Raw genomic sequence first — 56269 nt, forward strand, 5'->3', positions numbered from 1 at the left:
TTCGCGCCCGCAGCGATGTGCTTCTGGCAGCTTTCGTCAGTCAGGAAGAAACCGGTACATTCCAGCACGATGTCAACGCCAACGTCACCCCAAGCCAGGTTGGCTGGGTCAGTTTCAGCCGTCAGGCGAATGGTTTTGCCGTTAACCACCATGTTGTTGCCGTCAACGCCAACGTCACCGTTGAAGCGACCGTGTACGGAGTCGTACTTCAGCATGTATGCCAGGTAATCAGCGTCCAGCAGGTCGTTGATGGCAACCACTTCGATGCCAGGGAAGTCACGTGCGATTGCGCGGAAAGCCATACGACCGATGCGGCCAAAACCGTTGATACCTACTTTGATAGTCATGAATTGCTCCTCATTGAAATTCACTCAAAACAAACTCAGCGGCAGGCTCCCCCTCTCTCAGGAAGCCTGCCTTGCATTTTCTGCTTACGCGACAGCGTTGATGGCGTTCAGCACGTTATCCACGGTGAAACCGAACTGTTCAAACAACTGGTTGGCTGGCGCTGATTCACCGAAGGTGGTCATGCACACAACCTTGCCGTTCAGGCCGACATACTTGTACCAGCCGTCGCCGATGGCGGCTTCCACCGCCACGCGGGCAGTCACGGCAGCAGGCAGTACGGATTCCTTGTAAGCCGCATCCTGCGCGTCGAACACGTCAGTGGAAGGCATGGAAACCACGCGCACTTTCTTGTCAGACTTGGCAGCCGCCTGCATGGCTAGATCCACTTCGGAACCGGTGGCGATAACGATGACATCAGGTGTGCCGTCAGTGTCTTTCAGGACGTAACCACCCTTGGCGATGTTGGCAATCTGCTCAGGTGTGCGGGTCTGGTGCTTCAGGTTCTGGCGCGAGAAGATCAGGCAGCTGGGGCCGTCCTTGTATTCAATCGCGTGTTTCCAGGAAACAGCCGTTTCCACCGCGTCACAAGCACGCCATACGGACATGCGCGGGATCATGCGTAGCGTTGGAATTTGCTCGACCGGCTGATGGGTCGGGCCGTCTTCGCCCAGACCGATGGAGTCATGGGTGTAAACGAAGATGCTCTGGATTTTCATCAGCGCTGCCATACGCAGGGCATTACGTGCGTATTCAGAGAACATCAGGAAAGTCGCGCCGTAAGGCAGCAAACCACCATGCAGGGCCATGCCGTTCATGATGGCGCTCATGCCGAACTCGCGCACGCCGTAAGACAGGTAGTTGCCGCTGAAGTCCTGCGCTTTGCCGTGGCCAGCACTGATGTGCTTGCTCATCTTGTTGAAGGTGTTGTTGGAAGGCGTCAGGTCAGCAGAACCGCCGAGGAATTCAGGCAGCAATGGCGCAAACGCATCCAGCGCATTCTTGGAAGCCACGCGGGTCGCTGGGGACTCAGCTTTCGCATCAATCGCAGCAATCGCCTTGGCAGATTCATCCGCCCAGTTAGCAGGCAGCTCGCCCGCCATGCGGCGCTTGAATTCAGCCGCTTCCGCCGGGAATGCTGCTGCGTAAGCGTCGAACTTCGTGTTCCAGTCAGCTTCAGCCGCGCCGCCTTTTTCTTTCGCATCCCAACCGGCATAAACTTCGGAAGGAATTTCGAACGGGCCATGCTTCCAGCCCAGTGCTTCGCGGGTCAGGGCGATTTCGTCGTTGCCCAGTGGTGCGCCGTGGCAATCGTGGGAACCAGCCTTGTTGGGGGAGCCGAAACCAATAGTGGTTTTGCAGCAGATCATGGAAGGCTTGCCGGTTTCAGTGCGGGCAGCTTCAACCGCTGCCTTGATGGCATCCGCATCATGGCCGTCAACACCCGCAACAACGTGCCAGCCGTAAGCTTCAAAACGCTTAGGGGTATCGTCAGTAAACCAGCCGTCCACTTCACCGTCGATGGAAATGTTGTTGTCGTCGTAGAAGCAGATCAGTTTACCCAGACCCATGGTGCCAGCGAAAGAGCAGGCTTCGTGGGAGATGCCTTCCATCAGGCAGCCATCGCCCAGGAATACGTAGGTGTAATGGTCAACGATGTCGTGACCCGGCTTGTTGAACTGTGCTGCGAGGATTTTTTCAGCCAGCGCCATGCCGACGGCATTGGTGATGCCCTGACCCAGAGGGCCGGTGGTGGTTTCAACGCCCGGCGCATAGCCATACTCAGGGTGGCCAGGGGTTTTGGAATGCAATTGGCGGAAGGCTTTCAGGTCATCCATGCTCAGCCCGTAGCCGGTCAGGTGCAGCACGGAGTATGGCAGCATGGAACCATGACCATTGGACATGACGAAACGGTCACGGTTGGCCCAGTCAGGATTCTGCGGGTTGTGGGACATGTAGTCGTTGTAGAGCACCTCGGCAATGTCGGCCATGCCCATGGGCGCACCCGGATGCCCGGAATTTGCTTTTTGTACGGCATCCATAGCAAGGACGCGGATTGCGTTAGCCAACTCGCGGCGTGTAGTCATTGACGGGTCTCCTGTAGTTTTCAAATATCACGGTCAGCCAGGCAAGCGGCATGGCTGGAAATGTGGCGAGTGCAAGATTCCGATACTGCCTGTCACAGTGAAAGGATGCAGTTCAGTATGGGGTTCCTGCATTGCCCGGAAGTCAACTGCTACCCCGTAAGCGCGACCAAAGCGGCGTAACAGCGCCTGTTGTATAATTATTATTCAGACATGTTAAAGCTCTTGTATTGTGGCGAACTTCTCGATATGGGGCAACTCCCCCATCTTGGATAGATAACCGGCTTAAATGATGAATTTTTTATTACCTTAACAGCTACGGAATAATGCAAGTGGGTCAAGTTTTCGCTATTATACTGCCCGTCGGTGATTTGAAGGGCTTTTTAGTCACTGCAAAATCATCCTTCCCATTGTCTGAGGAGCGCTGCGACGGGACGCCCGCCAGGCTCAGATCATGGCACTTACATACAACGGCGCTCAGTCATTTTACTTTTTACTGATGGAGAACTTTAATGACTGAGAGAAGCTACCTGTTTACTTCCGAGTCTGTTTCCGAAGGCCACCCGGACAAAATGGCGGATCAGGTATCCGACGCCATTCTGGATGCCATCATCGCCAAAGACCCGTATGCACGTGTTGCCTGCGAAACCATGACAAAAACTGGCATGGTCGTGCTGGCGGGTGAAATTACCACCACCGCTGAAATTGACTACGAAGGTATCGTGCGCGGCGTTGTTAACGACATCGGCTACAACAATTCCGAAATTGGCTTCGACGGCCACACTTGCGCAGTCATCAACGCACTGGGCAAGCAATCCCCTGACATTGCCATGGGCGTTGATCGTGCCAAGCCTGAAGACCAGGGCGCGGGCGACCAGGGCCTGATGTTCGGTTACGCCAGCAACGAAACTGACGTGTTGATGCCAGCCGCACTGACCTACGCCCACCGCTTGGTGCGCGTGCAGTCCGAAGTGCGCAAGAACGGCACGCTGCCATGGCTGCGCCCGGATGCAAAATCGCAAGTCACCGTGCGCTACGAAGGCGGCAAGATCGTTGCCATCGACGCGGTTGTCCTTTCCACCCAGCACAGCCCTGACATCAGCCTCGACGACCTGCGCGAAGGCGTGATGGAACACGTCATCAAGCCGGTACTGCCGGAAGAATGGCTGCACGCTGGCACCCAATACCACATCAACCCAACCGGCAACTTCGTCATCGGCGGCCCGGTCGGTGACTGTGGCCTGACTGGTCGTAAAATCATCGTTGACACCTACGGCGGCATGGCCCGTCATGGCGGCGGCGCATTCTCCGGCAAAGACCCATCCAAGGTTGACCGCTCTGCCGCCTATGCTGGCCGCTATGTAGCGAAAAACATCGTGGCAGCCGGTCTGGCCGACCGCTGCGAAATCCAGGTCTCCTACGCCATCGGTGTGGCGCAACCGACTTCCATCACGGTAGAAACCTTCGGCACCAACAAGGTTGACGAAACCCTGATCGAAGCGCTGGTACGCGAACACTTCGACCTGCGTCCTTACGGCATCACCAAGATGCTCGACCTGCTGCGCCCCATGTATCGCGGCACGGCGGCATACGGTCACTTCGGTCGTGACGACCTCGACCTGCCATGGGAACGCACCGACAAGGCTGACGCACTGCGTGATGCTGCTGGCCTGTAAAAAGATTAGGAGACTACAACATGACCACTTTTAACGACTACATCGTAGCCGACATGAACCTTGCTGCCTGGGGCCGCAAGGAACTCAACATCGCCGAAACTGAAATGCCCGGCCTGATGGCCATCCGCGAAGAATACGCTGCTTCCAAGCCACTGGCAGGCGCACGTATCGCCGGTTCCCTGCACATGACCATCCAGACCGGCGTGCTGATCGAAACCCTGCAAGCGCTGGGCGCGGAAGTGCGTTGGGCATCCTGCAACATCTACTCCACTCAGGATCACGCGGCGGCAGCCATCGCTGCAACCAACACCCCGGTATTCGCGTTCAAGGGCGAATCACTGGCGGAATACTGGGATTTCACCCACAAAATCTTCGAGTGGCCAAACGGTCAGCAAGCCAACATGATCCTGGATGACGGCGGCGACGCAACCCTGCTGCTGCATCTGGGCGCTCGGGCGGAAAAAGACCCGTCAGTAGTCGCCAACCCGACCTCCGAAGAAGAGACTTATCTGTACGCCGCGATCCGCAGCCGCCTGGAGTCTTCCCCGAACTGGTACAGCACCCGTCTGGCGGAAATCCGTGGTGTGACTGAAGAAACCACTACCGGCGTACACCGCCTGTACCAGATGCACGCACGTGGCGAGCTGAAATTCCCGGCGATCAACGTCAACGATTCTGTCACCAAATCCAAGTTCGACAACCTGTACGGCTGCCGCGAATCGCTGGTTGACGGCATCAAGCGCGCCACCGACGTGATGGTCGCAGGCAAGATCGCGGTTGTGTGCGGCTACGGCGACGTGGGAAAAGGTTCCGCGCAAGCCCTGCGCGCCCTGTCTGCGCAAGTTTGGGTCACTGAAATCGACCCGATCTGCGCCCTGCAAGCCGCAATGGAAGGCTACCGCGTCGTGACCATGGATTACGCTGCCGACAAGGCCGACATCTTCGTCACCGCCACCGGCAACTTCCACGTCATCAACCATGACCACATGAAGGCGATGAAAGATCAGGCGATCGTCTGCAACATCGGCCACTTCGACAACGAAATCGACGTTGCCAGCCTCGAACAGTACGAGTGGGAAGAAATCAAGCCGCAGGTCGACCACATCATCTTCCCTGACGGCAAGCGCATCACCCTGCTGGCGCAAGGCCGTCTGGTGAACCTGGGCTGCGCGACCGGGCATCCGTCTTACGTCATGTCCTCCTCCTTCGCCAACCAGACCATCGCGCAGATCGAACTGTGGACCAAACGTGATAGCGGCGAATACCCGATCAACGTCTACACCCTGCCGAAGCATCTGGATGAGAAAGTTGCCCGCTTGCAGTTGAAGAAACTGAACGCGCAACTGACTACCCTGACTGAATATCAGGCAAAGTACATCGACGTTGCGGTAGAAGGGCCTTACAAGGCGGATCATTACCGTTATTAAGAACCCCTCACCCCAGCCCTCCCCTTATCAGGGGAGGGAGTAAGAGGGCGGTGCACCTTCCTGTTCCTCCCCTGATAAGGGGAGGCTAGGAGGGGTTTCTTTCTCAGAGGGCTAAATCAGTATGCAAAATGAGCGGGTCGTCTGGTACGAACCCCAGCCTGCAACCACAGATGCCTGTACCGTATGCGGCAATACGCAGCACAACCATCTGGTTTTGCAGGTTGCCCATTGGGTCAAGGATATGGGCATGATGCAGGTAGCTTTGTGCGGGGCGTGTGGCAGCGCATGGTTCCCTGATATGGAGCGTTATCTGGTTCCTTACCCTGACCAGAACATCATTTTGCAAGACCCTGATTTCCCCTACTACATTTACCATTACCTGGAAATGGTGGGTGGGCTGGACTGGAAAGTCAGCCTGCTGGAGCGTCTGCCTTTTACCGGTTTTCAATCCGTACTGGAAATCGGCTGCAATGCTGGTGTCATGCTGGATTATTGCCGGACGATGTGGGATGCCACGACAGTCATCGGGCTGGAACCTTCGGCCTACGGCGTGATGGGTGGAAAATTGCTGGAGATACCCATCCAGTCCCATTACCTGCGGGATGCGCCCGAGGTACAGGGGCGGCGGTTTGACTTCATCTACGCGACGGAAGTGCTTGAGCATGTGCAACAGCCGCTGGAGTTTCTGCAAGAGCTTCGTCAGTACCTGACCGATAATGGCGTGGTAATGCTGACGACCCCTCGGGCAGGAGCATTGAATACGCAAACCCCGCCGGGAGAACTGCTCGCAGCCCTTTCGCCGGGAGCGCATTATTTCCTGCTGTCGCCGGAAAAGCTGGCTGATCTGGCGCAACAGGCCGGATTTAGCTGGCATCACATCGAGCCTTTTGGCATGACGCAAATGGCGGTGTTGTCCCGTCAGCCAGTAGCGTTACGCCCCTGGTTCGACGTAAAGGAGCGGATTCGGGAATACTACCAGCGCAAAACCCGGTTAGCGGTGCAGGATGCGCGAGTGCAACTGGGGCATTGGATCAACTACCATACCCATACCGCGCAGGCAGACATTCCCGTTGAAGAGAATGTGGTACTGGCGATAAAAAGCAGGTTGCGGCATCTGTTCGGTATTGACCTGCAACAACCGCAAGCATTGCTGGAACAGGTTTTGGCGGCAGACTCGCTGGTTGGCATGGGCAAGGCAATGCCGTATGCCTTGCCGTTCTACCTGTATTGGCAGGCGCGGCAACTGCCTGATTCAGACCCAAGGGTATGGCAGTATTTACAATTGGCCGAGATTTGCGCCCTGCAAGGCTTGAAGGTGGATTTCCGCAACCTGTTTGTCTACCACGCTCTGGTGATGCAGATCGAAAAAGTCTTGCCGGTTCGCCCGGTTCCGCAGCCGGATCATGCCTGGCCATTGCTTGCCCGGCAGATACGAGAGTCGGTTCCTGAATTGCAAACGCCCTCGCCACCTGTTGTTTCCAGTGTATTGGGCCAGATTAAATCCCGATTGAAGCGGGTTGGATCCCGCTGGATGAGAGTTTAGTTATGAATGATTTACACGAGCACGAGCATGAGCATGAGCATGAGCATGAGCATGAGCATGAGCATGAGCACGCGCAACGTGACGACCTGATCTTCAGCTTTGAGTTTTTCCCGCCCAAGACCGAGAAGGGCGTGGAAAACCTGCGGGCGGTGCGCACCCAACTGGCGGAACTGAAACCGCGTTTCTTTTCCGTCACTTACGGCGCGGGCGGTTCCACGCAGACCAATACGCTGAATACGGTGCTGGAAATCCAGCGCGATTCCGATATTGAAGCTGCGCCGCACCTGTCGTGCGTGGGTTCCAGTGCGGAGCAAATCCGCGAGATTCTGGAAACCTACCGTGATAACGGCATCCGGCATATCGTCGCCCTGCGCGGCGACCTGCCATCCGGTACGCGCGACATCGGCGAATTCCGCTACGCCAACGAGCTGGTGGAATTCATCCGCAAGGAAACCGGTGACCACTTCAACATCGAAGTGGCAGCCTACCCGGAGATGCACCCGCAAGCGCCGAACCTGAAGGTCGACATCGACAACTTCGTGCGCAAGGTCAACGCCGGAGCCAACAGCGCCATCACGCAGTATTTCTACAATGCGGATGCGTACTGGCACTTCGTCGACACTTGTGCCGACAAGGGCGTGGACATTCCAATCGTGCCCGGCATCATGCCGATCACCAACTACACCCAACTGGCGCGGTTTTCCGACATGTGCGGGGCGGAAATCCCGCGCTGGCTGCGCAAGCAACTGGAAACCTACGGCGATGATGTCGAGTCGATTGCCAAATGCGGCGAGGAATTCGTCACCTTACTGTGTGAAAACCTGTTGGAAACCGGCGCGCCGGGGCTGCATTTCTACACCATGAACCGGGTTGAGCCGACCATGAGTATCTGGCGCAACCTAGGCCTATCGGAATAGTTTCCGACCAAAGCTGTTCCTTATCAATCAAGGTGCGCTCTTGCAGCGCACCCGCCCCGAGTATGGCCTTTAGCTGCCCCCGAAGCTGCCATCACACTATATATTGTATGCGAGAAATACCGGGAGCACATACTTATGCACATTTGTCAACTTTTGGTAATATCGTTTCAGCACATCGGCATAACCACTTGTTGGCATTCCAAACAAAACATAACTACATGATTTATAAGAATAAACAATTTGTTGATTTTTTGGTCAATCTGACAGGAACCTTTGAAAAACAAGCCTTGCCAGCCTTAATCCACAAAACTTTCCACATACTTATCCACAGAAACTGGGGATAACCCCGCAACCGCCTGATTCAGCAGCCATTAAAGAAAGCGCCGAGTGATGACTGATACCGTTTTGCCAACATGCGCCTGATCCTTGCCCCGATGGAGGGCGTGCTTGACCACACCCTGCGCGACATCCTGACCCGCATCGGCGGCTATGACCGTTGTGTAACCGAATTCGTGCGCGTGCTTGACCGGCCATTGCCTGTGCGCGTGTTTTACCGTGCTTGCCCGGAACTGCTCGCAGACGGCAAAACACCTGCCGGAACCCCGGTTTACCTGCAACTGCTGGGTGGTGACCCCCCCGTGATGGCGGCCAATGCACACATTGCGGCACAATTGGGTGCGCCCGGCATCGACCTCAATTTCGGCTGCCCCTCCAAAACCGTCAACAGCAGCGATGGTGGTTCTGTACTGCTGCGCGAGCCGGAACGGGTGTATGGTATCGTCCGGGCAGTGCGCCTCGCTGTTAGCCCGCAGATTCCCGTCACCACCAAAATCCGTCTCGGTTTTCATGACAGCAGTTTGTTCGAAGACATTGCGCTGGGCATCCAGGCAGCAGGAGCCACGGAACTGTGTGTACACGCCCGCACCCGTCAGCAGGGTTACCTGCCGCCTGCCTATTGGCCTGAAATCGGCAAGGTCAAACCCAAGCTCACCCTGCCGGTGATCGCCAACGGGGAAATCTGGTCAACCGCCAACGCCCGTCAGGCGCAAGCCGAGAGCGGTTGCACCGACCTGATGCTGGGGCGCAGCGCACTCAGCTTCCCCGACCTGGCGCAAGCCATCAAGGCGCAACACGCCGGAGAAGATTACACCCCCATGCCTTGGGCGGCTGTGCTGCCACTGGTCTTGCAATACGCCGCCACGCTGGAAGGGCGCGCGCCCAAATATGCCGCCAGTTTCATCAAACAATGGTTCACCTACCTACGCCGCCAGTACCCCGAAGCTGAAACACTGTTCCAGCACATAAAACGCCTGAAACTGCCCACAGACATTAGACAGGTTTTAGAAGGACATAGCCCATGAACGACCACAACCAGCGCCACCAAGCCCGCATGGAACGCAAGAAAGCCCTCATCGACGCCAGCATCGCCCGCGCAGACCAGGAAAAGGGTCTGCTACTGGTACTGACGGGTAACGGCAAGGGCAAATCCTCCTCCGCCTTTGGCATGGTCGGGCGTTCCCTCGGCCACCGCATGAAGGTCGGCGTCTGCCAGTTCCTCAAAAGCCGTACCGATACTGGTGAGGAAGCCTTCTTCGGCCAGCAGACCAACTGCGAATGGCATGTGCTCGGCGATGGCTTCACCTGGGAAACCCAGAGCCGTGAGCAGGACATAACCACCGCCCAGCACGGTTGGGAAGTTGCCTGCCAGATGTTGGCCGACCCGGCCTACCATCTGGTAGTGCTGGACGAGCTTACCTACCTGCTCAACTACGGCTATCTGAACGCGGATCAGGTGCTGGACACGCTGGCCGCCCGCCCCCCCATGCAGCACGTCGTTGTCACTGGGCGTGCCGCCAGTCCAGCACTCTGCGACTTGGCCGATACGGTGTCGGAAATCGCCGATGTGAAACACGCCTTCCGTAGCGGCATCCAGGCGCAAAAGGGCATTGACCTATAGGCTTCCGCAACCACAGGTGGGCGCAGTGTAACTGTTGCCCCCAAGGAAGCTGTGTTATGGTCAGGGAACTATCCTTTAACACCCTCAGGAGTAGAGAGCCGCATTTCTGTCATGACTGTTAGCGAAAACACATCCGCCTGGTATCAACCCGAACCTTCCGCCACCCTGCTCGAACGTCGTCAGACCGACTGGCAACTGGTCGAAATTTTCCAGCACCCCGATTATGGCAACCAGCTGGTAATTGACCATGATTTGCAGATTTCCGAAGCCGATTTTGCCTATAACACGGCCATGACCGCGCCACTACTGGCTGTACCCGAATGCCAGGAAGTTGCCATCCTTGGTGGTGGTGATGGCGGTGTCATGAATGAATTGCTGGCCGCCTATGACAGGTTGGAAAAATCACTCGGCCAGGTCACGCTAATCGACATAGACGGTGACGTGATCGACTTGTGCCGCCAGTATCTGCCACGCTGTTGCGGCACAGCGTTCGAAGACCCGCGTAGCGAAGTGATTGTCGGTGATGCTTTTGGCTGGTTGGAACAGGCGCGCGGGCTGGATGCGGTCATTTACGACCTGACCATGGATCCGGTGCGGGAAGGCATCAGCCGCAGTGAGTTCATGCAAGACATTTTCGGCAAAATCCACGACAGCCTGCGCCCCGGCGGGGTCGTGAGCCTGCAAGCCTGCGGTGAATGGCAACCGGACCGCAGGCAATTGCTGGAAGAACTGCGCGGCAATCTGGATGAGCGTTTTGATGCACCACTGGAACAAGTGGTGATGGTGCCATCCTACGGCGAAATGTGGACATTCCTTGCCGCCCGCAAACCACCTGCCTGACGTATCAACTCCCCTTTTTCAACGCTTCCAGCCACTCATCCACCAGTACTTTGGCGCGGCGTTCGTATTCGTCGTAGGCGTTTTGCCAAGCTTCGCCAGTCAGTTCGGGGAAATACAGCGGCTGGCAATCCTGCGCCATGTATTCCGTGTCAGCCAGATAATAGCCCTTGTTACGGTAACGCCAGGTAAACTCCGCCCCACCGCATTGTAGCTCATTGTCAGGGAAGGCGCGCTTGAGGAACAGGCGGGTACGGATTTCCTTGTAACCCTGTTCCTTGTTGTGGTTGGTGATGTACAAGCTCCCATCGCCTTCCGCCAGCACCCGGTACTTGCCATCAGGCGTTTTCTGCAACACCCATTTGTGGGCGTCATTATCGCCGTGGAGCAAGTTTCCGGATTCATCCTTGCCCAAGCATTGCTCGGCGGAAAACGACACAACCCACTCTTTGCTGGCAGGCTTGTCATCCAGCTCGAACGGCGCGCCCAGCACCGGGCATTCCAGCCGCTTTTTGTTGTTGTCAGGCGTGTAGAGGGTGGGGAATAGTGGGCGGAACGGGTTATCGGTTGCCACCGCAGACAAGGCAGTGTTCAAATCCTTACCCACGGGGCGGAACAGGTTTGAGTATTCCTTGCCCATTGTATCCGCCTTGTTTTTGTACAGGATCGCCCAGCCATTGGCAGGCGGCAGGCTGGGAATGGCGGGTGGAAAACGGGTTTCAAAAGCGGCCTTGTACCAGCTGGCGGGCAGTTTGGCGGCATTCTGGTTATCGGCAGCCAGACTGTTGCCTGCTATAAGGCAGAGTCCGGCGAAAAACAGCAAGGCAAGGAACTTGTTGTTGCACTCCATCGTTTGGCCGACCCTCCATGTCATCCGGTTATTGCTAGCTGGTCACTTGCTGGGCGAAACCTGCGCGCGCCAGTTCTGCTATTGCCTCCCGCCACTGCGGGGTAGTCTGCGGTTTTCGACGTTGCAACAGGGACTGTAGTTCAAGCATATCCACATTGCTGTAAAAAATACCACCACGAGCCGCCGTTTCAGGGGTGATCTGCCGCCGGAAATCGCGCGCGGCAGGCACGCCCAGAATGTCTTCGTATTGATAGTAGCTGACATCTGCCGGGTTCAGCGCAGGTTTGTTCCTGAAACCCAGCACGTAAATGTTGGTACCGCCCCCCAGCCGCAAAGGATATAAGGCTATCTTGTTGCTTGCCAACGGATTGTTGTTGATGTCACTGTTACCCATGATGGAGCCGCTCAACATGCCGCTGATGGAAATGGTGTGCTCGCCGCCGATTTGCAGGCTGTTGCTGCGGATATGCAGGTTGCGGAACGCGCCATCGGTGGCGAAGATGCCTTGCAATGCCCCATCCGAAAACACCACGTTGCCGGAAATGCTGACATTACGCATTTGCGCACCACCAAAACGGTCAACCCCGTTCATCGGTTCAGGGATCAACTGAAAAGCGTCGCGGTGGGCGATTTGCAGGAACGGGAATACCCGGAAGGTGCGCCCGTGCTGTTTCTGGTATTCGTTGATGCGGCTGACCAGTTTGTCGAAATCTTGCGCAAAAGCCGAGAACACGGTGTCGTCGATCACCACCGTATTGGCGATGCTCAGATCACCTTTGCTGTAAATCTGCATGAAGTCACGGACGAAGAAATTCTGCCCGCTACGCATCCCCGTCAGGTTGAGGCGCGGAAAACGCCGCCGCTCCAGGTTGCCGGCGGCTGGCAGGCTGTTGAACAGCGTTTCGGCCTGTTGCTGGTTGCGGATCCAGTGCAGGGGTTGGCCGCTGTTCTGGCGTACTGCGTCATAGGCGCGCGCGTTGGGGTCATTGCGCATGTTGGCGGTGCTGTACTGGTTCGCCAGCAATTCCGTCAGGATCGCGTTGTGGGCGAAATCCTGGCTACCGTTGGTGTTGAACGTGTTGGCAGTGGTGGTGACGAAATCCCCGCTGCTGACGCTGTTGCCAGTATTGCCCCCCGTGCTGCCAGCACTGCCGCTGCTACCGGTATTGCCAATGTTGCCAGCGTTGCCGCCAGCACTGCTGTTGCTACCGGTATTGCCTGCACTGCTACTGCTTCCACCGCCACTGGTGCTGCCGGTGTTACTGGTAACCCATCTGTTGAGCCGTGCCTGTTCCATTTCGAGATTTTGCAGTTCCTGTGCCCACTCGGTGATTTTTTGGGCATTATTGAAACGGCGGTATTCGGCCAGCATTTTTTCCGCGTACTGGATTTTGTAGGGTAGCTCGGTGAGGCGCTTTTTGATTTCTTCCGGCGTCATGGAGACGACAGGATCCACAGGGTTGTTACTGCCACCGGTGCTACCAGCCTGTTTGCGTTGCAGTTCCGCCAATTCCGCACGCAGGTTTTGCAGGATGGCCTGATAGCGGGTGTCACCCCGGGCCAGTTGCTGTTCGGCAAACTTGATGTCGAACGGCAGTTTGGCCAAGCGCTTTTCTTCCTCCGCCGTCAGGCCCACCGGGGCGCTGGCGTTGCCGCTGCCTAGATTCGGCGGGGTGCTGGTTGGATTGTTCAGCCAGTCAGTCAGCTTTTTCACTTCGAGGTTATAACCGTCACGGCGCTGCCGCCATTGGTTGGCCGCGTCCGGGTTATGGGCAGTCAGGGCGCTGCGCATCTGCGCATCTGCCTCCTGCGCCAGTCGGTTGAGTTCCAGAATCCTGGCTTTGACGGCAGCGCGGCTGTCAGCGCTGATGGAAATTGTTGGCATGACGAAGCTCCCCACAAGTTGTTTTGCCCATTATTGCTGTCAGAGTAGACCAGCGTAGTTCTCTAAAGTTAGATGCTGGCAAGCGTTTTTGCCAATTATTTAATACGATTTTGACCACTGGGCGGAAAAATAAAACGGCCTGTCTTGATATTCTTGCCGTCTATCCTGTCATCAGGCGTGCGGTAGCCCGTGGCCAAGCAGGGAGCTTTCCCCGTCCGGGTAAACGCGCACGCGGGTGAACTGGGCGTAGGCGATTTCAAATCGCAGGCTTTTCTGGTAAAGGATGTCAAGCACCTGTGCCAGCACTGCGCGGATGACACCTGCATGGGTCAGCACCAACACGTGTTGCCCGGCGTATTGCGCTTGCAGGTCTGTCCAGGCGACGTGGATGCGGGCGATAAAATCTTCCATCGCTTCGCCGTTGGGGGCAATGAAACGGCGTGGTTGCCGCCACAGGTATTGCATCAGTTCGGCGTCCTGTTCCCAGATTTCTGCCTGGGTTTTGCCAATCCAGTTGCCAAAATTCATTTCCCCAAAGCGTTCGTCGACAACAAACGGACAACCTTGGCGTTGCGCCAACAGACGGGCAAAGTCGTGGCAGCGGCGGCTGGGGGAGGTGATGACGGCATCCCAGTGACCTGACTGGGTTGCTCGGGTCAGTTGTTTCCAGCCGCTGTTACCCAGCGGTTCGTTGTCGGGGGCGCAAAACAGGTTGGGGGTGGCAACCTGGCCATGGCGCAGCAGGTCGATGGTGGTGGGGGAGGTGATGGTGGGGGCTTCCTGTACAGGGATGATGTCCGCTGCTTGGGTTTGTTCCGGTTTGTCGTCTTGTTGGTTCATGTTTGCTTACGGGTTGTTGACGATGGCTGCGGCTATTTCGATTCTAGCATGGCAATTTGCCCTGGTTCGGGAGAAGTATGGGACAACAACGGGCAATCTGCTAGCCGACAACACTTATACGCGGTAAATCGCTGTTCCGTCTTGCACCTGATTCAGCAATTAGTGAATCCCAAAAGGACAATCCATGGGCTTCCTGAATTTCGGACGCGGAATGAATTAATGCTGGCTCAACCCGTATGACTTCCCATACTTCATGGCGTTTTATTTTCGCTCTGGCGGCGGCATAGCTCATGGGTTTGCGTAATTTACGGGTGGCGTTATTGTAGAATTCCTGCCTTATACCTGTTAGGGTGTAAAAAGTCATCTCCATTTTTTGATAAAAAGCCTAAAGGAATCATCAGCTTGGTGTTTGCAAAACACGGTTGCTGAACAAAATATTGATTATGTGTACCGGTAAAAGCCGCTGGCTCGGGATTTTTTTCCTGTGGTTCATAGGGCTTCAAAACGTACAGGCAGCACCAGAGCTGTCGACAGCAGGCCACTCCCCGACTGCTGGTTACTTCGAGCTTTCGTGGGGTGAAAAACTCCCCCAGGGGGGCATCCTTCAGCAGAGCCTTAGCCCTGCCTTCGCCGGTGCGCGTGAATGGCAGGTGGCGGGCAGCGAATCCTTTTCCATGAGCGGCCTCAGTAACGGTGAGTATTTCTACCGTTTGCAGAGCGCTGCTGACCAAAGCTGGAGCAATACCGTCAGCGTCAAGGTGCAGCATCACAGTCTGGTTAAGGCGTGGCTGTTCTTCGGCGTGGGCGCGGCCTTGTTCCTGTATCTGGTCTTCTACATCTTTTCATCCAGACATAAACCAGCCGTTCCGGGCTGAGCATCAGGATTATCCCCATGTTTGAAAGTTACCTATCACCGGGAACGGCCCTCATGATTTTGTTGGTGTTTGGCGCGTTCTGGGTGGCGTTTGGTGCGTGGCTGGGGCGCGGCAACCGTTCGCTGGATGATTTCATGCTGGCCGGGCGCAACGTCGGTTTCGCACTGGCGGCGGCCACCGCGATGGCGACTTGGGTAACGAGCAATACCACCATGGTCGCGCCGCAGCTTACCTATCAACTGGGCGTGTGGGGCATGGTCGGCTATGCGCTGGGCGCGGTCGGGCTGATCCTGTTTGCGCCGCTGGCGGGGCGAATCAAAACGCTGTTGCCAGCCGGTTTCACCAGTGGTGATTTTATCCGCAAGCGTTACGGCAAGCTGGCGTGGCGCGTGTTCCTGATCATTTCGCTGTTCTACAGCATCGGCTGGCTGATCAGTCTGGGCATGGCGGGCGGATTGCTGGTGAATGCGCTCAGCGGGCTGGATTATCACATCGGCATGAGCGTAATCCTGGCCATTTGCGTGGGTTACACCCTGCTGGGCGGCCTGCGGGCGGTCATCGCCACCGATTTCGTGCAAACCCTGATCATCCTGTTCGGTATCGTCTGGCTGGCGTGGCTGGTGATGGACAACATGAGTTTCGAGCAACTGCACACGGCGGTGCAGGAGGAGCGCCCCGAGCTGCTCAACCTGCTGTTCCCGGCGGCGATCATGTTCCTGTTCAACAACCTGTTTTTCGGCGTGGGGGAAATCTTCCACTCCAACGTGTGGTGGTCGCGTGCGTTTGCGTTCGGCGAAGGCGTCGGGGTGAAAGCCTATCTGCTGGCCGGTCTGCTGTGGCTGCCGATTCCCATCGTGGCCGGTTTCGTGGCGTTGGCGGCTCCGGCGCTGGGCATCGTGGTGCCAAGCGCGGATATGGTCGGGCCGCTGGTGGCCGGAAAGCTGCTGGGCACGGCGGGCGCGGTCATCGTGTTCGTGGTGGTGTTCGCTGCGCTGGCTTCCAGCCTCGACTCGGTGCTGGCGGCGACTGCCGATCTGGTGACGCAGGATATTTACCGTGGCCACCTCAAGCCGGACGCTTCCAACGAGCATCTGTTCAAGGCCGGTAAAATCATCATGCTTTTGTTGGGATTTGTGACCTGGCTGCTGTGCCTGCCTAAACTGACCACCTTGGGATCGCTGTTACATTTTACCGGCGCGTTTGTCGCCAGCGCCATCTGGCCGGTGCTGTTCGGTCTGTATGACCCACGCGCCAGCGGCGCAACGGCGGCAGCAGCCATGTTTTTCGGCACGCTAGCCGGTTTGCTCGGCTATTTCCTGATCGGCTTCTACGTGGCTGCGCTGGTGGCGGCAGCCGTTTCACTCATCATCATGCTGGTGGGGATGCAGCTCAAACCGGGCGCATTCGACTTCCGGCAACTCAGGCAATCATCATGATCATTTCTGTTTCAGCCCTGGCAATCCTGGTGAAGGTGGCGTTTGCCGTGACCGTGGCCGCGCCCTTCATCCTGCTGTTTTTATTGATGAAAGATAACAAGAGGAAAACCTTATGGTAAGCAGTCCATCCGTCTCGGCGGAAACTGTCCGTTTCGAGCGCAAGCGCCCGGATGTGTACGGCGACGCCCACCCCAAAGCGTTGCTGAAAGCGATCCACGAAGACGGCGAATTCCTCAAGCCGCTGGAAAACCAGCATGTGGCGTCCATCGACCAGTTCACGCCCGACATGCTGCTGCAACTGTTCCGGCTGGCAGCCAAATACGAAAGCAACCCGGAACGGTTTTCAACCGCCTTGCAGGGCAAAATCCTGATCAGCGCCTTCTACGAGCCGAGCACGCGCACGCGCCTGTCGTTTGAAAGCGCCTGGCACCGGCTGGGCGGTGACATCATGTCGATCACCGACCGCTCCAGCACCGGCATCGCCAAGGGCGAGTCGCTGGAAGATGTAGCGGAAATGTTCAACAACTACGGCGACTGCGTGGTGCTGCGTGATTCCAACGATGCGTCGGTACACCGGATGATGAATACCCTGCGCATTCCCATCATCAACGCGGGCAACGGCATCGACGAACACCCCACCCAGGCGATGGCCGACCTTTACACCATCTTCAAGTGGCGGCCCGAGCTGATCGAGAAAGATTTACCGGCGGAACAGCGTATCCGCATCGGCATCATCGGCGTGCCCAGCAAGATGCGCACCGTGCGCAGCCTGCTGAAAATCATTGCCCATTTCCCGGAGATGGTCAGCGAAATCAGCATCATCCACGATAAGCGCGAACGCGAAATTTTCGCCGCAGGCCAGCGTGAGGCGCTGGAGGCCAAAGGTTTGACCATCAACACCTACACCGATATGCAGGACGTGTTGCCGGAACTGGATGTGGTCTACATCAACGCCATCGCCTGGATCGGCGACGACTACGAAACCTTCGGCAACAGTTTCAAGCTCAGCAAGGCTTCGCCCTTCAAACCGGACGCGATCGTGCTGCACCCGCTGGCGCGTGGCGACGAGCTTGCCACCGACCTCGATGGAACCCCGCACAACTGGTACTTCTCGCAGGCACGCGGCGCGGTGTTCCTGCGCAAGGCGCTGCTGACCTGCATGGTGCAGCGGGCAGAACGGGTTATGGATGTTATTTGAGGGGGAATGAGTTATGTGCGGTATCGGCGGAATTTTTCACAGCAATCCACAACAAACAATCGACCCGCAACTGCTGGTTAACATGGCGGCGATCCAGCACCATCGTGGGCCGGATGGTTTCGGCTATCAGGTGATGGAAGATAAGGGCGTAGGCTTTTGCCATGCGCGTCTTTCCATCATCGATCTGAATGAAAACCGGGCGCGGCAACCGTTCGTGTCGCAGGACGGCAACGTGCTGATGGCGCACAACGGCGAGTTTTACGACTTCCAGGAAATCCGCGCCGAGCTGACCGCGCGTGGGGCACGTTTCATGAGCAAGAGCGATTCTGAAATCCTCCTGCACCTGTATCAGCGCGAAGGGCTGGCAGCGACTTTGCCAAAGCTGCGTGGTGAATTTGCGTTCGCCATTTACGACAGCGGCGAGGATGCGCTGTATCTGGTGCGTGACCGCTTCGGCATCAAGCCGCAGTACTGGACGCTGACGGAGGATGGCATTGTGTTCGGTTCCGAGCTGAAAGTGCTGTTTGCGCACCCGGCAGTCAAGCGCCAGTTCAGCGCCGCAGGTTTATATCACCAGCTGATGCAGACCATGGTTCCGGGAACGACTGCGTTCGAAGACATCCATCAGGTCAAGCCGGGCTATGTGGTGAAAATCGCGCGCAACAACGGCAAGCTGGACGTTTCCGAATGGAAATACTGGGATCTGGATTTCCCCAAAAAGGATGAGCGTCCGACCGAGTGGGACGAAAACGAGCACATTGACAACATCCGCACCGCGCTGTTGCAAGCGGTGGAAGCACGCATGGTGGCGGATGTGCCGGTCGGCAGCTATTTGTCCGGCGGGATTGATTCCTGCGCGATCCTCGGTCTGGCCTCCGCTGTCAGCCAGAATCCGGTGAAAGCCTTCACCATCGGTTTCGATGACAAGCGTTACGACGAAACCCCGATCGCCACCGAAATGGCCGAAGCCACCGGCGCGCAGCAGGACGTGATGATGCTGTCCGGCAACGAGTTGTACGGCCATCTGGAAAAGACCCTGTGGCACACTGAACGCACCGTCTACAACACGCTGGCGGTCGCCAAATACCTGATGAGCCAGCACGTCAACAAGGTGAATTACAAGGTGGTGATGACTGGCGAAGGTTCTGACGAACTGTTCGGCGGTTACCCCGCGTTTCGTCGTGACATGTTCCTGCACGGTCTGGAAGATATGCGTCCGGAAGACCGCGCCGAATGGGAAGCACTGCTGCAACAAAGCAACGAACTGGTACAGGGCGCGATGCTGGCCAAGGATCAGGTCGACGATGAATATCTGGATGAGGTGGTCGGTTTCACCCCAAGCTGCTTGCAACCGTGGCTGGCGTGCAGCCCGCTGGTCCCCGCGCTGCTGCACCCGGCATACCGTGAGGAACTGAAGGATTACGAACCGGGTAAAGCCATTGCCGAGACTTTGGATAAAGAGCAATTGGAAGGCCGTCACGCTCTAGACAAGGCGCAATACGTTTGGATCAAGACCATGCTGGAAGGTCAGATCCTCACCTGGGGAGGTGACCGCGTGGACATGGCCAACTCGATGGAAGCCCGTCCTGCGTTCCTTGACCATCATCTGGCGGCGGCTGCCGTGCAGGTTCCGCCCGAGTTACGTATCAAGGGCAAGACCGAGAAATACGTGCTGCGTGAAGCCATGAAAGGTTTGCTGCCGGAAGTGCTCTACAAGCGCGAAAAATTCGCCTTCATGGCTCCGCCTGCGCACACCGATGATACCAAGTGGCAGCAGATGATGAAGCTGGCGGATAAGTATCTGTCAGACAAAGCGATTGACGCTGCTGGCTTGCTGGATAAGGACGGCGTAAAAGTGCTGTTTGCCCGCCACGATCTGCCGGAGACCACCGCTGCAGAAAAAGTGCAGATGGATGCAGTGATCAACCACCTGCTGGGTGTACAGATTTTACATCAGCACTTCGTGGCGACAGATGTGCCACAACAGGCAGCAGCGCGGGCGGAGGAGCTGGGTTGGCAAGTTCTGGCGTAACACTTACCCGTGCGTTGGGAAAATAGTGTCCTACCTATTGCTGTTCCTGTCGGCCTTACTGGCGGCAACCCTTTTCCCCGCCCAGTCGGAAACCGTGCTGGCGGGTTTGATCCTCAACCGGCAACATTCCTTCTGGCCACTGATTGCAGTCGCTACTGTCGGTAACACGCTTGGCTCCATCATCAACTGGTGGTTGGGGCGCTATCTGGAACATTTCCACGACAAACGCTGGTTTCCGGTCAAGGCGGCGACGCTGGGGAGGGCGCAGGCGCAATTCCAACGTTATGGCTGGTGGTCGTTGCTGCTGAGTTGGATGCCGATTATCGGCGACCCGCTGACGGTGGTGGCGGGGCTGATGCGGATGCCGTTGCTGCCGTTTGTGCTGGTGGTGGCATTGGCGAAGGGTGGGCGCTATCTGGTGTTGGGGTGGATGGTGGCGTAAATGAAGTTCCCAAAATAGGTACGATCAGACCCAAAGTGGGACTCTTCTAGCTTTACTTGCAAATTTTATTTAATGTAGTAATGTTTCTACATTAAAGTCTATTAAGGAGGGTTTACCATGATGACCACCCTGTCCAGCCGCGAATTCAATCAGGATGCCAGCAAAGCCAAAAAAGCCGCACTCAAGGGGCCGGTATTCATCACCGACCGGGGCAAGCCTGCGCACGTGTTACTGAGCATTGAGGAATATTTGCGCCTTACCAGCCAGCAACAAAGCATGGCTGAGCTGCTCTCCATGCCGGAAGCCAACGAAATCCAGTTTGAAGCACCGCGTTTGGGCGGGACGCTCTACAAGCCTGCGGAGTTTGATTGATGTACCTGCTGGACACCAACGTCGTCTCCGAACTGCGCAAAACCAAAACCGGCAAGGCTGATCCGAATGTTGTTGCATGGGCGCACAGTGTTTCCCCCGCCAGCCTGTTTATCTCTGCCATCACCGTACTGGAGTTGGAAACCGGTATTTTACTGGTTGAACGCTGTGATGAAAGACAGGGGAAAACCTTGCGCCAATGGCTGGAAAATCAGGTGTTGCCTGCATTTGGGGAACGGATTCTGGCGGTGGATACGGCAGTCGCCCGCCAATGTGCCAGCCTGCATGTGCCTGATCCGTGTTCAGACCGCGATGCGCTGATTGCCGCGACTGCGCTGGTGCACGGGATGACGGTTGTTACCCGGAATGTGGATGATTTCACGCCGACTGTTGTTGTGCTTTTGAATCCGTGGAAATAAACGGTCAGGCTGTTTTTGTGAGGATGTCGCGAATTTTGTCTGGGTGAGAGATACGGCTATACTGCATGACATCACCTATGGAGTTGCAGAATGAAACTAGATCGCATTCAAATTGATCCAGAGCGTATGAACGGACAACCTTGCATCCGTGACTTGCGTCTGACTGTGCGTCGGGTTCTGGAACTGGTTGCCCTGTATCCAGACCGTAATGAGCTACAATAGGAATTCGCCTGGTGAGAGTTGTGGAGAAATTATCCCTCGCATCAGTTGCCCCATTCCGGTGCAACACTCCCCACCAACGCCCCAACAAACCGCACACCTATTGGGTCACGCTCCACCCTCTTACCCCCTTCACCCCTTGTGGGGGAAGGGCTGGGGATGGGGGGAGTCGGCGCAGCCGCCATTGGCACAACCTTTGCATATAACCTCCCAACTGCTGCCCTCCGGTCAACGGCGACCGCCCGCAGCCCTACCACGCACCGTCGCGTGATCTGACAACCATACGGGTAACGAAGCCCTGAACCTCCCGGCCATCTCCTCCGGCTCCGAGGTTCAGGGCTTTTTTGTTTTCAGGAGAAGCGAAAATGCTGAAAGAAAATCTGGTACTGATCGGCAACGGCATGGCGGGTGTGCGCACCCTCGAAGAACTGCTCAAGCTCGACCCCGACCACCATTACGACATCACGGTGTTCGGCGAAGAACCCTACGGCAACTACAACCGCATCATGTTGTCGCCGGTACTCGCCAGTGAAAAGACCATCGAGCAGATCATGCTCAACGATGAACAGTGGTACATCGACAATGGCATCACCCTGCACAAGGGTAAAAAGGTGGAAGAAATCAACCGCGCCCGCCGCGAAGTGATCGCCACCGATGGCACGGTAGCCAAATACGACCGACTGATCATCGCCACCGGTTCGCTGCCGTTCATGCTGCCACTACCGGGTGCAGACAAACAGGGGGTCATCGGATTCCGCGACATCAAGGACGTGGATACGATGCTGGATGCTGCCCAACGGTATAAAAAGGCAGCCGTGATCGGCGGCGGCCTGCTGGGTTTGGAAGCCGCCAACGGCCTGATCAAGCAAGGCATGGATGTCACCGTCATCCACCTGCCCGATACCCTGATGGAACGCCAGCTCGACAAGCCAGCTGCACAAATGCTGCAAAAGTCGCTGGAAGAGCGTGGCATGAAGTTCCTGATGGAACACAACACCGCCGAAATCATGGGCGGCGAGCGCGTCACCGGCCTGCGCTTCAAGAACGGCGTTGAAATCGAAGCCGATCTGGTGGTGATGGCGGTCGGTATCAAGCCCAACATTGAGCTGGCCAAATCCGCCGGACTCCACTGCGAACGCGGCATCGTAGTCAGCGACACCATGCAGACCATCACCGACCCGAAAATCTACGCCATCGGCGAATGCGTGCAGCATCGTGGCATCGCTTACGGGCTGGTCGCGCCACTGTTCGAGCAGGGCAAAGTTGCCGCCAACCATCTGGCCAAACATGGCATTGCCCGCTACGAAGGCACCGTCACCTCCACCAAGCTGAAAGTGACCGGCATCGAACTGTTCTCTGCGGGTGATTTCACCGGTAATGACAAGACCGAAGACATCGTGTTCAAGGATGCCGCCTCTGGCACATACAAAAGAATCGTGTTGCAGGACAACCAGATCAAGGGCGCGGTTCTGTACGGTGACACCGTGGACGGCAGTTGGTATTTCCAGCTGATGAAAGACGGCACCGACGTTTCCGCCTTCCGCGACACCCTGATGTTCGGACAAGCGCATCTGGGCGATTCCGGCCACAACCCGGAAACCCGCGTAGCCAGCTTGCCGGATGACGCTGAAATCTGCGGCTGCAACGGCGTATGCAAAGGCGACATCGTAAAGGCGATCACCGAAAAAAAGCTGTTCACGCTGGATGACGTGCGTGCCCATACCAAAGCGTCCGCCTCCTGTGGCTCCTGTACCGGCTTGGTGGAATCGCTGCTGGCGCACACCGTCGGTGGTGACTACAACAAAACGCCTACCAGCAAGCCGTTGTGCAAATGTACCGATGCTACCCACGATCAGGTGCGTTCCGGCATCCTCCAGCACGGGCTGAAAACCATGCAAGCGGTGCGTGACCACTTCGAGTGGATCACGCCGGACGGCTGCCCATCCTGCCGCAACTCGCTCAACTACTACCTGCTGTGCGCCTGGCCGACCGAGTATCAGGACGACGCGCAATCCCGTTTCATCAACGAACGCGCCCACGGCAACATCCAGAAAGACGGCACCTACTCCGTGGTTCCGCGCATGTTCGGCGGCATGTGCACCTCCGACCAGCTTCGCGCTATTGCCGATGTTGCCGACAAGTTTCAGGTGCCGACCATGAAAGTCACCGGCGGCCAGCGCATCGACATGTTCGGCATCCAGAAAGAACAGCTTCCCGCCATCTGGAAAGACCTGACCGCCGCCGGATTCGTTTCCGGCCACGCCTACGGCAAAGCCATGCGCACGGTGAAAACCTGTGTGGGCAGCGAATGGTGCCGTTTCGGCACACAGGATTCCACCGGCCTCGGCGTCAAGCTGGAAGAACTCACCTGGGGTTCGTGGATGCCGCACAAGTTCAAGCTGGCCGTGTCCGGCTGCCCACGCAACTGCGCGGAAGCCACCATCAAGGACTTCGGCGTGGTATGTGTGGATTCCGGCTACGAACTGCACATCGGCGGCAACGGCGGCATCAAGGTGCGCGTCACCGACCTGCTGACCAAGGTCGAAACCGAAGAGGAAGTGTTGGAATACTGCGGCGCATTCTGCCAGTTCTACCGCGAAGACGCCCATTATCTGGAACGTACCGCCCCGTGGGTTGAGCGTGTCGGCCTCGACAAGATCAAGAAGGCGCTGGCCGACGAAGCCAACCGCAAGGAACTGCACGCCCGCTTCCTGGTTTCCCAGCAGCCTGCCCAGATCGACCCGTGGAAACAGCGAGCCGAAGGTGCGGAAGCCAATGAATTCACCCCGATCACCATCGGTTAACCCCTCGGAGAAACAGATTATGTCCAACTGGATTGAAATTGTTGAATTGGAAAGTATCCCGGTGCTGGGTTCACGTGTTGTCAAAACGCCTGACATGAACATCGCCGTATTCCGGGGCCGTGATGATCAGGTATACGCCATCCGCGACGCCTGCCCGCACAAGAACGGCCCCTTGTCACAGGGCATCATGCACGGTTCCACCGTCACCTGCCCGCTGCACAACTGGAAAATTGACCTCACCAGCGGTCAGGCGATGGGACCGGATGAGGGGTGTACCAATGTGTTCGCTACCAAGGTCGAGAATGGAAAAGTGTTTTTGCAATTGGCAGTGGGAGCTGCCGCGTAAGTTTTTTGACTGTAGAACGGAGTAAAGAGCCATGTCTTATTTAGAACCAACCGAGTTCGTATCGAAAATGGTCGACCAAGGTGAGTCGAAAGTATACATGTCCACCAAGGACACCCTGATCCGCGCCTTCATGGCGGGGGCGATCCTGGCGCTCGCCGCCGTATTCGCCATCACGGTCGCCACCAAAACCGGTTCACCGTTAGTTGGCGCGCTGCTGTTCCCGGTCGGTTTCATCATGCTTTACCTGATGAAATTCGACCTGCTGACCGGTGTATTCACCTTGGTGCCACTGGCGCTGATCGACAAACGCCCCGGCGTAACCGTTGGCGGCGTGCTGCGTAACTGGGGTCTGGTGTTCATCGGTAACTTTGCCGGGGCGCTGACCGTTGCGTTCATGATGTCCTTCATCCTCACCTACGGTTACAACACCGATGGCGGCGACATTGCGGAAAAGGTTTCCAAAATCGGCGAATCGCGCGTATTGGGCTATGCAGCACACGGCGCGGATGGCTGGTTTACCATTTTCATTCGCGGCATCCTGTGCAACTGGATGGTGTCCATGGGCGTGGTCGGCGCGATGATTTCCTCCTCCGCCACTGGCAAGATGATGGCGATGTGGATGCCGATCATGCTGTTCTTCTTCATGGGCTTTGAGCATTCCATCGTCAACATGTTCCTGTTCCCGTTCTCCATGATCATGGGCGGCAACTTCACCTTCATGGAATACATGGTCTGGAACGAACTGCCTACCGCGTTGGGCAATCTGGTGGGTGGCTTCCTGTTGGTCGGCCTGCCGCTGTATTACACGCATGTTCGCACCAGCCCGGAGCGTATTCTGAAGAATAAGCCGGACGCCAAAGCAAAAACCGAGTCTGTGTTCAAACATGCCTGATGGTAGTTCCTTCCCCCCCCCTTCCCCAACCCTTCCCCAACCCTTCCCCAACCCTTCCCCAACCCTTCCCCAACCCTTCCCCAACCCTTCCCCAACCCTTCCCCCGCAAGGGGGGCAGGGAGTTAAGACGCTCCCTGAACAGAGCGCCTCTTACTCCTTCCCCCCCTTGCGGGGGAAGGCCGGGATGGGGGGTAACGACTTCACACGTATGACACATCTCACCATCACCATCGGCCAATTCTCCGATCAGGGCCGCAAACCCCTGAATCAGGACTTCCACGGCGCTATGATTCCGCAGGCATCCCTGCTGGAAACCAAGGGCGTGGCGGTAGCGCTGGCCGACGGCATCAGCAGCAGCGAAGTCAGTCAGGTCGCCAGCCAATTGGCGGTGAAAGGCTTTCTCGACGATTACTATTCCACCGCCGAAAGCTGGTCGGTGAAAACCTCGGCGCAGCGGGTGCTACAGGCCAGCAATTCCTGGCTGTATGCGCAGAACCGCAACGGGCAATTCCGCTACGACTTGAACAAAGGTTATGTGTGCACTTTCAGTGCGCTGGTGCTGAAATCCACCACCGCCTACCTCTTTCATATCGGTGATGCGCGTATTTTCCGCGTGCAGGGCAATGCGCTGGAACAGCTCACCGAAGACCATCGTTTACAGGTTTCGCAGGAAAAAAGTTACCTGAGCCGTGCACTCGGCATCAAACAGCACCTCGAAATCGACTACCTGAGCCTGCCGCTGGAACAGGATGATACCTTCGTGCTGGCGACTGACGGGGTTTACGAACACGTCCGTGCCGATTTCATCACTCATTGCATCCGTGAACAGGCGGACGATCTGGATGCCGCCGCCAAAGCCATCGCCGCCGAAGCCTACGCGCAAGGCAGCACCGACAATCTCACCATCCAGATCGTGCGGGTGGATAGCTTGCCGGAACCGGGAGCCGCCGAACTCCAGCAATCTCTCACCACCCTGCCGTTCCCGCCCGAACTGAATGCACGCATGGAGCTGGATGGCTACAGTATCGTGCGCAACCTGCATTCCAGCAGCCGTAGCCATGTGTGGCTGGCAATGGATAAAAGCAGCCGTGAACAGGTGGTGTTGAAAACCCCGTCCGTCGACATGCGCGGCAACCCGGCCTACCTGGAAAATTTCCTGATGGAGGAATGGATTGCCCGCCGTATCAACAGCCCGCACGTACTCAAGGCTCCACCGCTAACCCGCAAACGGAATTATCTGTACACCGTCACCGAGTTGGTGGAAGGCCAGACCCTGACCCAGTGGATGATCGACAACCCCAGACCTGATCTCGAAACCGTGCGCAACATTGTCGAACAGATTGCCAAAGGTTTGCGTGCTTTCCACCGGCAGGAAATGCTGCATCAGGACTTGCGCCCTGCCAACATCATGATCGACAGCACCGGCACGGTGAAAATCATCGACTTTGGTTCCGTGCAGGTCGCGGGCATCAGCGAAATTGCGACGGCAACCGGACAAAATGCCGTACCCGGCACGCTGCAATACACCGCGCCGGAATACCTGCTGGGCGAATACGGTACAACCCGTTCCGATCTGTTTTCGCTGGGGGTGATTGCCTACCAGATGCTGACCGGCAAACTGCCGTATGGGCTGGAGATTGCCAAATGCCGCAGCAAATCCGAACTCAACCGGCTGGTGTACCGCCCGGCGGAGGATGACAAGCGCAACGTTCCGGCGTGGATGGATGATGCCCTGCAAAAAGCTGTGCAGATAAATCCTGCCAAGCGTTACGACACGCTATCGGAATTCCTGCACGATTTGCGGCAACCGAATCAGGCATTCCTTGGTAAAACCCGCGCACCACTATTGGAACGCAATCCGGTACGGTTCTGGCAAGGTGTTTCGCTGATGCTGGCTCTGATCATTATTGTACTATTGGCCAGATGATGAAGCGTGATGATGTAGCCTTGCACCAGAATGAGGCGGAATACGGGAAGCATGATCGCCTGCATGGCAGGCTCCTACATCAAGTTTCCCTGTAGGAGCCTGCCATGCAGGCGATAACCACAGTAAACGCCACCGTGACAGCCATTTGGCATCCTACTTGCATTTGAAACAGCAGATAAGCCAGACATCCGTCAACGGAGACGGATAACCGGCCAAGCAAAACGCGTAGTTGCGTAACAACATTCGGGTAACGAAGCCCTGAACCTTTAAGCCAGAACGGCAGCAAGGTTCAGGGCTTTTTTGTTTTTGAGGATACGAAACATGATGACACAAACAACTTCCGGCAAAATGCAAACCAACCCTTACGCCATCTACAACTTGGCCGTATGCGTGGACGGGCGCGAAATACTCACCGATCAGGAAGGCTACATCCAGGACATGGATGACTGGAGTGAAGGCTTCAGCAAAGCCCTGGCCGAACGCGAAGGCTTGCAACTGAACGAAGAACACTGGGAAGTGATCCGTTACATCCGCCACTACCACGAAGAGCATCGGGTACAAGCGCCGGTACGCGACATGATCAGGCATTTCAGCAAGGCATGGGGCAAGGAGCGTGGCAACAACCGTTACCTGCACGAAATCTTCCCCAAAGGCGGCCCGCAAAAGCAAGGCAACCGTCTGGCGGGCATACGCAAAACCAAAGGCGAACATTGATCTTTTCGGGTAACAGCAGCAGGTTCATCTCATGCACGTAACCAAAACCACCTGCCCCTACTGCGGCGTCGGCTGCGGCGTACTGGTGCAGCAGGATGACAACGGTATCTTCAGCGTCAAGCCGGACAAGGAACACCCCGCCAACCTCGGCAGGCTGTGTTCCAAAGGCACGGCGCTGGCAGAAACCATCGACCATCCAGACCGCCTGCTCTACCCCGAAATCAACGGGCAGCAGGTCAGTTGGGATGAGGCCGCCCAAACCGTCGCCAACCGTTTCCGCAGCATTATCGAGGAACACGGGCCGGATGCGGTCGCGTTCTACGTTTCCGGCCAGTTGCTGACCGAAGACTATTACGTCGCCAACAAACTGATGAAAGGTTTCATCGGCTCGGCCAACATCGACACCAACTCACGCCTGTGCATGTCGTCAGCAGTGGCTGCGCACAAGCGGGCGTTCGGCGAAGATCTGGTTCCGTGCAGTTACGAAGACCTCGAACAAGCCGAACTGATCGTGCTGGTTGGCAGCAATGCGGCCTGGTGCCACCCGGTGCTTTACCAGCGCATGGTCAAGGCCAAAAAGTATAATCCATTGCTCAAAGTGGTGAACATCGACCCGCGCCGAACCCAGACTGCTGACCTGGCTGACTTGCACCTGGGGCTGGCTCCCGGTACAGATGCGGTCTTGTTCAATGGTTTGCTCAACTGGCTGGCTGAGAATGGCTATAGTGCTGATGGTTTCGTTGCGCAATCCACGCAAGGAGCCGCCAATGCGCTGGCGGCTGCCAAACAAAGCGCCCCTGACATTCAAACCGTTGCCAAGCTGTGTAATCTTGCCGCTGAAGACGTAAACCGGTTTTTCCAGCTATTTGGCTCGACGAAAAAAGTGGTCACGGTCTTCTCGCAAGGCATTAACCAGTCCTCCAGCGGCGTGGACAAGGGTAACGCGCTGATCAACTGCCACCTGCTGAGCGGGCGTATCGGCAAACCCGGTATGGGGCCGTTTTCCTTCACCGGCCAGCCCAACGCCATGGGTGGGCGCGAAGTCGGCGGGCTGGCCAACCAGCTGGCCGCGCATCTGGACATCGACAACCCGCAGCACCGCGATCTGGTGCAGCGTTTCTGGCAATCGCCGCGCATGGCTGCGCAGGCTGGGTTGAAGGCTGTCGACCTGTTCGAGGCTATCCACACCGGCAAGGTCAAGGCGGTGTGGGTCATGGCGACTAACCCCGCAGTCAGCCTGCCGGATTCCAGCCGGGTGCGTGAGGCGCTGGAAAAATGTGAGTGTGTGGTCGTGTCAGACTGTGTGCGCCATACCGATACCGTCGACATGGCGCACATCCGTCTGCCCGCGCTGACCTGGGGCGAACGTAACGGCACAGTGACGAATTCCGACCGTACCATTTCCCGCCAGCTTCCCTTTTTGCCCGCACCGGGTGCAGCCAGGCAGGATTGGGAAATCCTGCGGGATGTGGCTCATGCAATGGGTTTCAGCACATATTTCCCTTACCAATCAGCGCATGAAATCTTCCGCGAACATGCTGCCCTATCCACCTTCGAAAACAGTGGTTCACGCTGCTTTGACATCGGCGCGTGGCAACAGCTGTCGGCGGCAGAGTACGATGCGTTGCCGCCAACCCAATGGCCGCTGGATGCCGATGGTAAAGGCACGCAACGCCTGTTTGCCGATGGACGGTTTTTCACAGCTTCCGGTAAAGCACAATTCATCAGTGTAGAACCGCGTTTGCCACAATCCGTGCGCAGTGCCGGATACCCGTTCGTGCTCAATACCGGGCGGGTGCGTGACCACTGGCATACGCTGACCCGCACCGGCATTTCCCCGCGCCTTTCAGCGCACAGCAGTGAGCCTTATGTGGAAATGCACCCTTGCGATGCACGCGACCAGGGTTTGCAGGAAGGCGGCATTGCCCGTATCCATAACGCGCTGGGCGAAATACGGGTACGGGTGAAAACCAGCCGCAACCAGCAGCGTGGCAGCCTGTTCGTGCCGATGCACTGGAGTGACCAGTTCAGCGCATCGGCAGGTGTCGGGCAACTGATTCCCGCTGTCACCGACCCTATTTCCGGGCAGCCGGAGGCGAAACATGCGACGGTGGCGATAGCGCCGTTTACGGCTAGGTGGCATGGGTTCATGATTTCGCGGCGGAAACTGAAGGGAGAAGGCGACTACTTCACCGCCATTAAAGCCCCCCAAGCCTGGCGCTACGAACTTTCCGGCAGCGAACCGGCAACCAACTGGCCGCAATTCGCGCGCGGCCTGCTGTGCGAAAGCGGCGGTGACCCCAACTGGATCGAATACCACGACCCGGCACGCCACACCTACCGCGCCGCCCGTTTCGTTGGCGAACAACTGGAAAGCTGCCTGTTCATCAGCACCTCGGCGGGCTTGCTGCCCGAGCGTGAATGGCTGGTCAGCCTATTTGAGCAGGAAGGCATTTCCCCCGCCGAACGTTCCAGCCTGCTGGCAGGCAAACCCCTGGTGGCTGGCGAAGACAAGGGGCGCACCATTTGTGCCTGTTTCAACGTCGGCGAAAAGACCATCCGCAAGGCCATTGCGGAACAGGGGCTGAAAACGGTGGAAGACATCGGGGGTTGTTTGCAGGCAGGCACCAACTGCGGTTCCTGCCTGCCGGAACTGGCCACCCTGCTGGCAAAGTGACGGTAGCGTTGAACCCCGGCCTATAGCCACAACTTGTCTCCCGTCGCGCCCGGCTGGGTGGCGGGGTATTGTGGCGCGGCTGGCACTATTGGTGGAAACGGCATGGGCTGGCCTGACGGAGCCTGCAACTGCATCATGTCTTGCAGGAACTTCCCCAAAAAGTCGTCATTGAGCGGGCTGTTTTTGAAAAATGGCTGGTTAAACAGCTCCTGTTTGAAAAACGGGTCATCGAACGGATCCTTGCCGCCAAACAGGGAGTTGCCGAACGGGAAACCGTTGCCCAGCCTATTGCCAAACAGGTCAGCCGGATTCGTTTCCAGCGCCTGCATCACCGCCTGCTTACGGTCTTCCGGTAAACCTGACTGATCCAATTGCTGGCGAATTTCTGTTTTGGTACCTTCAAAAGCGTATTGACGGGTATCATCCGCCTTGGTCTGGTAATTGATTTCAGCATGGTAACGGCCATCCGGCAGGGAGTAGACCTGCACCGCCTGCGACTGCATCAACGTATTGGGCGGCGCTGGGGCCAACTGCGGCGGTACGGATGTACCAGGGGCCTGTTGCCCCTGAAAAGGGTTTTTATCCGCCCACAGTGGGCCGCTTAAAAACGGGATCAGTGCTAACAGTAAGAAATATCTTGCTTTCATGCCAAACACCTCATGGATTACCTGCATCACGTGGCCATTATTTTACGCTCCGGTAACCGGCATGAAAATTACCATATATTAAGGTTTTAGCCATGAGGGCAATGCGCTGATTTGCGCCCCCGCACACTTGCCCCTATACTTGCAAGCCCATTTCAAGTACACACCCCGGTAAGCAAAACATGGCTGAAAAATTTGATATTCCAGCGGAATTCCAGAGTTCCCTCGTCCCCGAACTGTTGACGGATGACACTACCCTCCAGTTTAACTGCCACCCGGGCGTTTCCTGCTTCAACATTTGCTGCAAGGCGGCGGATGTGACCCTCGCCCCTTATGACATCCTGCGCCTGAAAAAGCGCCTGGGTATAACCTCCACCGAGTTTCTGGAAAAGTACACGGTGCTGTTCCAGGCCGATGGCCAGGGGATGCCCGGCATCAAGTTGCGCACCGATGAGGAGAAAGCTTGCCTGTTCGTGCGCGAGGAAGGGTGCAGCGTTTACGAAGACCGCCCGTCTTCCTGCCGTTACTACGGGCTGGGGCTGCTCTCCCACCGCGCGGAAGGCTCGTCGGACGATGTGCAATACTACTTCCGTAACCAGGAAGCGCATTGCCAGGGCTGGAACACCGATCAGGTCATGACCATCCGCGACTACCGCCAGCAGCAGGGCGTGCCGGAATACGATGCCGTCAACCGCGAATGGATGCAGTTGATGCTGAAGAAAAAATCGGCTGGCCCCAGTGTTGGCACGCCCAACCCGCTCAGCTTCCAATTGTATTTCATGGCCAGCTTCGACGTAGACCGTTTCCGCCGTTTTGTGGAAAGCGAACAGTTTGGCCGCGTCTACCTGCTTAGCGAGGAAACCCGTGAGGAACTGAAGGACGACCTTGCCCTGCTGAAGTTCGGTTTCCGCCTGCTGCGCCAGGTGCTGTTTGACGAGCAAACCATCCCCACCCACGAAAGCATCCTCGAAAAACGTTGGGAAGAGCGCAAGGACATCATCGAACTGCGCCGCCAGGCCGCCATCGAAGAAGCCCGCCTCAAATCCGAAGCCGACCGCAAGGCCGCGCTGGAAGCCGAAGCAGACAAGGACGCCAGCGCCTGATCCTTGTAGGGGCAGACCTCTGTGTCTGCCCTTGCCCCCTACACCAGATTCAAATACCGCGCATGAAACCCGACATGCAGCGGCAATTCCGCCGTCCAGTATTTCCAGTCATGCTTTCCCGGCGCTTCCCGGTATTCATGCCCAATCCCCCGGTCGCGCAGCGCCTGATGCACGCCCCGGTTATCCGTCAGTGCCAGTGCGTCATCCAGCGACACCGTTAACAGCCAGGGAAGCTGTTCAACATCCGCCATGCCTTCCAACAGAAAACGTACCGAATGGCGTTCCCAGAGCGCCCGGTTGCTTGCCAGCTTGCCGAAAATCCGCTCCAGTTCCCAGCTATCAGGATGCGCCGTAATGTCCAGGATGCCACTCATGGAACTGGCTGAGCGGAACTGCCCCGGATTCCTCAGGTACAAGCCCAGCGCGCCCTGCCCACCCATCGACAAACCGGCAATGGCGCGCAGTTCAGGGTGCGCGGGCAGGTTTGCCTCAACCTCGGGGATCAGTTCATCAACCAAATAGGTTTCAATCTGGTTGGCGGGGTCAAACGGTGAGTCGGCATACCAGCCGAATGGGTCGCCATCGGGTAGGATGATGATCAGGCCGTATTGCCGCGCCAGTTCGCGCAGTTGCGCTTCCGCATGATCCATCCAGGCAGTATGCGAATCCCATGCCCCGTGCAGCAGGTATAACACCGGCAGCTTGTCCGGCAGGCGCTTGCCTTGTGGAATAAGGGCGAAATGGGCTGTTTGCTTGCCCCGCGCTGTGGAATACAGGCGTATTTCCCGGATCTCAACGGTCGCCGCTGGCGTAATCAACTCCCCATTGACGCAACAGATGTTGGTGGGCATTACAGTTCCGACCAACTAACGTAAGGTTTGGTGGCCGTGAGGAAATAACTGGTCATGATTTCGCCGCCTGCTTCAGTCAGGTGGATTTCATCCTTGGCCCTGACCCGGATTTTCTGCCCTTGGGCATTCTTGAGGAAGGAGGCATATTCGCCATCATCCGTTGCCAGCACCGACCAGGTGTCGAAATAGCGCGCCATCGGTTGCTGCGCGCAGGTGTCGGCAACCAGTTGGTTGATGGTTTCGATCTTGCCGCTGTACTTGCTCTGCCCCATGATCGGTAGCCCAACCCAGAAGGTGGTCACGCCGCGTTCCGCCGCGATTGACAGGAAATGGTTGACCCGTTCGCTGTAAATGGCATTCCAGCCCTGGTCGCCGACATGGTAACGCTTGCCCTGTTCCACGATGTCCTGCGGGTCATTTGCGCCCATGTTAACGATCAACAGATCCGGGCGGTGTTCGTCGAGTAACGCGGTCAAATGGCTGGGCCAGTCAAAGTAGTCGGGGCGGGTCAGGCCGGTGGAATACTTGCCTTCGCGGGTGACGGACAAACCCTCAAACCGGGTCAGGCGGCGTTGCAGGGCAATGCCGAAGCCTTCCAGCACCATGGAATCGCCGACGATCAACACTTTGGTTGGTTGTAGTGTTGATGGCTCTGTCGTTGCCGGGGCCGTGACTGCTGTAGCCTGGGGCGGTGGCACAACCTGAGCTGGGGGCTGAGGTGTCAGTGGGGGGCTGGGTTGTACGGTGGCAACATTGACTGATTCCGGGCGCGATTCCGCCACGATGGGCAAGTCGCGGGTAAACGCCAGCAGGCTGCTTTGCATGGCCAGTAACTGGCTGGAAAAACCGCGTGTATTCGAACTGAATACCAGTTGCTCAGGCTTGCTGCACCAGCCTTCCGCATCCGGCATCCACTCGATGCAATGGTCGCCGAACCAGACTGACAGCCGCTCAAGCTCGTTCAGGGCCAGCAACGCCAGCACCAGCATACACACGGCCACCACCCGCCTGGGCGTCAATTGTTTGCGGGAAACATCATCTCTCTTGCTCATGCCTCGCCTTTAAAACTGGAAATAGATGAATGGCAGCATCCCTTCCGGCCCCATGCGTAAAATAATAATACAAATGAGGGCGATAACCAGCACTTGCAGCAGCAAGGGCAAGCGGCGCTGGACATCCAGATAGGTTTTCTGCAACCACGGGCCGAAAAAGTTGAGCAGTAAGCCAACCGCAATGGCCGGAATCACCAGCAACCCGAAACCTTTACCCTGCTGATCCGTAAACACTGCGCGGAAGATTTCAAACGCCCGTTCCGTATCCGCCGCTTCAAAAAACACCCAGGTAAATGAAACAAAATGGAAGGTGAGCAGCCACAGGAACACTTTCATCAGCGGGTTCGGCTTGGCCTCAACCGCCCCCGGTTTGCGGAAATGGCGGCGCAGATCCTTGATGGCATGGGTAATCACCAACCCCAAGCCATGCAACATCCCCCACAGCAGGAAGCGCATGTGCGCCCCATGCCACAGACCACCCAGCGTCATGGTGATCATGATGTTGATGTACTTGGATAATGTCCCGTACTTATTGCCCCCCAGCGGTATGTAAAGGTAATCCCGCAGCCAGGTGGACAGCGAAATATGCCAGCGATGCCAGAATTCCTGCAAATCGGTAGCGATGTAGGGGCGGTTGAAATTGAGCGGAATCGTGTACCCCAGCAGCAGCGCCACCCCAATCGCCAGATCGGAATAGCCGGAAAAGTCACAAAAAATCTGCACCGAATAGCCGTAAATGGCCGCCAGCACACTGGCCGAAGAATAATCCCCCGGCACCTGGAAGACCTGCCGGACAATGTGTTCCGACAAATAACTCGCAATCACGATTTTCTTGAACAAGCCGGACAGGATCAGCGCGAACCCCAACTGGAAACTGCGCGTGCTGTACACCGGCCTGCTCAGTTGCGGCACGAACACATGCGCGCGCATGATCGGCCCAGACAATACCGTAGGGAAAAACGACACGAACAGCAGGATGTCCAGCGGGTTTTTGACCAGGCGTTCCCTGTCCCGATACACATCAATGGCGTAAGACATGCCCTGAAAGGTGAAAAAACTGATCCCTATCGGAAACAGCAAATCCATCAGCGGCAAGTGGGACACCAGGTCGCCATGCCACAGCAAGGGGAGGATGCTGGTCGCAAAAAACTCGGTGTATTTGAAAAACACCAGCGGTGCCAGGCTCAAAACAATCGCCGCAAACAGCAACAGTTTTTTGCGCACCATGCTGTTGCTTAGGGCGATCAGGTAGCCAGCCCCCCAGTTGACCAGCCCCACCAGCAGGATCAACGGCAGGAAACGGGCGTCAAAGCTGATATAGAAAACCGCGTTCGCTTCCAGCAGGAACAGTTTGTAGAACCCTGGCAAGCCACGGAAAAACCAGCTCAGGCTCAGCACCACCAAAAAGAAAACGGCGAATTCCACCGTGGTGAAAATCATGGCAGCAAACCCCGGTAACGGGCAAAGCGCCGGGCGGGAATGTCCCCACTACCAGCCGCCGCCTTGACGGCGCAACCCGGCTCATGGTTGTGGGTGCAGTTGTGGAAACGGCATTCCCCCAGGTAGGGGCGGAATTCTGGAAAACCGGCTTCCAGCGTAGCGAAATCCAACCCCGTCAGGCCGAAATCGCGCACCCCCGGCGAGTCGATCAGCACCCCCCCGTTAGGCAGGTGGTAAAGGGTGGCGGAGGTAGTGGTGTGGCGGCCTTCGCCGGTGTCGGCAATCGCGCCGATGCGGATGTCCGCCTGCGGCAACAACTGCGCGGCAATGGACGATTTGCCCACGCCGGATTGCCCCACCACGATGGCGGTGCGCTGGCCAATGGCAGTAAGGATGGCTTCCACCCCTTGCTGCTGGCGTGCCGAGATGTGCAGGAGCGGGTAACCGATGTGGGCGTATTCCGCCAGACAAGCTTCTGCTTCGGGTGTGGCGCAGGCATCGCGCCTATCGGCCTTGTTCATCACCAGCAGCACATCGGCAGCCAGCCGGTGGGCGGCAATCAGGTAACGGTCGAGCATTTCCCATACCGGGGCGGGTTGCCAACTGGTGACAACGATCAGCAGGTCGATGTTGGCGGCGATGGCGCGCGGTTTGCCACGGAAATCGGGGCGTTCCAGCACGTTTTTGCGTGGCAGCATGGCGGTGACGGCGGCGTTGCCTTGTGCCTGTTGTTCCCAGACAACATGGTCGCCACAGGCAATGTGTTCAAACTTGCGGCGGGCAGTGCAGCGCAAGACCTCGCCCTGGTCTGTTTCAACCAGTACTTCAGCGCCAAACCGGGTGATGACCTGCCCGTTGCCGGAGGAGGGGGTAAAAGGGGTGTTTTCCGTCATATGTCCCTATTGTGACGGAAAACAGCCGCTTGTACACGCCTTACTGGAAGTTGTTGTAGTACTTCTGGGCGATATAACCCACGATGTCCTGGATTTGATCCTCGTACCAGTAAATGTGGTTGTCGCGGTCGCAACCACGCACTTTCTGATCCAGTTGCGCGTGGTTGGCAATCCCCGACGTGGCGGGGTCAGTCAGCTCGGGTGTGTTGCACGCCGAATTGTTGAACTGTGTGATCGAATCCGGGTCATTTGCCAGTGCTGGCTGCATCAGCAGTAGCCCGGCGCAAAGCATGAGGACTGGTTTCATTTCACTACTCTTCTTCAGGTTTGTTGTTGTAAATGCGCAATCCGTATCATGGCTGGCGGATGCGAATCGTAGAATGCCGAGTACAACGGATCAGGTGTCAGCGTACTCGCATTCTCCTTATAAAGACCCACCAGGGCGGCAATCAGTTCCGTGCTGCTGGACTGTTGCGCCGCGAACTCATCCGCTTCGAACTCATGCTTGCGCGACCACCAGGCCATGATCGGGCCGATGAAAAACGTAAACGCCGGGCTGACCAGCACGAACAACAACAAGGCCATGTAGGTGGAAGCCTGGCTGACACCCAATGCAGTATAGAACCATTCCTGGCGCATCAGCCACGCCAGGATGAAGAAACCCGCCAGCGTCATGGCCATCGACAATGCCATGCCCTTGACGATGTGCTTGCGTTTGAAATGCCCCAGTTCATGCGCCAGCACCGCTTCCACCTGCGCGGGGGTCAGGTGCTTGAGCAAGGTATCGAAAAACACGATGCGCTTGTTCTTGCCGAAGCCGGTGAAGTAGGCGTTGCCATGGGCGGAGCGGCGCGAACCATCCATCACGAACACGCCCTTACTGTTGAAACCGGTGCGTGCCAGCAGGGCGTTGATGCGCTCGGCCACTTCACCTTCTTCCAGCGGGCTGAACTTGTTGAACAGCGGGGCGATGAATTTGGGGTAAGCCCAGGTCATCAGCAGGGAAAACGCCGTCAGCGCCGCCCAAGCGTACAGCCACCACAGGCTGCCCGCTGATTCCATCAGCCACAGGATCAACATCACCAGCGGCACGCCGATCACCAGCGCCAGTGCCGCACCTTTCAGCATGTCGACGACAAAGGTGGCGGCAGTCATTTTGTTGAAACCGAAGCGTTCTTCCAGCACAAAAGTGCGGTACAGCGACATTGGCAAGTCCAGCAGGCTGCCGACCAGCATCATGCTGATGATGACAGCAGTGCCGGTGTACAGCCCGTTCCAACCGAGGCTGCGCCACTGGTTGTCGAGCCACTCCAGCCCACCGCCCAGCGTCCACGCCAGCAGGATGAATACGCCCACCAGCAGGTCAATGCGCCCCAACCCGCCCTTGGCGAGGGTGTAATCGGCGGCTTTCTGGTGTTCCGCCAGCGAAATCTTGCCCGCAAAGGCATCGGGGACGCCTCCACGGTGCTGGCTCACGTGCTGTTTCTGCCGCAGCGACAGGTAAACTTGCACCAGCGTTGCTGCCAGCAGGAAAGCCAGAAAGAGGTAGGTGAATGTTTGCATGGTGTTTCTGTTATAGTCCTGATTCCCTAAAGTACCCACAAGTGTAACCGAATGAGCATTAATCAGGAAAATTTGATCTGGATCGATCTGGAAATGACCGGGTTGGACGCCTTCAATGATGTCATTATCGAAATTGCCACCATCGTTACCGACAAGCATTTGCATATCCTGGCGGAAGGGCCGGTGATTGCCATCCACCAGCCAGCAGCAACCCTGGCGAAAATGGACGACTGGAACCAGAAACAGCACGGCGGTTCCGGGCTGGTCAAGCGGGTGCAGGAAAGTACCTGGACGGAGGCACAGGCGGAACAGGCCACGCTGGAATTCCTCAAACAATACGTCCCGGCGGGCGCATCACCGATGTGCGGCAACACCATCTGTCAGGATCGGCGTTTCCTCGCCCGCCATATGCCGACACTGGAAAAGTTCTTCCACTACCGCCACCTGGATGTCAGCACCCTGAAAGAGCTGGCCAACCGCTGGCGGCCTGGCCTGGCGGACGGGTTCAAGAAGGAATCCCGGCATCTGGCGCTGAACGACATCCAGGATTCCATCGACGAGCTGAAATATTACCGGCAGCATTTCATCCGGCTGGAGTAGGCAAGCGGCCTGCCTTTGTGTACAGTCATCCCCAAACCCCAATCATAAAAATGACGGACATCAGGCATGACAACCGCAGCCCCCCAACTGATCCAGGCGACGCTGGCGCAGTTGAACAAAGTCATCCACGGCAAGGAACAGCAGGTCAAGTTGGCGCTCACCTGTTTGCTGGCTAACGGCCACCTGCTGCTGGAAGATCTGCCCGGCATGGGCAAAACCACCCTCGCGCACGCCCTCGCCCAGGTTTGTGGGCTGGAATACAAGCGTGTCCAGTTCACCAGCGACCTATTGCCCGCCGACCTGATTGGCGCGGCAGTGTTTGAGCCGCAGGCTGGCAAATTCCGTTTCCACCCCGGCCCGGTGTTCAGCCAGGTGTTTCTGGCCGATGAACTCAACCGCGCCACCCCCAAGGCGCAAAGCGCGCTGCTGGAGGCGATGGAAGAGCGCCAGGTCAGCGTGGATGGCGTTACCCATACCCTGCCCGCGCCGTTTTTCGTCATCGCCACCCAGAACCCGCACAGCCAGTCCGGCACTTTCCCGCTGCCGGAATCGCAGCTTGACCGCTTCCTGTTGCGCATTTCTCTGGGCTACCCCGACCCGGCGGCGGAGCGCAGCCTGTTACAGGGGCGTAACGGACGGGCGCTGCTGGCCAGTTTGCAACAAGTGTTGAACGAAGGTCGCCTGAAGGGTCTGCAATCACTGGTTCCACAAGTCAAAATGAGCGACACGCTGCTGGATTACGTACAGCGCCTGATCGCCTATACCCGCCAAACCGATGTCTGCCATCTGGGGCTGTCGCCGCGCGGCGCACTGGCCCTGGTGAAAAGCGCGCAAGCCTGGGCCTTGCTGCAAGGGCGTGGGCATGTGCTGCCGGAAGACGTGCAGGCGGTATTCGTTGCCGTCGCCGGGCATCGCATTATCGGCAGGCAGGAAACCCAGGGCGAACAGCTCGCCCGGCACATCCTCGCCAAGGTGGATGTGGTCGGCAATGGTCATGGTTGACACCTGGCGGATGCAACTGGACGGCTGGTTGCGGCAACGCCTAGCCTCCACGCACGAAACCACCCTCAACCAGCGGCGGGTCTTCATCGTCCCCAGCAAAACCGCGCTGGCGCTGCTGGCCATGATTGCCCTGCTGTTCCTGTTAGGCGTCAATTTCCAGAATTCGCTAGTGTACGGCATCTGCTTCTGGCTGCTGGCCTTGCTGCTGTTGAACATCTTTTACACCTGGCGCAACCTGGCTGGCCTGACCCTGACCGCAATTGGGGTGGAACCCTGTTTCGCCGGGGAAAAGGCGGTGCTGGAAGTGGCGCTGAGCCGCCCCGGCCAGCAGCCGCGTTTCGCCATCGAACTCGACTGGCCGGGGCAAGATCATACGCAAACCAATCTGGTAACAACCCAAACCCAGCGGGTGAAACTGTCGCACGACGCAGGGGAACGCGGGCGCTTCCGTCCACCGCGCCTGCGGGTATCGACCCGCTACCCGACCGGGCTGGCGGTGGCGTGGTCGTATGTGTACCCGGCGGTGCAGGGGCTGGTTTACCCCAAACCGGTGGACAAGGCTTTCGACCCCAACGGCAACCAGCAGGGCGCGGCCACCGAGGATGGGGTGGAAATTCCCGGTGGCAGCAGCGATTTCAGCGGCGTGCGCGGCTACCAGCAGGGTGATGCCCCCAAGCGTATCCATTGGAAAAAGTTTGCCCAAACCGGTGAGTTGTATACCAAGACCTTCGTCGATTACGCCAGTCATGATTTGTGGCTGGACTGGGATGGCCTGCCAATGCCGGGGGTAGAAATCCGCCTATCACACCTGTGCCGCAGGGTGCTGGATTTTCATCAGGAACAGCGCCAGTTCGGCCTGAAACTGCCGGGTGTCGTGATCGAACCGGGTAAGGGCGAGGCGCACAAGGCGCGTTGCTTGCAGGCGCTGGCGCTATTCGGGGTGGCGGATGGGTAGCAAGGGGGAAGGGGGCAATAACTTCATCACCTACACCGGTATGATCTGGCTGCTGGCGGCACAACTGGCGGTGATGCTGCCCTTCATGTTCGACCTGCCCATCTGGCTGGTGCCGGTGCTGCTGTTCACGGCGGGCTGGCGCTTGCGGGTGCTGGCGGGCTTGTCCAGCCAGCCGGGGAATGTCACCAAGGTGGCGCTGGTCGGCTTGGGGCTGGGCGGTTTGCTGCTGAGTGGGCTGAAATTCCCTTCGCTGGATGCGATGGCTGCGTTGCTGCTGCTGGGGTTTGCGTTCAAGTCGCTGGAAGTGTTGCAACGGCGCGATGCGATTGTGGTGATTTTCATCGGTTATTTTCTGGTGGCGCTGCAATTCTTGTATACGCAGTCGATGCTGGCGGCTTTGTACGGCTTTCTGTCGATGGTGGTGTTGACCGGGGCGCTGGTCGGGGCGCAGCAGTCGGTGGTGGAGTTTTCCACCGGACAGAATGTGCGTTTCAACCTGAGGCTGGCGCTGTTCATGCTGCTGCAATGCCTGCCGCTGATGGTGGTGATTTTCGTGTTTGCGCCGCGTTTGCCGCCACTATGGTCCTTGCCGTTGAGCACCGGCCAAGCCAAGACCGGCATCACCGACCACATGGCTCCCGGCGACATCGAGAAGCTGGGCAAGTCGGATGAGCTGGCGTTCCGCGTCACCTTCAAGGGGCAACGCCCGGCGCAGCACGAACTGTACTGGCGCGGGTTGGTGCTGAACCATTTCGACGGCCGTGAGTGGCGGCAGTTTGAGCAGGATTATGACCTGCCGGCATTGCGGGGCGCGCTGCACACCAGTTACCGCTGGCGTCCCGGCAATGTGCAGGCGCAGGGTGAAGCCATTGCCTATGAAGCCATCTACGAAAAGACCGGGCAGCCGTGGCTGTTCACGCTGACGCCTGCCATGCAGGTGGAGGGCGAGGTCATGCAGGGCGCGGATTACCGGGTGATGGCGCGTCAGGAATTACAAGCGCCTTTCCTGCTGAAAGCGGTCAGTTACCCGCAGGCGCTGCGCGATGTGCAACTCGACCCGTATTTGCGGCGTCTGGCCTTGCTGCTGCCTGCCAGTGGCGACGCGCGCAGCCGCGATCTGGCCAGACGCCTGTGGCAGGAAACCGGCAATCCGCAAGCCTATCTGGCCAAGGTGCTGGAACGCTTCCATACCCGTGGTTACGAATACACCCTGAACCCGCCTACCCTGGGCGATAGCGACACCATTGACGGCTTCCTGTTTGATTCGCAGCGCGGGTTTTGCGCCCATTACGCGGGCAGTTTCGTGTTCCTGATGCGGGCAGTGGGGATTCCGGCGCGGGTGGTGGTCGGCTATCAGGGCGGCGAATGGAATGAGGCTGGCCAATACCTGGCTGTCCACCAGTATGACGCCCACGCCTGGGCGGAAGTGTGGCTGCCGGAAACCGGCTGGCAGCGGGTCGACCCCACCACCGTGGTTGCCCCCAGCCGTGCCGAACAGGGGCTGGAAGCGGCAGTGCAAGCGGAAGGCAGCTTCTTGGCGGATTCACCGTTTTCCACCCGCAAGATTGCCTGGCTCAACGGCGTGCGCCAGCAACTGGATGCGGTGCAATACGGTTGGCGGCGCTGGGTACTGGGCTACGACCAGGAGGAACAAGCCGCGCTGTTGAAATCCATGCTGGGTAGCCTGTCGGTGGTCAAGGTGGCACTACTGGCAGGTAGCCTGTTCTCGGCGATTGCCATTAGCTGGCTGGTACTGCTGGGTATGGCACGGAGGCGGCCACGCGAAGCACTGGAACACCGGCTTTACCGGCAGTTTTGCGCTGCGCTGGCCAAGCGCGGGGTGCAGCGGAGTCCAGGCGATGCGCCGGGTGTTTTTGCCGACGAAGCTGCGGCTGCCTTGCCCCGGCTGGCGGACAGCATCCGCGAGTTTACACAGGTCTATGAAGGGATTTGTTATGCGCCGGATGCCACTGCGCGCGCTTCCACCCGGCAGCTTAAGGCGCTGTTACGCAAGCTCAGCTAGTCTGGCGGAATTTGCCAACCAATGCCGTAACCGGCGTAACCACGGCCAGCACGATAGCCCCCGCCAGCACACCGAACAGCCCGTTCAGCACTACCGGGCTGATGGCCGCCAGTGCGCCTCCGACCCAGCCCACCTGATGCAGGAACAGTTCCGCACCATGAAAAAAGTCATGCGAATGCGGGATGCCGTGCAACAGGATGCCACCACCTACCAGGAACATCGCCGCCGTGCCTACCACCGACAAGGCTTTCATCAACCACGGCGCAAACACCAGCAGGCCACGCCCCAGCGCTTGTTTGAAGGCAGAAGCCTTATCCCTGATCAGGTAAAAACCCATGTCATCCAGTTTGACAATGGCTGCCACCAGCCCATACACCCCTAGCGTCATGACAAAGGCAATACCGGAAACCACAGCCACCTGCATGGCGAACGGGGCATCTTTCACTGTGCCCAAAGCAATCACAATGATTTCGGCTGACAGGATAAAATCGGTGCGGATCGCGCCTTTGATCTTGTCTTTCTCGAACGCAACCATATCCACTTCCGGGTCGCTGGCGGCCTCGATAAGCTTGTCGTGTTCGGCATGGTCTTCCGCCGCGCTATGCAGGAAAGCATGTGCCAGTTTTTCAAAGCCTTCAAAGCACAGGTAAGCGCCGCCAAGCATCAGCAGCGGGGTGATGAGCCATGGCGCAAACGCGCTCATCAGCAGGGCAACCGGCACCAGGATAAGCTTGTTGAGCAGGGAGCCTTTGGTGACAGCCCAAACAACCGGCAGTTCGCGTTCCGCCCGCACGCCGGATACCTGTTCGGCATTCAGCGCCAGATCGTCGCCCAGCACGCCCGCAGTCTTTTTGGCTGCCACTTTGGTCATGAGGGAAATGTCATCAAGGACAGTGGTAATGTCGTCGAGTAAGGCTAACAGACTGCCAGTGGCCATGCGGAAGCTCCTGATTGGAATTGGATTTTATGCCGGGCGTATGCTACACGCATCCTCAAAGCCGGTCTATTGCCCGGTGTACGCCTGGGCAGGATGGGGTTTATAATGCGCATCACCCCTTTCCGGTGGAGGAATGCATGAACGAAAAAACCATCATCCTGGTCACGTTTACCAGTATTGTGCTGGCGGCTTGTACTGCTGGTATCACCACGGCAGGCGGGCAAGCCAAACCGGCGGGTAGTGCCGCTGCGGGCAGCCTGTCATGGATTTCCCCAAAACCCTCGGGTAAAAGCGAAGGGGGTGATGCCAAAATCTGCACCCTGGACGCCAAACAATGCCCGGATGGCAGTTTTGTCAGCCGCAACCCAGCCAACAACTGCGCTTTCAACCCCTGCCCTGGCGAACCGAAATAATCAGATGTAAATGCCCTGTTGCATCATCAGCAGGGCATTCATGGCAACCGCCGCCAGCACGCCACCGCCGTGCGTGCCGCCGACTACGATGCATTCCAGGCCAAGTTCCTCACGCAGATCCCACAGCATCTGTTTGGCGGGTTCGGCATTGACAAAGCCGCGCGCCGCGCCAATCACCAGGGCTGGCGGGGGAGCGCCTTCCTTGAGGATTTCCAGCAACCGGAACAGGGACGTGGCGGATTGCCCGATCAGCACGATACTGCCTGCCAAATAGGGTCTCCAACAATCCACCGCCGTCATCGCGCGGGTCTGCTTGCTGGTTTTGGCAAGGGAAATAACGGACGCCTTGCCAAGGAAGCTCAACGGTTCCTGATACAGCAAGCTGCCGTCCAGCGCATGTTTGACCAGCTCGATGTCGTACAGCAGGTTGTTGCGCTTCTTGATGGCCTTGCGGGCAGCGCTGATGGCATTTTCAGAAAAGCGCACATGGTTGGCCAGTTCCGGGTCGCCGTAGGCACGCACCATCTGGATGACGATCTGCTGCTGGTCGAGGGTGAAACCGTCCAGCGGTGCGAGTTCACGGATTCTGTCGTAATTCTGCTGGCGGATGCGTTCCGGGTCGCGCAGGTAATTGATCATCGGGCAACCGGCGCCAGCAGGCTGCCAGCGGGGATCAGGCTGTCGATGTCGTTGTAGCGGATGGTGAATTCCGTCGGCCCCATCGCATACGGCGCGACTTCGTAAGGATTAAACACGAATGCCAGCCCATTGCCCATGACCCCGAAATTGGTGTTGACCTTGAACAGGTTGTTGGCAAACCAGAATCCGGCCTCTTCCAAACTGGCATCCGATGGCAGGTTGCGTGCCTTGCGGAAAGCGCGTTCGCCAGCCTCGTTCAAGGCTTCCTCATAACCCGCTGCCAGCAGATCTTTCAGCGTCAGTTGCTTGCCGCTGTCCAGATCCAGTACAAAATAACGCTGCCCGCTGAACGGGTGCGCGCCGCCAGTGTAACCGGATTCGCTGTAATTCAATGTGGCGAGGTGGTCGGCGGCAAAGCTGACCTCAACATGGCGTTCCATTTCCCATAAACCCATCGCTTCGGGCACAGCGTTGTAGTCGTTGACGAACATGGTGGCAAGTTCATCCAGGGTGGCGGGCTGTTTGCCGTCAGGGTCGCTGTATTCCAGCAATTGCGACTGGATGAACTGGTTAAGCACAGTCACTGCTGCCGGGTTGCCCGCTTCCAACACCTTGGGATAAGTGACGCGCAGGCTGGCGCAGCGGATGTTTTCCGAGGTGACATCCGCGCTCTCCGTCGGGCATTTGGGGCCGCCCGCACGCTGGAATTCCACCCTTTCCACTTTCAGCGGGCCGGAAATGCCGCCCCCCAGGTTCGGGAGTTCCAGTTTGCAACCGGCCAACAACAGCAGACCGGCCACGTATACCATTATCCTTGCCAACATGATGATTCCTTACCAAAACCAGCGGGGAACCCGCGCCTTGTATTCACGATACGCATCGCCAAACGTTTGTTCCAGAATTTTTTCCTCGGGGAGAATTTGTTGCACGTTCAGTACCCGCACGAACAGCGGCAACAGAAGGAACGGGCTGAAACTGCCGAGGTAAATGCCCCAACCGGTGAGGATAACCAGCATCCCCGCGTACATCGGGTTGCGGGTTCGGCGGTAGGGGCCGGTGGTCACCAATGCCTTGGTGCGTTCCGGGTGCATGGGGTTGAAGGTGGTGTGGGCGCGGAAAAACAGTTCCAGCGACCAGAAATCCGTCAACAGGGCGAGGCCGACCAGCACTGGCCCGGCCATGTTCCAGGGCGATGGAATCAGGTGCAATAACGGTAACCACTTATGCAACAGCCACATCAGGCCCAGGAAGGCCAGCAGGTAAACCGGCGGTGGAATTTTGAGTTGCAGCGCATTCATGGCGACAACCTGCCGATTTCCCAGCCATCCGCCGCGCGTCTGTATTCAAAACGGTCATGCAGGCGGTTGGGGCGGCCTTGCCAGAATTCGATGCTGTCGGGAACCACGCGGTAGCCACCCCAGAAATCGGGCAAGGGAATCTCGCCCGCGCTGAACTTGCGTTTCATTTCATCCAGCTTCAGTTCCAGCAGTTTGCGCGAGGTGATGATGGAACTTTGCGCCGATACCCATGCGCCCAACTGGCTGCCGCGCGGGCGGGTGGCGAAGTAGCGCAGCGATTCCAGGGTGGGGATTTTTTCTGCCCGCCCGGTGATTTCCACCTGCCGCTCCAGTTCCTTCCAGAACAGCAGCAGGGCGACTTGGGGGTTTTCGGTGATCTGTTGCGCTTTCTGGCTGTGGTAGTTGGTGTAGAAAACAAAACCGTTGGCGTCGAAGGATTTCAGCAGCACCGTGCGCAGGGTGGGTTTACCTGCCGCGGAAGCGGTTGCCACCTGCATGGCGGTAGGCTCCAGCACCTCGGCCTCGATGGCCTGTTGCAGCCACAGGCTGAACTGCTGGTAGGGGTTGGGGTTGAGGGTGTCGCGGTGCAAACCGGCCTGGGTGTATTCACGGCGTAAAGAGGCTATATCCATTGTTTGGCTCCAGAACGTCAGGCTGGATTTTACCCCAAAATAAAAAAGCCAGACCCAAAAAATAACGGGTCTGGCCAAAAAGACACAAAGGAAGGGCTAAGACCTTTGTGTCAAAGTGGAGTCCACGATGGACTCCAGGGGCTAACAAATAGGGTTTATAGCATAATCTGTTATTGTAGTGAGTAATATTGCTCGATAAATTTTTCTTGTTGTTGTGTTTGCGGGGAAACTGTTCCGGAAACGCCTAACATTGAAGTGGGTAAAGTCATTGCCTCCAATATTCCCGCCATGGATGGACGGTAAGGCATGGCCGCTGTCATGAACGGGCTTTGGGAAGGTGGCGGCACGGGCATTCCATAAGCACCGTAAGCACGCTCCTGCCACATACCATATAGCGGTGATTTCTGCATGGTTGAGCAGCCGGACAATAGGGTCGCAGCCAGAGCAAACCATAAAACGCGATTTGTTATTGTTTTCATGGCGTTGTTTCAGTGTTTGGGTTCGTGATGGAGGCTATGATGACAAAAGCTAGGGTATATTTGTAGTATTTATGGGATAAGCGGATAGGCTAGGGGATGGAGTGCCACAAAAGGCCGACAAAGCCTGTTAATGCACGAAAGTGATGGGTAGCAAGCGCTTTCTTTTGCAGTGCATTCGGACAAGCTGGCCGATAAACGGTATTATCTGGCAAGCCTGGTTTCCACCTGAATCTTCCGATTGCCAATGCCCAAGGTTTTCATCAGCTATAGCCATGATTCCGACGAACACCGCGATTTCGTGCGCGGCATCGCCGATCGCCTGCGTAACGAAGGTGTGGATTGTCTGATCGACCAGTACATCAACGGCTTTCCTCCCGAAGGCTGGCAACGCTGGATGGAAAACCAGATCGAAGCGTCCGATTTTGTCCTGCTGGTCTGTACGGAAACCTATTTGCGCCGCTATCGTGGGCAGGAAACGCATGGTGGCAAAGGCGTCAATTTTGAAGGCGTGGTGATTTCTCAGCATCTGTATGACACCTACTATCAAAACGCCAAGTTCATCCCGATCATTCCTGAGCAGGGCAATTACGATCATGTGCCTGTGCCGCTCAAGTCGTATTCCACCTACCGTTTGCCGGATGAATATGATGACGTTTACCGGGTGTTGACCGGGCAAGCAAAATACGAGCAGCCGGAACTTGGGGAAGTACGGCAGTTGGCTGGCAAGGACAAGGTTTTCATCGATCGGCTGCCTACCGTTTCCGGCGGCTTCTTCGGACGCAGGGAAGAACTCCAATTGCTGGACGATGCGCTGGAAGACACCCTCACCCCCCAGCCCCCTCTCCCGCAGAGCGGGCGAGGGGGAGGAAGAACTAGCATCATCCAGTTCATCGCCGCAGGCGGCACCGGCAAGACCAAACTCCTGCGCCACTGGCTGAACCAGCACGACACCGACATCCCCAACCGCATCGTCTGGTCGTTCTATTCGCAGGGTTCTGCCGAAGACAAACAGGTGTCCGCCAGCCCGTTTTTTTCGGATGCCTTCAAGGCGCTACGGGCAGACAAAACCGAATTCAGTTCGGAGGAGGAAAAAGGTGACTACCTCGCCGAACTGCTGATCCGCCACCGCTGCCTGCTGGTGCTGGATGGTCTGGAGCCGCTGCAACACGTCGGCAAGGGCATGGACGGGCGGCTCAAGGATCGCGCCATCACCCGCCTGCTGCAAAAGCTGGCCGCGCAACACACCAGCCTGTGTATCATTACCACCCGCATCCGCGTGCATGACATCAGCGACCGCCCGCATGTGCGCAGCGTGGAACTGGATAACCTGCAACCTGCCGATGGCGTAGCTCTGTTGCAATCGCTGGGCGTTAAGGGCACGGCAGCGGAACTGGACAAGGCCGTGCGCGAATACGGCTGCCACGCGCTGGCGCTGCATCTGCTGGGCAACGCGCTCACCACCTATCTGGACGGCGACATCCACAAGCGCGACACGCTGGATGAACTGTTGGACGAATACGCTGACAGCGGGCGGCACGCCTTCAAGGTCATGCAGGCGTACCAGCAATGGCTGCAAGGCACGCCGGAACTGCAACTGCTGTACCTGCTGGGGCTGTTCGGCCACCCCATCGAAACCGAAGTGCTGGAAGTACTGTGGGAAGCGCAAATTCCCGGACTCACCACCGACATTCCGCGCAAGGCATGGCTGAACGCCATCCGCAACCTGCGCGAAAAGCACCGCCTGTTATCCACCCACGAAGGCCGCGATGACCTGCTCGACTGTCACCCGCTGATCCGCGAATACTTCGGCGGGCAACTGCAAGCACAGCAGCCGGAAGGTTGGCGGCTGGCGCATGAGCGCTTGTATGAGTACTACAAAACGCTGCCGGAAAAAGAGCTTCCCGGCACACTGGAAGAAATGAAACCATTGTTCAGCTCAGTAGTACATGGATGTGCTGCTGGGTTGCATCAGCAGGTGTTAGATGAGGTTTATTGGCCTAGAATTCAGAGGAAGAGTTATTTCAATGTCCGAAAACTAGCAGCGTTTAACGATGATCTTGCCGTTACGGCACATTTTTTCAATACTACATGGACGACACCGTCAGAAAACATAACTCAGGAAGATAAGGCAAAATTGCTAAATCAGTCAGGGTTTTGTTTGAGAGCTGTAGGCAGATTATCTGAAGCAGCTGAGGTATTGCAAAAAGGACTTGAGTTTGCAACACAGCAAAAATACTGGGATGAAGTGATAAACGGAGGAAACAACCTGAGTGAATTACAATTAGTTATTGGAAATATTGATGCGGCAATAGAGCTGGCAGAAATGTCAAAAAAATACACTCAAAAGATAGATAATAAATATCAAAGAGTTAAGGTTGTAATGACTTTGGCAGATGCTTTTTTACAAAAAGGCGAAAGAAAAAGAGCACTCGATATAGTCCATCGTTTTTTGACAAAAGATAATGGAGAAGGTGATCCGCTAGTAACCCATCACCCCAAAAACAACTTTCGATGCACTCAAATTTTACTCGCGCAAAATGAAATCTTCCAAAGCATCTTACTAGCCCAAAATGCACTTAAAGTTACCAGGAAAAAGAAATTTTTATTGGATAGTGCAAGATGCAGGCTGTCTCTTGGGCAGGCATATTTACAGCAAGATGATTATCAAAAAGCGGATGACTGGTTAAACCAAGCCACTATTATTTTACGTAAAGCACAAATGCGGGAGTATTTACCAACTGGACTGCTTGCCCGCGCAGCCCTGTACCGTCAAACCTATAACTTTACTCCTGCCCGGCAGGATTTGCAGGAAGTATTCGACATCGCCGAACCCAGCGGGATGCGGCTGCATTTGACGGATTATCATCTGGAGATGGCGAGGCTGCTGCTGGCGGAGCAAGAAACCCCTCCTAACCTCCCCTTATCAGGGGAGGAACAAGACGCATCTGCCACCACTGTGCAAGAACACCCCTCCCCTGATAAGGGGAGGACGGGAGGGGTTTCTTCAGCCGAACTGTCATTTACTGATCATGTGAATGCAGCGGCGAAGCTGATCGAAGAAACCGGCTACCACCGCCGCGACAAGGAGCTGGCGGAGTTGCAAAAGCACATTTCATCCACAATGACTTGAATCCAGTTTAAACACATTCCAATATACACATATTACGTGTACACGGAGGCTGTGCCATGAACATCACCCTTTCCGTTGACGACAAGCCGGTCAACGATGCCCGCAAGATCGCATCCGACATGGGCAAAAACCTGAATCAGATCATCCGCGAGTATCTGGAAAATCTGACCCGCCAGCAAAAAGCCGAAGCTGATGCAGCCACCCGCAAACTCTCTGTGCCAGTGGAAACCGCCCGCCGCAAGATCGAACTGCTTAGCTCTCGCACGGATGTATTCAGCATTGCACCGGAAGACATTGTGCAAGCGATTGATATACACCGCCTGCACAGTTTGAAATCACCCCTTACGCTGCGCATCCAGCACCGATGAAAGCTGCAACAGCTTTTCCAGCACATCCCCCAGCTGCTCCACATCACGGATTTCCAACGTAAAATCCATCACCGCAAAACACGGGTCATGGGTTTCGCGGGTATGCAGGCTGTGGATATTGACCTTTTCTTTGTCCAGCAGATTGGTGATGTCGCGCAGCACCCCGGTCTTGTTGTAGGTGGAAACCGTAATATCGGCAACATAAGCGGCGGAATGGGTTCCCCAGTCCACTTCCTCGATGATGCGTTCCGGGCGTTCGCGGCGCAGGTTGGCCAGGTCGGGGCAATCAGCGCGGTGAACAATCACCCCGCGCCCCTGCGACAGGTAGCCGATGATGGGGTCACCGTTGACCGGGTGGCAGCAGGTCGCTATCTGGGTATAAAGTTTTTGAACCCCACGCACTTCCACGTCGTGGCTGGCCGCTTCCGGTGCGCGGGTGGTGCGCAGCTTGAATTCCGGCTCGTGTGAACGCAGCAGGAAGTTGCGGATCTGGGCGGGTGAAATCTCGTTCCTGCCCACCGCGATCAGCAGGTCACGCTCGCTGTTGCGGTTGAACTGGCGCGCCAGTTCAGCGTAATCCAGCTTGCGGAGGTTGAGCAGGTGGCGTTCCTTTTCCAGTAGGTGTTCGCCATCCTTGACGTTTTGTTCGTAGTTTTGCTGGCTGAACCATTGCTTCACCTTCTGCCGGGTGCTGCCGGATTTGATGAAACCCAGTTCCGGGTTAAGCCAGTCCTGGCGCGGGCGCTCTTCCCTGCCGACGATGATGTCCACCTGTTCGCCGTTGCTCAGCACATGGTTGAGTGGCACGATGCTGCCGTTGACCTTGGCTCCCCGGCAGCGGTGGCCGACACTGGTATGGACGTGGTAGGCGAAATCCACCGGGGTGGAGCCTTTCGGCATGTCGATGATCCTGCCCTTGGGGGTGATCACGAACACCCGGTCGCTGAACACTTCAGTGCGGAAATCCTCCATCAGTTCGCTGTCACTGTCGTTGGCGTCCAGCAGGCGGCGCATGGAGTTGATGGCCTCGTTCATCGCCCGGTCTTGCTTGCCGCCCTCCTTGTAATGCCAGTGGGCGGCTACCCCGAGTTCGGCAAAACGGTGCATCTCACGGGTGCGGATCTGGATTTCCACATACTTGCCTTCCGGCCCTATCACCACGGTGTGGATGGACTGGTAGCCATTGGCTTTTTTGTTGCCGATGTAATCGTCGTATTCCTCGGGGATGTGCCACCATTTTTCGTGGGCGACATCCAGCGCGTGGTAACAGGTGGCAGTGTCCTCGACGATTACCCGCACCGCCCGCAAATCGTACAGCTCCTCAATGCCGACGTGTTTGCGGCAGAGCTTTTTCCAGATGCTGTACAGGTGTTTGGGGCGGCCATACACCTCGGCGTTGATGTTGTTCCTGGCCAGCAAATCCCTGAGGATGTGGATGAAATCGGCAATGTACTGTTCACGCTCGATGCGCTTGCCCGCCAGTGACTTGGCGATGGTTTTGTAGGTATCGGGGTGCAGGAAGCGGAACGACAGGTCTTCCAGTTCCCACTTGACCTGGCTGATGCCGAGCCGGTTGGCCAGCGGCGCGTACAAATCCATGGTTTGGCGCGCCACGCAGCGGTGCAGTTCGGAAACGTCCGTGCGCGCCAGCAGGCGCAGGTATTGCAGGTTCCACGCCAGTTTCAGCAACACGGCGCGGATGTCCTTAATCATGGCCATCAGCATCCGGCGCAACTGCTCACCCTGTTCCTGGCGGGAAATGCTGGGGTCTGTGGTTTCCACGCAATCACGGAAACGTTGCAGGTTGCGGATGTCTTCGCACAAGCGCCGCACCGGCTGGCCGTAATACTGCTCAATGTCGTCCAGGCTCAGGGTGCCGTAAAAACGCCGGTCGCACAGCAAGGCGGCAAACAAGGTGGTCTGGTCAACATCCAGGTGGCGCAGGATTTCCGCCACGTCCAGGCTGCAAGGCTGCAAGGGGTCTTCCGGGGGCGGCAACTGCATGATGCTGCCAATGATCTGCCCAAGCAGGTAGTAGTCCCGCTCACTGTCAGAAACCCAGAAACGGTCGATCCATGCCTGGCGCGTCCGGGATTCCGTATTGGTGGTATTGCTGTGTCGCATGTCGGCAAGGCTTCCTCTTTGCCCTAATCGTTATTATTTATAGCGTTGTAATGGCGGCTTCCAGTTGGGCAAGATCGTCAATGATGGCATCCGGCTCTTGCCCTCCTGGCCATTCCATGCGCCCGGGATTGAACCAGACAGTACGCCATCCGGCGTCTGCTGCCCCCTGTATATCCCTGACCGGGTCATCGCCCACGTAAACCGCTTGCTCGGGCAGGATGTTTACCTTCGCCAGCGCTTGCCGGAAAATTTCCGGGTGCGGCTTGGCGACCCCCGCTTCGGCGGCGCTGTGGGCAAACTGGAACAAATGCCCAACCCCGATATGGTGGACGCTGGCGTTGCCGTTGCTGATGACCCCCAGCTGGTAACGCCCTGCTAATGATTGTAGCACGTTCAGCGCGCCGTCAAAAAAACTGACCTCATTGCGCGCCAGCCAGAAAACCTCAAACCCCGCCTCCACCAGCGTGGGGGGGTATTGGTGCTCATCCGCCAGTTCCGCCAGCCAGTCTTTTCGCAAACGGGTAAGATTATAGTGTAATTCAGGGTATTGCTGCATGTAGTTAATGCGTTTCCGGATAAGTTCTGCGGGTGTGTGCCGTTCCGTGATGCGCGGGTAATGGTTTTCCAGCCAGGCATAGAAACGCTGTTCGGCACGCTCGATCACCGGCTTGCAAGCCCACAGGGTGTCGTCAAGGTCAAAAGCAATACAACGTATGGTCATGATGAAACTCAATATTTGCAGTAGAATGCTATATTAGCATTTGCTAAAATAGCCTAAATACAAAACGGAGGTTTACATGAAAATCCGTCACCTGATCATGCTGGCCATTGGCCTGCTGGTATTCCCCGTTTCGCTGTGGGCTAAAACTGCGGTCTTGATCCACGGTTTTCAAGGCGGGGGCATCCTGTGGCGTACAGAGGGCGTGACCCCTGTATTGCAACAAAACGGCTGGGTGGATGGCGGCAATTTCATCCCCTCCCCGCAAGGCCCATACAACCCGGCTAATCCGAGTGGCAGGCCGGAACGGATATTTTATACCCTGGAACTGCCCTCACGCGCGCCCGTCATGGTGCAGGCCAGACTGCTGGACGCTTACCTGCAACGCATTTACGCCCTGCGTCAGGAACCGCTGACCCTGGTGGGGCATTCGGCGGGCGGGTTGGTGGCGCGTGGCTGGCTGGTCAGTTCCAGCAGCGTTCCGGTCAACACGCTGGTCACGATTGCCACCCCCAATGTCGGCACACCGGCGGCGGATATGGCCTGTCTGGCCAATGATACGCCGATGGCAATGTTCGCAGGCATGTTTATGGGGCTGGCCAAGTGGACTGACGATGCCGAAGACCTGTACGAGGACATGCGCACGGAAAAGCCGGGGCGTTTCCTTTACTGGCTGAACCACCAGCCACATCCGGCCATCCGCTATGTGTCGATTGTACGCAAGCAGCAGATGCGCCCGGACAAATACGATTTTGTGGTACCTGATTCCAGCCAGAACATGAACAACGTGTTTGCCCTGCGCGGGCAATCGGAATACTGGGAGGTGGAAGGCTCCCATTTCCTCGGCATTCCTGATGGCTACGCGCTGGCGATGGCTTTGTCGAAGTAAGGTTTGAACCAAGATTCAGACACGCTTTATAACCAGCGCCGGATCGCCGCCGCCAGTTCTGCTGGTGGAACCGCGTGTTGCACCTGCTCACGCACTTGGCCTTCCCGGTCGATCACGTAAAGGATGGCGGAATGGTCAATGGTGTAAGCCATGGCGGAACCGGGCACTTCCACCTTGCGGTAGAAAGCGCCGTAGCGGCGGGTAATTTTCTGTAATTCCGGTTGCGTGCCGCTCAGCCCCGTCATGTTGGGGTGGAAATAATTCACGTAACGCTGGATGTGTTCCAGCGTGTCACGTTCTGGGTCAACCGAGACAAACAAGCCTTGCACCTGCTGGACTTCCGCCGGCGCCAACTGCGCCAGCGCCGCTTTCAGGGTGGCCATGGAGGTGGGGCAAATGTCCGGGCAGGCAGTGTAGCCAAAATAAAGCACCACCACCTTGCCACGAAAATCCGCCAAGCTTGCCGGCCCGTTGACGGATTGCAGGGTGAAATCCCCCCCGGCAGGCAGGGGCAATACAGCCTGATTGGCGGGTTGCCCAGGGTTGATCAAGTCACTGGCCAGCCAGGCCGCGCCAACGCCCAATGTTGCTGCCAACAGCACTCCCGCAGTTTGTTTCCACATAAGCCTCTACTCAATGGGTCATTAATGGTGTTAAGATAACTTTGTTGACAGGGGTATCGCCTTGAAAAATAGCAAGCAGGATAATATTAAAATCAACGTCCTGCCGTTAGAATAAACTATCAGCGTATGACAACCATGCATGTATTGCCCATGAACCTGGCGGATGAGCCATTAGCCAAAACCTTTCCGGTTGCAGCCTTGTTGCACCTGTTGCTGATTTTTGGCATCGGCTTCATGCCGCAAACTGACCCTTCCCGCTATCTTGCGCCGGTGCTGGACATTACCCTCGTCCAGACCCATGCTGAGGAGACGCCTGATGTGGTGGATTTCATTGCCCAGGCCAACCAGCAGGCCAGCGGCAGCAGCGACGAAAAAAACCGCCCGCAAAGCCCACTGGCCTCGCTGTTGCCGATCGAAACCAGCGGGGAATCGCCAGTGCAGTCGGAAGCCACCTCGCCGGATACACCACTCAAGCTGAACCCTCAAGTCCTCACCACCAAGGGCGAAACCTTCAAGCATGTCGACAAGACGCCCGAGCAGCAGGATGAAGAGGATGTGCCGGTAGCCGAAGAGCGCACCGACGCCACCGAGGAAATCGCCCAGCTGCTGGCGGAAATGGATGAGGACGAAGCCCGTTACGCCCGCCGCCCGCGCATCCACTTCATTGACGCCGTGAGCGCCAAAAGTGCGGTGGAAGCCGAATACATCGACGCCTGGGTGAAAAAAATCGAGCGCATCGGCAACATCAATTTCCCTGAGGAAGCCATTGCCCGCAACCTCAGCGGCAAGCTGATCCTCAACACCACGCTGGATCACAGCGGCCATGTCGTAGATGCGCAAATTAGTCTATCATCAGGTTATGGCGTGCTGGACAAGGCAGCGCTGCGCATTGTCAAACTCGCAGGGCCTTACCCCGCGCTGCCGGAGGAGATCCGCCGCAAGTGGGATCAACTGAACATTACCCGCACCTGGATTTTCCACAGCGGAACCCTCAACACCCAATAGCCTGAGTACAAGCTGGTAACGCCGTGACCCAAGACATCCTCAACCTGCGCAACCATCTGCTGATCGCCATGCCCAGCATGGGCGACCCGAACTTCGACCATACCGTCAGCTTGGTCTGCCAGCATGACGAGTTTGGCGCGTTTGGCGTCACCATTAACCGCCCGCTGGATATGACCG

The 56269-nt window shown here is 57.2% G+C and carries 54 protein-coding genes and 1 riboswitch (2 of these 55 cut by a window edge); of the genes, 33 read left to right on the forward strand and 21 right to left on the reverse strand.

Annotation, left to right across the window (positions count from 1 at the left end; all coding sequences use genetic code 11):
- Window positions 1–347, reverse strand: partial view of a type I glyceraldehyde-3-phosphate dehydrogenase gene (gene gap / locus THINI_RS12935; protein WP_002709013.1) — the beginning only. It extends 658 nt beyond the left edge of the window; the window shows 347 of its 1005 coding nt (coding positions 1–347); its start codon is at window positions 345–347; its stop codon lies off the left edge, out of view.
- A gap of 84 nt (window positions 348–431) precedes the next feature.
- Complete coding sequence (gene tkt / locus THINI_RS12940; RefSeq protein WP_002709014.1) at window positions 432–2432, reverse strand: transketolase; 2001 nt, start codon at window positions 2430–2432, stop codon at window positions 432–434.
- 407 nt (window positions 2433–2839) lie between these two features.
- Window positions 2840–2915: riboswitch (S-adenosyl-L-homocysteine riboswitch) on the forward strand.
- A 26-nt stretch (window positions 2916–2941) separates the two neighbouring features.
- Here tkt and metK point away from each other — a divergent pair.
- The 7 genes from metK to THINI_RS12975 all read left to right on the forward strand — a co-directional run bounded on the left by metK (window position 2942) and on the right by THINI_RS12975 (window position 10789).
- Window positions 2942–4105, forward strand: coding sequence for a methionine adenosyltransferase (gene metK, locus THINI_RS12945; protein ID WP_002709015.1), 1164 nt, complete (start codon window positions 2942–2944; stop codon window positions 4103–4105).
- A 20-nt stretch (window positions 4106–4125) separates the two neighbouring features.
- Window positions 4126–5532 carry an adenosylhomocysteinase gene (gene ahcY, locus THINI_RS12950; protein WP_002709016.1) on the forward strand — a complete coding sequence of 469 codons (1407 nt, stop codon included), beginning with the start codon at window positions 4126–4128 and terminating at the stop codon, window positions 5530–5532.
- A 121-nt stretch (window positions 5533–5653) separates the two neighbouring features.
- On the forward strand, window positions 5654–7075 hold the full coding sequence (locus THINI_RS12955) for a class I SAM-dependent methyltransferase (RefSeq protein WP_002709017.1): 1422 nt from the start codon (window positions 5654–5656) through the stop codon (window positions 7073–7075).
- Window positions 7076–7077: 2 nt separating this feature from the next.
- Window positions 7078–7992 carry a methylenetetrahydrofolate reductase [NAD(P)H] gene (gene metF / locus THINI_RS12960; protein WP_002709018.1) on the forward strand — a complete coding sequence of 305 codons (915 nt, stop codon included), beginning with the start codon at window positions 7078–7080 and terminating at the stop codon, window positions 7990–7992.
- A 413-nt stretch (window positions 7993–8405) separates the two neighbouring features.
- Window positions 8406–9353: a tRNA dihydrouridine(16) synthase DusC gene (locus THINI_RS12965; RefSeq protein WP_002709019.1), complete on the forward strand. Its 948-nt coding sequence runs from the start codon at window positions 8406–8408 to the stop codon at window positions 9351–9353.
- Window positions 9350–9949: a cob(I)yrinic acid a,c-diamide adenosyltransferase gene (gene cobO, locus THINI_RS12970; protein WP_002709020.1), complete on the forward strand. Its 600-nt coding sequence runs from the start codon at window positions 9350–9352 to the stop codon at window positions 9947–9949. Before THINI_RS12965 ends, cobO begins: the two co-directional genes overlap by 4 nt.
- Window positions 9950–10060: 111 nt before the next feature.
- Window positions 10061–10789 (forward strand): spermine/spermidine synthase domain-containing protein, encoded by a 729-nt coding sequence (locus THINI_RS12975; protein WP_002709021.1) that lies wholly within the window; start codon window positions 10061–10063, stop codon window positions 10787–10789.
- Between the two features lie 4 nt (window positions 10790–10793).
- Here THINI_RS12975 and THINI_RS12980 read toward each other — a convergent pair whose 3' ends face one another.
- The 3 genes from THINI_RS12980 to THINI_RS12990 all read right to left on the reverse strand — a co-directional run bounded on the left by THINI_RS12980 (window position 10794) and on the right by THINI_RS12990 (window position 14361).
- Window positions 10794–11636, reverse strand: coding sequence for a hypothetical protein (locus THINI_RS12980; RefSeq protein ID WP_002709022.1), 843 nt, complete (start codon window positions 11634–11636; stop codon window positions 10794–10796).
- 34 nt (window positions 11637–11670) lie between these two features.
- On the reverse strand, window positions 11671–13521 hold the full coding sequence (locus THINI_RS12985; protein ID WP_002709023.1) for a hypothetical protein: 1851 nt from the start codon (window positions 13519–13521) through the stop codon (window positions 11671–11673).
- 171 nt (window positions 13522–13692) lie between these two features.
- Window positions 13693–14361, reverse strand: coding sequence for a histidine phosphatase family protein (locus THINI_RS12990; protein ID WP_002709024.1), 669 nt, complete (start codon window positions 14359–14361; stop codon window positions 13693–13695).
- Between the two features lie 443 nt (window positions 14362–14804).
- On the opposite strand from THINI_RS12990, the gene THINI_RS23480 reads away from it, so the two are divergent.
- The 15 genes from THINI_RS23480 (at window position 14805) to THINI_RS13055 (ending at window position 30711) form a co-directional block, all read left to right on the forward strand.
- Window positions 14805–15236, forward strand: a complete 432-nt coding sequence (locus THINI_RS23480) for a hypothetical protein (RefSeq protein WP_002709026.1) — start codon at window positions 14805–14807, stop codon at window positions 15234–15236.
- A 17-nt stretch (window positions 15237–15253) separates the two neighbouring features.
- Complete coding sequence (locus tag THINI_RS13000; protein WP_002709027.1) at window positions 15254–16672, forward strand: sodium:solute symporter family transporter; 1419 nt, start codon at window positions 15254–15256, stop codon at window positions 16670–16672.
- A complete protein-coding gene (locus tag THINI_RS27020) occupies window positions 16669–16791 on the forward strand; it encodes a hypothetical protein (RefSeq protein ID WP_002709028.1) in 123 nt (40 codons plus the stop codon). Before THINI_RS13000 ends, THINI_RS27020 begins: the two co-directional genes overlap by 4 nt.
- On the forward strand, window positions 16785–17870 hold the full coding sequence (locus tag THINI_RS13005; protein ID WP_002709029.1) for an aspartate/ornithine carbamoyltransferase family protein: 1086 nt from the start codon (window positions 16785–16787) through the stop codon (window positions 17868–17870). Before THINI_RS27020 ends, THINI_RS13005 begins: the two co-directional genes overlap by 7 nt.
- Before the next feature lie 13 nt (window positions 17871–17883).
- The gene (gene asnB, locus THINI_RS13010) at window positions 17884–19902 is read left to right on the forward strand and encodes an asparagine synthase (glutamine-hydrolyzing) (protein ID WP_002709030.1); all 2019 of its coding nucleotides are present in this window, start codon (window positions 17884–17886) and stop codon (window positions 19900–19902) included.
- Between the two features lie 25 nt (window positions 19903–19927).
- Window positions 19928–20344 (forward strand): YqaA family protein, encoded by a 417-nt coding sequence (locus THINI_RS13015; RefSeq protein WP_002709031.1) that lies wholly within the window; start codon window positions 19928–19930, stop codon window positions 20342–20344.
- A 117-nt stretch (window positions 20345–20461) separates the two neighbouring features.
- The gene (locus THINI_RS13020; RefSeq protein WP_002709032.1) at window positions 20462–20716 is read left to right on the forward strand and encodes a type II toxin-antitoxin system prevent-host-death family antitoxin; all 255 of its coding nucleotides are present in this window, start codon (window positions 20462–20464) and stop codon (window positions 20714–20716) included.
- Window positions 20716–21132, forward strand: a complete 417-nt coding sequence (locus tag THINI_RS13025) for a type II toxin-antitoxin system VapC family toxin (RefSeq protein ID WP_002709033.1) — start codon at window positions 20716–20718, stop codon at window positions 21130–21132. Before THINI_RS13020 ends, THINI_RS13025 begins: the two co-directional genes overlap by 1 nt.
- 90 nt (window positions 21133–21222) lie before the next feature.
- A complete protein-coding gene (locus THINI_RS27325; RefSeq protein ID WP_002709034.1) occupies window positions 21223–21354 on the forward strand; it encodes a DUF433 domain-containing protein in 132 nt (43 codons plus the stop codon).
- 362 nt (window positions 21355–21716) lie between these two features.
- Window positions 21717–24155 (forward strand): nitrite reductase large subunit NirB, encoded by a 2439-nt coding sequence (gene nirB / locus THINI_RS13030; RefSeq protein WP_002709035.1) that lies wholly within the window; start codon window positions 21717–21719, stop codon window positions 24153–24155.
- A 19-nt stretch (window positions 24156–24174) separates the two neighbouring features.
- On the forward strand, window positions 24175–24501 hold the full coding sequence (gene nirD, locus THINI_RS13035; protein WP_002709036.1) for a nitrite reductase small subunit NirD: 327 nt from the start codon (window positions 24175–24177) through the stop codon (window positions 24499–24501).
- A gap of 31 nt (window positions 24502–24532) precedes the next feature.
- The gene (locus THINI_RS13040; protein ID WP_002709037.1) at window positions 24533–25393 is read left to right on the forward strand and encodes a formate/nitrite transporter family protein; all 861 of its coding nucleotides are present in this window, start codon (window positions 24533–24535) and stop codon (window positions 25391–25393) included.
- Window positions 25394–25601: 208 nt separating this feature from the next.
- Entirely contained in the window at window positions 25602–27320 is a 1719-nt protein-coding gene (locus THINI_RS13045; RefSeq protein ID WP_040840693.1) for a bifunctional protein-serine/threonine kinase/phosphatase, read from the forward strand.
- 321 nt (window positions 27321–27641) lie between these two features.
- A complete protein-coding gene (locus THINI_RS13050) occupies window positions 27642–28034 on the forward strand; it encodes a TusE/DsrC/DsvC family sulfur relay protein (RefSeq protein ID WP_002709040.1) in 393 nt (130 codons plus the stop codon).
- A 31-nt stretch (window positions 28035–28065) separates the two neighbouring features.
- The gene (locus THINI_RS13055; protein ID WP_002709041.1) at window positions 28066–30711 is read left to right on the forward strand and encodes a molybdopterin-dependent oxidoreductase; all 2646 of its coding nucleotides are present in this window, start codon (window positions 28066–28068) and stop codon (window positions 30709–30711) included.
- Between the two features lie 20 nt (window positions 30712–30731).
- On the opposite strand, the gene THINI_RS13060 is transcribed toward THINI_RS13055, so the two are convergent.
- Window positions 30732–31358, reverse strand: a complete 627-nt coding sequence (locus THINI_RS13060; protein WP_002709042.1) for a hypothetical protein — start codon at window positions 31356–31358, stop codon at window positions 30732–30734.
- A gap of 179 nt (window positions 31359–31537) precedes the next feature.
- Here THINI_RS13060 and THINI_RS13065 point away from each other — a divergent pair, with 179 nt between their 5' ends.
- The gene (locus THINI_RS13065; protein ID WP_002709043.1) at window positions 31538–32458 is read left to right on the forward strand and encodes a YkgJ family cysteine cluster protein; all 921 of its coding nucleotides are present in this window, start codon (window positions 31538–31540) and stop codon (window positions 32456–32458) included.
- Between the two features lie 38 nt (window positions 32459–32496).
- Here the strand turns inward: THINI_RS13065 and THINI_RS13070 are convergent, their stop codons facing one another.
- From THINI_RS13070 to THINI_RS13095, 6 genes are read right to left on the reverse strand one after another with little or no spacing between them, the layout of a single operon-like run.
- Window positions 32497–33309, reverse strand: a complete 813-nt coding sequence (locus THINI_RS13070) for an alpha/beta hydrolase (protein ID WP_002709044.1) — start codon at window positions 33307–33309, stop codon at window positions 32497–32499.
- Window positions 33309–34361 carry an SGNH/GDSL hydrolase family protein gene (locus tag THINI_RS23485; RefSeq protein WP_002709045.1) on the reverse strand — a complete coding sequence of 351 codons (1053 nt, stop codon included), beginning with the start codon at window positions 34359–34361 and terminating at the stop codon, window positions 33309–33311. The genes THINI_RS13070 and THINI_RS23485 overlap by 1 nt, the downstream gene beginning before the upstream one ends.
- A 9-nt stretch (window positions 34362–34370) precedes the next feature.
- Complete coding sequence (locus tag THINI_RS13080; protein WP_002709046.1) at window positions 34371–35801, reverse strand: MBOAT family O-acyltransferase; 1431 nt, start codon at window positions 35799–35801, stop codon at window positions 34371–34373.
- A complete protein-coding gene (rsgA, locus tag THINI_RS13085) occupies window positions 35798–36694 on the reverse strand; it encodes a ribosome small subunit-dependent GTPase A (protein ID WP_002709047.1) in 897 nt (298 codons plus the stop codon). The genes THINI_RS13080 and rsgA overlap by 4 nt, the downstream gene beginning before the upstream one ends.
- A 40-nt stretch (window positions 36695–36734) precedes the next feature.
- On the reverse strand, window positions 36735–37001 hold the full coding sequence (locus tag THINI_RS13090) for a hypothetical protein (RefSeq protein ID WP_002709048.1): 267 nt from the start codon (window positions 36999–37001) through the stop codon (window positions 36735–36737).
- Window positions 37002–37015: 14 nt separating this feature from the next.
- Window positions 37016–38257, reverse strand: a complete 1242-nt coding sequence (locus THINI_RS13095; RefSeq protein WP_002709049.1) for a M48 family metallopeptidase — start codon at window positions 38255–38257, stop codon at window positions 37016–37018.
- A 51-nt stretch (window positions 38258–38308) separates the two neighbouring features.
- Between THINI_RS13095 and orn the strand changes: the two genes are divergently transcribed.
- The 4 genes from orn (at window position 38309) to THINI_RS13115 (ending at window position 42837) form a co-directional block, all read left to right on the forward strand.
- Window positions 38309–38857 (forward strand): oligoribonuclease, encoded by a 549-nt coding sequence (gene orn / locus THINI_RS13100; protein ID WP_002709050.1) that lies wholly within the window; start codon window positions 38309–38311, stop codon window positions 38855–38857.
- Between the two features lie 66 nt (window positions 38858–38923).
- On the forward strand, window positions 38924–39859 hold the full coding sequence (locus THINI_RS13105) for an AAA family ATPase (protein ID WP_002709051.1): 936 nt from the start codon (window positions 38924–38926) through the stop codon (window positions 39857–39859).
- Window positions 39852–40814: a DUF58 domain-containing protein gene (locus THINI_RS13110; protein ID WP_154724414.1), complete on the forward strand. Its 963-nt coding sequence runs from the start codon at window positions 39852–39854 to the stop codon at window positions 40812–40814. The genes THINI_RS13105 and THINI_RS13110 overlap by 8 nt, the downstream gene beginning before the upstream one ends.
- Window positions 40807–42837 carry a transglutaminase TgpA family protein gene (locus THINI_RS13115; protein ID WP_002709053.1) on the forward strand — a complete coding sequence of 677 codons (2031 nt, stop codon included), beginning with the start codon at window positions 40807–40809 and terminating at the stop codon, window positions 42835–42837. Before THINI_RS13110 ends, THINI_RS13115 begins: the two co-directional genes overlap by 8 nt.
- Here the strand turns inward: THINI_RS13115 and THINI_RS13120 are convergent.
- Complete coding sequence (locus THINI_RS13120) at window positions 42830–43774, reverse strand: DUF808 domain-containing protein (RefSeq protein WP_002709054.1); 945 nt, start codon at window positions 43772–43774, stop codon at window positions 42830–42832. The two genes, THINI_RS13115 and THINI_RS13120, sit on opposite strands and share 8 nt — an antisense overlap.
- A gap of 137 nt (window positions 43775–43911) precedes the next feature.
- Here THINI_RS13120 and THINI_RS13125 point away from each other — a divergent pair, with 137 nt between their 5' ends.
- The gene (locus THINI_RS13125; RefSeq protein ID WP_002709055.1) at window positions 43912–44187 is read left to right on the forward strand and encodes a hypothetical protein; all 276 of its coding nucleotides are present in this window, start codon (window positions 43912–43914) and stop codon (window positions 44185–44187) included.
- On the opposite strand, the gene THINI_RS13130 is transcribed toward THINI_RS13125, so the two are convergent.
- From THINI_RS13130 to THINI_RS25260, 5 genes are all read right to left on the reverse strand, one after another.
- Complete coding sequence (locus THINI_RS13130) at window positions 44188–44826, reverse strand: precorrin-8X methylmutase (RefSeq protein WP_002709056.1); 639 nt, start codon at window positions 44824–44826, stop codon at window positions 44188–44190.
- Complete coding sequence (locus THINI_RS23490) at window positions 44823–45650, reverse strand: DUF3298 and DUF4163 domain-containing protein (protein ID WP_002709057.1); 828 nt, start codon at window positions 45648–45650, stop codon at window positions 44823–44825. Before THINI_RS23490 ends, THINI_RS13130 begins: the two co-directional genes overlap by 4 nt.
- A 9-nt stretch (window positions 45651–45659) precedes the next feature.
- The gene (locus tag THINI_RS13140) at window positions 45660–46124 is read right to left on the reverse strand and encodes a methyltransferase family protein (RefSeq protein ID WP_002709058.1); all 465 of its coding nucleotides are present in this window, start codon (window positions 46122–46124) and stop codon (window positions 45660–45662) included.
- Window positions 46121–46756, reverse strand: a complete 636-nt coding sequence (gene pdxH, locus THINI_RS13145) for a pyridoxamine 5'-phosphate oxidase (RefSeq protein ID WP_002709059.1) — start codon at window positions 46754–46756, stop codon at window positions 46121–46123. Before pdxH ends, THINI_RS13140 begins: the two co-directional genes overlap by 4 nt.
- Before the next feature lie 170 nt (window positions 46757–46926).
- Window positions 46927–47235 (reverse strand): hypothetical protein, encoded by a 309-nt coding sequence (locus THINI_RS25260; protein ID WP_154724415.1) that lies wholly within the window; start codon window positions 47233–47235, stop codon window positions 46927–46929.
- Between the two features lie 244 nt (window positions 47236–47479).
- Here THINI_RS25260 and THINI_RS23495 point away from each other — a divergent pair, with 244 nt between their 5' ends.
- Window positions 47480–50365, forward strand: coding sequence for an SEFIR domain-containing protein (locus tag THINI_RS23495; protein ID WP_002709060.1), 2886 nt, complete (start codon window positions 47480–47482; stop codon window positions 50363–50365).
- A 56-nt stretch (window positions 50366–50421) separates the two neighbouring features.
- Complete coding sequence (locus THINI_RS13155) at window positions 50422–50733, forward strand: PIN domain-containing protein (protein ID WP_002709061.1); 312 nt, start codon at window positions 50422–50424, stop codon at window positions 50731–50733.
- Here the strand turns inward: THINI_RS13155 and THINI_RS13160 are convergent.
- Both THINI_RS13160 and THINI_RS13165 read right to left on the reverse strand, forming a co-directional pair.
- Window positions 50701–52857 carry a RelA/SpoT family protein gene (locus tag THINI_RS13160; protein WP_002709062.1) on the reverse strand — a complete coding sequence of 719 codons (2157 nt, stop codon included), beginning with the start codon at window positions 52855–52857 and terminating at the stop codon, window positions 50701–50703. The two genes, THINI_RS13155 and THINI_RS13160, sit on opposite strands and share 33 nt — an antisense overlap.
- A gap of 37 nt (window positions 52858–52894) precedes the next feature.
- Window positions 52895–53578: an HAD family hydrolase gene (locus THINI_RS13165; RefSeq protein ID WP_002709063.1), complete on the reverse strand. Its 684-nt coding sequence runs from the start codon at window positions 53576–53578 to the stop codon at window positions 52895–52897.
- A 76-nt stretch (window positions 53579–53654) separates the two neighbouring features.
- Between THINI_RS13165 and THINI_RS13170 the strand changes: the two genes are divergently transcribed.
- Window positions 53655–54464 carry an esterase/lipase family protein gene (locus THINI_RS13170; protein WP_002709064.1) on the forward strand — a complete coding sequence of 270 codons (810 nt, stop codon included), beginning with the start codon at window positions 53655–53657 and terminating at the stop codon, window positions 54462–54464.
- A gap of 26 nt (window positions 54465–54490) precedes the next feature.
- Here the strand turns inward: THINI_RS13170 and THINI_RS13175 are convergent, their stop codons facing one another.
- The gene (locus THINI_RS13175) at window positions 54491–55087 is read right to left on the reverse strand and encodes an SCO family protein (protein ID WP_002709065.1); all 597 of its coding nucleotides are present in this window, start codon (window positions 55085–55087) and stop codon (window positions 54491–54493) included.
- A 126-nt stretch (window positions 55088–55213) separates the two neighbouring features.
- Here THINI_RS13175 and THINI_RS13180 point away from each other — a divergent pair, with 126 nt between their 5' ends.
- Both THINI_RS13180 and THINI_RS13185 read left to right on the forward strand, forming a co-directional pair.
- On the forward strand, window positions 55214–56092 hold the full coding sequence (locus THINI_RS13180; RefSeq protein ID WP_245536624.1) for an energy transducer TonB: 879 nt from the start codon (window positions 55214–55216) through the stop codon (window positions 56090–56092).
- Window positions 56093–56115: 23 nt separating this feature from the next.
- Window positions 56116–56269: the beginning of a YqgE/AlgH family protein gene (locus THINI_RS13185; protein WP_002709067.1), read on the forward strand. It continues 413 nt past the right edge of the window; the window shows 154 of its 567 coding nt (coding positions 1–154); the start codon lies at window positions 56116–56118; its stop codon lies off the right edge, out of view.

Origin of the sequence: Thiothrix nivea DSM 5205 (assembly GCF_000260135.1) — a bacterium.
In the GTDB taxonomy this organism is placed as follows: Bacteria; Pseudomonadota; Gammaproteobacteria; order Thiotrichales; family Thiotrichaceae; genus Thiothrix; species Thiothrix nivea.

What these genes read in the sequence shown, in the direction of transcription:
- tkt (WP_002709014.1), bottom strand. Translation starts at nt 2,432, where the DNA reads ATGACTACACGCCGCGAGTTGGCTAACGCAATCCGCGTCCTTGCTATG.
- metK (WP_002709015.1), top strand. Translation starts at nt 2,942, where the DNA reads ATGACTGAGAGAAGCTACCTGTTTACTTCCGAGTCTGTTTCCGAAGGC.
- ahcY (WP_002709016.1), top strand. Translation starts at nt 4,126, where the DNA reads ATGACCACTTTTAACGACTACATCGTAGCCGACATGAACCTTGCTGCC.
- THINI_RS12955 (WP_002709017.1), top strand. Translation starts at nt 5,654, where the DNA reads ATGCAAAATGAGCGGGTCGTCTGGTACGAACCCCAGCCTGCAACCACA.
- metF (WP_002709018.1), top strand. Translation starts at nt 7,078, where the DNA reads ATGAATGATTTACACGAGCACGAGCATGAGCATGAGCATGAGCATGAG.
- THINI_RS12965 (WP_002709019.1), top strand. Translation starts at nt 8,406, where the DNA reads ATGCGCCTGATCCTTGCCCCGATGGAGGGCGTGCTTGACCACACCCTG.
- cobO (WP_002709020.1), top strand. Translation starts at nt 9,350, where the DNA reads ATGAACGACCACAACCAGCGCCACCAAGCCCGCATGGAACGCAAGAAA.
- THINI_RS12975 (WP_002709021.1), top strand. Translation starts at nt 10,061, where the DNA reads ATGACTGTTAGCGAAAACACATCCGCCTGGTATCAACCCGAACCTTCC.
- THINI_RS12980 (WP_002709022.1), bottom strand. Translation starts at nt 11,636, where the DNA reads ATGGAGTGCAACAACAAGTTCCTTGCCTTGCTGTTTTTCGCCGGACTC.
- THINI_RS12985 (WP_002709023.1), bottom strand. Translation starts at nt 13,521, where the DNA reads ATGCCAACAATTTCCATCAGCGCTGACAGCCGCGCTGCCGTCAAAGCC.
- THINI_RS12990 (WP_002709024.1), bottom strand. Translation starts at nt 14,361, where the DNA reads ATGAACCAACAAGACGACAAACCGGAACAAACCCAAGCAGCGGACATC.
- THINI_RS23480 (WP_002709026.1), top strand. Translation starts at nt 14,805, where the DNA reads ATGTGTACCGGTAAAAGCCGCTGGCTCGGGATTTTTTTCCTGTGGTTC.
- THINI_RS13000 (WP_002709027.1), top strand. Translation starts at nt 15,254, where the DNA reads ATGTTTGAAAGTTACCTATCACCGGGAACGGCCCTCATGATTTTGTTG.
- THINI_RS27020 (WP_002709028.1), top strand. Translation starts at nt 16,669, where the DNA reads ATGATCATTTCTGTTTCAGCCCTGGCAATCCTGGTGAAGGTGGCGTTT.
- THINI_RS13005 (WP_002709029.1), top strand. Translation starts at nt 16,785, where the DNA reads ATGGTAAGCAGTCCATCCGTCTCGGCGGAAACTGTCCGTTTCGAGCGC.
- asnB (WP_002709030.1), top strand. Translation starts at nt 17,884, where the DNA reads ATGTGCGGTATCGGCGGAATTTTTCACAGCAATCCACAACAAACAATC.
- THINI_RS13020 (WP_002709032.1), top strand. Translation starts at nt 20,462, where the DNA reads ATGATGACCACCCTGTCCAGCCGCGAATTCAATCAGGATGCCAGCAAA.
- THINI_RS13025 (WP_002709033.1), top strand. Translation starts at nt 20,716, where the DNA reads ATGTACCTGCTGGACACCAACGTCGTCTCCGAACTGCGCAAAACCAAA.
- THINI_RS27325 (WP_002709034.1), top strand. Translation starts at nt 21,223, where the DNA reads ATGAAACTAGATCGCATTCAAATTGATCCAGAGCGTATGAACGGACAA.
- nirB (WP_002709035.1), top strand. Translation starts at nt 21,717, where the DNA reads ATGCTGAAAGAAAATCTGGTACTGATCGGCAACGGCATGGCGGGTGTG.
- nirD (WP_002709036.1), top strand. Translation starts at nt 24,175, where the DNA reads ATGTCCAACTGGATTGAAATTGTTGAATTGGAAAGTATCCCGGTGCTG.
- THINI_RS13040 (WP_002709037.1), top strand. Translation starts at nt 24,533, where the DNA reads ATGTCTTATTTAGAACCAACCGAGTTCGTATCGAAAATGGTCGACCAA.
- THINI_RS13045 (WP_040840693.1), top strand. Translation starts at nt 25,602, where the DNA reads ATGACACATCTCACCATCACCATCGGCCAATTCTCCGATCAGGGCCGC.
- THINI_RS13050 (WP_002709040.1), top strand. Translation starts at nt 27,642, where the DNA reads ATGATGACACAAACAACTTCCGGCAAAATGCAAACCAACCCTTACGCC.
- THINI_RS13055 (WP_002709041.1), top strand. Translation starts at nt 28,066, where the DNA reads ATGCACGTAACCAAAACCACCTGCCCCTACTGCGGCGTCGGCTGCGGC.
- THINI_RS13060 (WP_002709042.1), bottom strand. Translation starts at nt 31,358, where the DNA reads ATGAAAGCAAGATATTTCTTACTGTTAGCACTGATCCCGTTTTTAAGC.
- THINI_RS13065 (WP_002709043.1), top strand. Translation starts at nt 31,538, where the DNA reads ATGGCTGAAAAATTTGATATTCCAGCGGAATTCCAGAGTTCCCTCGTC.
- THINI_RS13070 (WP_002709044.1), bottom strand. Translation starts at nt 33,309, where the DNA reads ATGCCCACCAACATCTGTTGCGTCAATGGGGAGTTGATTACGCCAGCG.
- THINI_RS23485 (WP_002709045.1), bottom strand. Translation starts at nt 34,361, where the DNA reads ATGAGCAAGAGAGATGATGTTTCCCGCAAACAATTGACGCCCAGGCGG.
- THINI_RS13080 (WP_002709046.1), bottom strand. Translation starts at nt 35,801, where the DNA reads ATGATTTTCACCACGGTGGAATTCGCCGTTTTCTTTTTGGTGGTGCTG.
- rsgA (WP_002709047.1), bottom strand. Translation starts at nt 36,694, where the DNA reads ATGACGGAAAACACCCCTTTTACCCCCTCCTCCGGCAACGGGCAGGTC.
- THINI_RS13090 (WP_002709048.1), bottom strand. Translation starts at nt 37,001, where the DNA reads ATGAAACCAGTCCTCATGCTTTGCGCCGGGCTACTGCTGATGCAGCCA.
- THINI_RS13095 (WP_002709049.1), bottom strand. Translation starts at nt 38,257, where the DNA reads ATGCAAACATTCACCTACCTCTTTCTGGCTTTCCTGCTGGCAGCAACG.
- orn (WP_002709050.1), top strand. Translation starts at nt 38,309, where the DNA reads ATGAGCATTAATCAGGAAAATTTGATCTGGATCGATCTGGAAATGACC.
- THINI_RS13105 (WP_002709051.1), top strand. Translation starts at nt 38,924, where the DNA reads ATGACAACCGCAGCCCCCCAACTGATCCAGGCGACGCTGGCGCAGTTG.
- THINI_RS13110 (WP_154724414.1), top strand. Translation starts at nt 39,852, where the DNA reads ATGGTTGACACCTGGCGGATGCAACTGGACGGCTGGTTGCGGCAACGC.
- THINI_RS13115 (WP_002709053.1), top strand. Translation starts at nt 40,807, where the DNA reads ATGGGTAGCAAGGGGGAAGGGGGCAATAACTTCATCACCTACACCGGT.
- THINI_RS13120 (WP_002709054.1), bottom strand. Translation starts at nt 43,774, where the DNA reads ATGGCCACTGGCAGTCTGTTAGCCTTACTCGACGACATTACCACTGTC.
- THINI_RS13125 (WP_002709055.1), top strand. Translation starts at nt 43,912, where the DNA reads ATGAACGAAAAAACCATCATCCTGGTCACGTTTACCAGTATTGTGCTG.
- THINI_RS13130 (WP_002709056.1), bottom strand. Translation starts at nt 44,826, where the DNA reads ATGATCAATTACCTGCGCGACCCGGAACGCATCCGCCAGCAGAATTAC.
- THINI_RS23490 (WP_002709057.1), bottom strand. Translation starts at nt 45,650, where the DNA reads ATGTTGGCAAGGATAATGGTATACGTGGCCGGTCTGCTGTTGTTGGCC.
- THINI_RS13140 (WP_002709058.1), bottom strand. Translation starts at nt 46,124, where the DNA reads ATGAATGCGCTGCAACTCAAAATTCCACCGCCGGTTTACCTGCTGGCC.
- pdxH (WP_002709059.1), bottom strand. Translation starts at nt 46,756, where the DNA reads ATGGATATAGCCTCTTTACGCCGTGAATACACCCAGGCCGGTTTGCAC.
- THINI_RS25260 (WP_154724415.1), bottom strand. Translation starts at nt 47,235, where the DNA reads ATGAAAACAATAACAAATCGCGTTTTATGGTTTGCTCTGGCTGCGACC.
- THINI_RS23495 (WP_002709060.1), top strand. Translation starts at nt 47,480, where the DNA reads ATGCCCAAGGTTTTCATCAGCTATAGCCATGATTCCGACGAACACCGC.
- THINI_RS13155 (WP_002709061.1), top strand. Translation starts at nt 50,422, where the DNA reads ATGAACATCACCCTTTCCGTTGACGACAAGCCGGTCAACGATGCCCGC.
- THINI_RS13160 (WP_002709062.1), bottom strand. Translation starts at nt 52,857, where the DNA reads ATGCGACACAGCAATACCACCAATACGGAATCCCGGACGCGCCAGGCA.
- THINI_RS13165 (WP_002709063.1), bottom strand. Translation starts at nt 53,578, where the DNA reads ATGACCATACGTTGTATTGCTTTTGACCTTGACGACACCCTGTGGGCT.
- THINI_RS13170 (WP_002709064.1), top strand. Translation starts at nt 53,655, where the DNA reads ATGAAAATCCGTCACCTGATCATGCTGGCCATTGGCCTGCTGGTATTC.
- THINI_RS13175 (WP_002709065.1), bottom strand. Translation starts at nt 55,087, where the DNA reads ATGTGGAAACAAACTGCGGGAGTGCTGTTGGCAGCAACATTGGGCGTT.
- THINI_RS13180 (WP_245536624.1), top strand. Translation starts at nt 55,214, where the DNA reads ATGACAACCATGCATGTATTGCCCATGAACCTGGCGGATGAGCCATTA.